Annotated in this window: 52 protein-coding genes; 27 read left to right on the top strand and 25 right to left on the bottom strand. The window is 69.0% G+C overall.

Features of this window, described 5'->3' with window-relative positions; all coding sequences use genetic code 11:
* Positions 1 to 69 precede the first annotated feature (69 nt).
* The 13 genes from FHP25_RS36685 to FHP25_RS36625 form a co-directional block, all read right to left on the bottom strand.
* Positions 70 to 780, bottom strand: coding sequence for an ABC transporter ATP-binding protein (locus tag FHP25_RS36685; RefSeq protein WP_147851962.1), 711 nt, complete (start codon positions 778 to 780; stop codon positions 70 to 72).
* Positions 777 to 1,532 (bottom strand): ABC transporter ATP-binding protein, encoded by a 756-nt coding sequence (locus FHP25_RS36680; protein WP_147851968.1) that lies wholly within the window; start codon positions 1,530 to 1,532, stop codon positions 777 to 779. The genes FHP25_RS36685 and FHP25_RS36680 overlap by 4 nt, the downstream gene beginning before the upstream one ends.
* Positions 1,529 to 2,479, bottom strand: a complete 951-nt coding sequence (locus FHP25_RS36675; protein ID WP_147851961.1) for a branched-chain amino acid ABC transporter permease — start codon at positions 2,477 to 2,479, stop codon at positions 1,529 to 1,531. The genes FHP25_RS36680 and FHP25_RS36675 overlap by 4 nt, the downstream gene beginning before the upstream one ends.
* Positions 2,472 to 3,386, bottom strand: coding sequence for a branched-chain amino acid ABC transporter permease (locus FHP25_RS36670; protein WP_231712615.1), 915 nt, complete (start codon positions 3,384 to 3,386; stop codon positions 2,472 to 2,474). The genes FHP25_RS36675 and FHP25_RS36670 overlap by 8 nt, the downstream gene beginning before the upstream one ends.
* Positions 3,387 to 3,561: 175 nt before the next feature.
* Positions 3,562 to 4,734 carry an ABC transporter substrate-binding protein gene (locus tag FHP25_RS36665; protein ID WP_147851959.1) on the bottom strand — a complete coding sequence of 391 codons (1,173 nt, stop codon included), beginning with the start codon at positions 4,732 to 4,734 and terminating at the stop codon, positions 3,562 to 3,564.
* 125 nt (positions 4,735 to 4,859) lie between these two features.
* The gene (locus tag FHP25_RS36660; RefSeq protein ID WP_147851958.1) at positions 4,860 to 5,357 is read right to left on the bottom strand and encodes an aromatic-ring-hydroxylating dioxygenase subunit beta; all 498 of its coding nucleotides are present in this window, start codon (positions 5,355 to 5,357) and stop codon (positions 4,860 to 4,862) included.
* A gap of 5 nt (positions 5,358 to 5,362) precedes the next feature.
* A complete protein-coding gene (locus tag FHP25_RS36655) occupies positions 5,363 to 6,667 on the bottom strand; it encodes an aromatic ring-hydroxylating oxygenase subunit alpha (protein WP_178134065.1) in 1,305 nt (434 codons plus the stop codon).
* Positions 6,668 to 6,944: 277 nt separating this feature from the next.
* Positions 6,945 to 7,871 (bottom strand): GTPase Era, encoded by a 927-nt coding sequence (gene era / locus FHP25_RS36650; protein ID WP_147851956.1) that lies wholly within the window; start codon positions 7,869 to 7,871, stop codon positions 6,945 to 6,947.
* Positions 7,872 to 8,016: 145 nt separating this feature from the next.
* Positions 8,017 to 8,727 carry a ribonuclease III gene (gene rnc / locus FHP25_RS36645; protein WP_231712612.1) on the bottom strand — a complete coding sequence of 237 codons (711 nt, stop codon included), beginning with the start codon at positions 8,725 to 8,727 and terminating at the stop codon, positions 8,017 to 8,019.
* 21 nt (positions 8,728 to 8,748) lie between these two features.
* Positions 8,749 to 9,483 carry a signal peptidase I gene (lepB, locus tag FHP25_RS36640; protein ID WP_231712611.1) on the bottom strand — a complete coding sequence of 245 codons (735 nt, stop codon included), beginning with the start codon at positions 9,481 to 9,483 and terminating at the stop codon, positions 8,749 to 8,751.
* A 197-nt stretch (positions 9,484 to 9,680) separates the two neighbouring features.
* Entirely contained in the window at positions 9,681 to 10,085 is a 405-nt protein-coding gene (acpS, locus tag FHP25_RS36635; RefSeq protein ID WP_147851955.1) for a holo-ACP synthase, read from the bottom strand.
* A gap of 54 nt (positions 10,086 to 10,139) precedes the next feature.
* Positions 10,140 to 10,490 carry a hypothetical protein gene (locus FHP25_RS36630; protein WP_147851954.1) on the bottom strand — a complete coding sequence of 117 codons (351 nt, stop codon included), beginning with the start codon at positions 10,488 to 10,490 and terminating at the stop codon, positions 10,140 to 10,142.
* A 76-nt stretch (positions 10,491 to 10,566) separates the two neighbouring features.
* On the bottom strand, positions 10,567 to 11,697 hold the full coding sequence (locus FHP25_RS36625; protein ID WP_408068567.1) for an MFS transporter: 1,131 nt from the start codon (positions 11,695 to 11,697) through the stop codon (positions 10,567 to 10,569).
* Between the two features lie 268 nt (positions 11,698 to 11,965).
* Between FHP25_RS36625 and FHP25_RS36620 the strand changes: the two genes are divergently transcribed.
* Complete coding sequence (locus FHP25_RS36620; RefSeq protein WP_147851952.1) at positions 11,966 to 12,457, top strand: winged helix-turn-helix transcriptional regulator; 492 nt, start codon at positions 11,966 to 11,968, stop codon at positions 12,455 to 12,457.
* Between the two features lie 151 nt (positions 12,458 to 12,608).
* Here the strand turns inward: FHP25_RS36620 and FHP25_RS36615 are convergent, their stop codons facing one another.
* Together FHP25_RS36615 and FHP25_RS36610 are read right to left on the bottom strand one after the other, a co-directional pair.
* Positions 12,609 to 13,346, bottom strand: coding sequence for a pyridoxine 5'-phosphate synthase (locus FHP25_RS36615; protein ID WP_147851951.1), 738 nt, complete (start codon positions 13,344 to 13,346; stop codon positions 12,609 to 12,611).
* A 539-nt stretch (positions 13,347 to 13,885) separates the two neighbouring features.
* Positions 13,886 to 14,788 carry an AraC family transcriptional regulator gene (locus FHP25_RS36610; protein WP_269434423.1) on the bottom strand — a complete coding sequence of 301 codons (903 nt, stop codon included), beginning with the start codon at positions 14,786 to 14,788 and terminating at the stop codon, positions 13,886 to 13,888.
* Between the two features lie 380 nt (positions 14,789 to 15,168).
* Here FHP25_RS36610 and FHP25_RS42130 point away from each other — a divergent pair, with 380 nt between their 5' ends.
* The 4 genes from FHP25_RS42130 to FHP25_RS36595 are packed head-to-tail and all read left to right on the top strand — an operon-like array spanning position 15,169 to position 17,241.
* Positions 15,169 to 15,462 (top strand): hypothetical protein, encoded by a 294-nt coding sequence (locus FHP25_RS42130; RefSeq protein WP_231712609.1) that lies wholly within the window; start codon positions 15,169 to 15,171, stop codon positions 15,460 to 15,462.
* Positions 15,351 to 15,626: a carboxymuconolactone decarboxylase family protein gene (locus tag FHP25_RS42125; RefSeq protein WP_331461723.1), complete on the top strand. Its 276-nt coding sequence runs from the start codon at positions 15,351 to 15,353 to the stop codon at positions 15,624 to 15,626. Before FHP25_RS42130 ends, FHP25_RS42125 begins: the two co-directional genes overlap by 112 nt.
* Entirely contained in the window at positions 15,623 to 15,979 is a 357-nt protein-coding gene (locus FHP25_RS42120) for an Atu4866 domain-containing protein (RefSeq protein WP_231712608.1), read from the top strand. The genes FHP25_RS42125 and FHP25_RS42120 overlap by 4 nt, the downstream gene beginning before the upstream one ends.
* 47 nt (positions 15,980 to 16,026) lie before the next feature.
* The gene (locus tag FHP25_RS36595) at positions 16,027 to 17,241 is read left to right on the top strand and encodes an adenylate/guanylate cyclase domain-containing protein (protein ID WP_147851949.1); all 1,215 of its coding nucleotides are present in this window, start codon (positions 16,027 to 16,029) and stop codon (positions 17,239 to 17,241) included.
* A gap of 12 nt (positions 17,242 to 17,253) precedes the next feature.
* On the opposite strand, the gene FHP25_RS36590 is transcribed toward FHP25_RS36595, so the two are convergent.
* Together FHP25_RS36590 and FHP25_RS36585 are read right to left on the bottom strand one after the other, a co-directional pair.
* The gene (locus FHP25_RS36590) at positions 17,254 to 17,637 is read right to left on the bottom strand and encodes a HEPN domain-containing protein (RefSeq protein ID WP_147851948.1); all 384 of its coding nucleotides are present in this window, start codon (positions 17,635 to 17,637) and stop codon (positions 17,254 to 17,256) included.
* Positions 17,634 to 17,945: a nucleotidyltransferase domain-containing protein gene (locus FHP25_RS36585; RefSeq protein WP_147851947.1), complete on the bottom strand. Its 312-nt coding sequence runs from the start codon at positions 17,943 to 17,945 to the stop codon at positions 17,634 to 17,636. The genes FHP25_RS36590 and FHP25_RS36585 overlap by 4 nt, the downstream gene beginning before the upstream one ends.
* A gap of 117 nt (positions 17,946 to 18,062) precedes the next feature.
* On the opposite strand from FHP25_RS36585, the gene FHP25_RS36580 reads away from it, so the two are divergent.
* From FHP25_RS36580 to FHP25_RS36565, 4 genes are all read left to right on the top strand, one after another.
* Positions 18,063 to 20,291, top strand: coding sequence for an adenylate/guanylate cyclase domain-containing protein (locus tag FHP25_RS36580; protein WP_147851946.1), 2,229 nt, complete (start codon positions 18,063 to 18,065; stop codon positions 20,289 to 20,291).
* Positions 20,292 to 20,527: 236 nt separating this feature from the next.
* Entirely contained in the window at positions 20,528 to 21,694 is a 1,167-nt protein-coding gene (locus tag FHP25_RS36575; RefSeq protein WP_147851945.1) for a phosphoserine transaminase, read from the top strand.
* 179 nt (positions 21,695 to 21,873) lie between these two features.
* Positions 21,874 to 23,451, top strand: a complete 1,578-nt coding sequence (gene serA / locus FHP25_RS36570) for a phosphoglycerate dehydrogenase (RefSeq protein ID WP_147851944.1) — start codon at positions 21,874 to 21,876, stop codon at positions 23,449 to 23,451.
* A 205-nt stretch (positions 23,452 to 23,656) separates the two neighbouring features.
* Complete coding sequence (locus FHP25_RS36565) at positions 23,657 to 24,262, top strand: NUDIX hydrolase (RefSeq protein WP_231712613.1); 606 nt, start codon at positions 23,657 to 23,659, stop codon at positions 24,260 to 24,262.
* A 141-nt stretch (positions 24,263 to 24,403) separates the two neighbouring features.
* Here the strand turns inward: FHP25_RS36565 and FHP25_RS36560 are convergent, their stop codons facing one another.
* Positions 24,404 to 24,862 (bottom strand): MaoC family dehydratase, encoded by a 459-nt coding sequence (locus tag FHP25_RS36560; RefSeq protein WP_147851942.1) that lies wholly within the window; start codon positions 24,860 to 24,862, stop codon positions 24,404 to 24,406.
* A gap of 177 nt (positions 24,863 to 25,039) precedes the next feature.
* Here FHP25_RS36560 and FHP25_RS36555 point away from each other — a divergent pair, with 177 nt between their 5' ends.
* The 4 genes from FHP25_RS36555 (at position 25,040) to FHP25_RS36540 (ending at position 29,997) form a co-directional block, all read left to right on the top strand.
* Positions 25,040 to 26,827, top strand: a complete 1,788-nt coding sequence (locus FHP25_RS36555) for an aminotransferase-like domain-containing protein (RefSeq protein ID WP_147851941.1) — start codon at positions 25,040 to 25,042, stop codon at positions 26,825 to 26,827.
* 106 nt (positions 26,828 to 26,933) lie between these two features.
* Positions 26,934 to 27,329, top strand: coding sequence for a GNAT family N-acetyltransferase (locus FHP25_RS36550; RefSeq protein WP_147851940.1), 396 nt, complete (start codon positions 26,934 to 26,936; stop codon positions 27,327 to 27,329).
* 83 nt (positions 27,330 to 27,412) lie between these two features.
* On the top strand, positions 27,413 to 29,053 hold the full coding sequence (locus FHP25_RS36545) for an amidohydrolase (protein ID WP_147851939.1): 1,641 nt from the start codon (positions 27,413 to 27,415) through the stop codon (positions 29,051 to 29,053).
* Between the two features lie 5 nt (positions 29,054 to 29,058).
* Entirely contained in the window at positions 29,059 to 29,997 is a 939-nt protein-coding gene (locus tag FHP25_RS36540; RefSeq protein ID WP_147851938.1) for a CobW family GTP-binding protein, read from the top strand.
* Between the two features lie 41 nt (positions 29,998 to 30,038).
* Here the strand turns inward: FHP25_RS36540 and FHP25_RS36535 are convergent, their stop codons facing one another.
* The 3 genes from FHP25_RS36535 to FHP25_RS36525 form a co-directional block, all read right to left on the bottom strand.
* Positions 30,039 to 30,581 carry an Hsp20/alpha crystallin family protein gene (locus FHP25_RS36535; RefSeq protein ID WP_147851937.1) on the bottom strand — a complete coding sequence of 181 codons (543 nt, stop codon included), beginning with the start codon at positions 30,579 to 30,581 and terminating at the stop codon, positions 30,039 to 30,041.
* A 176-nt stretch (positions 30,582 to 30,757) separates the two neighbouring features.
* Positions 30,758 to 31,489, bottom strand: coding sequence for an SDR family NAD(P)-dependent oxidoreductase (locus FHP25_RS36530; protein ID WP_147851936.1), 732 nt, complete (start codon positions 31,487 to 31,489; stop codon positions 30,758 to 30,760).
* Positions 31,490 to 31,510: 21 nt separating this feature from the next.
* Entirely contained in the window at positions 31,511 to 32,299 is a 789-nt protein-coding gene (locus FHP25_RS36525) for a crotonase/enoyl-CoA hydratase family protein (protein WP_147851935.1), read from the bottom strand.
* 186 nt (positions 32,300 to 32,485) lie between these two features.
* Between FHP25_RS36525 and FHP25_RS36520 the strand changes: the two genes are divergently transcribed.
* Entirely contained in the window at positions 32,486 to 32,941 is a 456-nt protein-coding gene (locus FHP25_RS36520; protein WP_231712607.1) for a YybH family protein, read from the top strand.
* A gap of 142 nt (positions 32,942 to 33,083) precedes the next feature.
* On the opposite strand, the gene FHP25_RS36515 is transcribed toward FHP25_RS36520, so the two are convergent.
* From FHP25_RS36515 to FHP25_RS36505, 3 genes are read right to left on the bottom strand one after another with little or no spacing between them, the layout of a single operon-like run.
* On the bottom strand, positions 33,084 to 33,992 hold the full coding sequence (locus tag FHP25_RS36515) for an SAM-dependent methyltransferase (protein ID WP_178134063.1): 909 nt from the start codon (positions 33,990 to 33,992) through the stop codon (positions 33,084 to 33,086).
* Positions 33,993 to 34,015: 23 nt separating this feature from the next.
* Positions 34,016 to 34,510, bottom strand: coding sequence for a DUF6644 family protein (locus tag FHP25_RS36510; RefSeq protein WP_218578869.1), 495 nt, complete (start codon positions 34,508 to 34,510; stop codon positions 34,016 to 34,018).
* Positions 34,511 to 34,536: 26 nt separating this feature from the next.
* Positions 34,537 to 34,884, bottom strand: a complete 348-nt coding sequence (locus FHP25_RS36505; protein WP_147851932.1) for a DUF6152 family protein — start codon at positions 34,882 to 34,884, stop codon at positions 34,537 to 34,539.
* Between the two features lie 150 nt (positions 34,885 to 35,034).
* Here FHP25_RS36505 and FHP25_RS36500 point away from each other — a divergent pair, with 150 nt between their 5' ends.
* Genes FHP25_RS36500 through FHP25_RS36490 form a run of 3 tightly spaced genes read left to right on the top strand, consistent with a single transcriptional unit; the run spans position 35,035 to position 36,718 of the window.
* Complete coding sequence (locus FHP25_RS36500) at positions 35,035 to 35,460, top strand: OsmC family protein (RefSeq protein ID WP_147851931.1); 426 nt, start codon at positions 35,035 to 35,037, stop codon at positions 35,458 to 35,460.
* A gap of 5 nt (positions 35,461 to 35,465) precedes the next feature.
* The gene (folP, locus tag FHP25_RS36495) at positions 35,466 to 36,332 is read left to right on the top strand and encodes a dihydropteroate synthase (protein ID WP_147851930.1); all 867 of its coding nucleotides are present in this window, start codon (positions 35,466 to 35,468) and stop codon (positions 36,330 to 36,332) included.
* Complete coding sequence (locus FHP25_RS36490) at positions 36,329 to 36,718, top strand: hypothetical protein (RefSeq protein ID WP_147851929.1); 390 nt, start codon at positions 36,329 to 36,331, stop codon at positions 36,716 to 36,718. Before folP ends, FHP25_RS36490 begins: the two co-directional genes overlap by 4 nt.
* Positions 36,719 to 36,828: 110 nt before the next feature.
* Here the strand turns inward: FHP25_RS36490 and epmA are convergent, their stop codons facing one another.
* Complete coding sequence (gene epmA, locus FHP25_RS36485; RefSeq protein WP_147851928.1) at positions 36,829 to 37,884, bottom strand: EF-P lysine aminoacylase EpmA; 1,056 nt, start codon at positions 37,882 to 37,884, stop codon at positions 36,829 to 36,831.
* Positions 37,885 to 37,990: 106 nt separating this feature from the next.
* Between epmA and FHP25_RS36480 the strand changes: the two genes are divergently transcribed.
* From FHP25_RS36480 to FHP25_RS36435, 10 genes are all read left to right on the top strand, one after another.
* Positions 37,991 to 38,389: an MmcQ/YjbR family DNA-binding protein gene (locus tag FHP25_RS36480; protein WP_147851927.1), complete on the top strand. Its 399-nt coding sequence runs from the start codon at positions 37,991 to 37,993 to the stop codon at positions 38,387 to 38,389.
* 55 nt (positions 38,390 to 38,444) lie between these two features.
* A complete protein-coding gene (locus FHP25_RS36475; RefSeq protein WP_408068566.1) occupies positions 38,445 to 39,053 on the top strand; it encodes a malonic semialdehyde reductase in 609 nt (202 codons plus the stop codon).
* Positions 39,054 to 39,061: 8 nt separating this feature from the next.
* A complete protein-coding gene (gene dmeF, locus FHP25_RS36470; protein WP_147851925.1) occupies positions 39,062 to 40,009 on the top strand; it encodes a CDF family Co(II)/Ni(II) efflux transporter DmeF in 948 nt (315 codons plus the stop codon).
* A 51-nt stretch (positions 40,010 to 40,060) separates the two neighbouring features.
* Positions 40,061 to 40,891 carry an intradiol ring-cleavage dioxygenase gene (locus tag FHP25_RS36465; protein ID WP_147851924.1) on the top strand — a complete coding sequence of 277 codons (831 nt, stop codon included), beginning with the start codon at positions 40,061 to 40,063 and terminating at the stop codon, positions 40,889 to 40,891.
* Between the two features lie 109 nt (positions 40,892 to 41,000).
* A complete protein-coding gene (locus FHP25_RS36460; RefSeq protein WP_147851923.1) occupies positions 41,001 to 42,200 on the top strand; it encodes an ABC transporter substrate-binding protein in 1,200 nt (399 codons plus the stop codon).
* A gap of 186 nt (positions 42,201 to 42,386) precedes the next feature.
* Complete coding sequence (locus FHP25_RS36455) at positions 42,387 to 43,268, top strand: branched-chain amino acid ABC transporter permease (protein WP_178134062.1); 882 nt, start codon at positions 42,387 to 42,389, stop codon at positions 43,266 to 43,268.
* 12 nt (positions 43,269 to 43,280) lie between these two features.
* Complete coding sequence (locus FHP25_RS36450) at positions 43,281 to 44,186, top strand: branched-chain amino acid ABC transporter permease (protein WP_147851921.1); 906 nt, start codon at positions 43,281 to 43,283, stop codon at positions 44,184 to 44,186.
* Positions 44,179 to 44,925 (top strand): ABC transporter ATP-binding protein, encoded by a 747-nt coding sequence (locus FHP25_RS36445; RefSeq protein ID WP_147851920.1) that lies wholly within the window; start codon positions 44,179 to 44,181, stop codon positions 44,923 to 44,925. The genes FHP25_RS36450 and FHP25_RS36445 overlap by 8 nt, the downstream gene beginning before the upstream one ends.
* Positions 44,926 to 45,090: 165 nt before the next feature.
* Positions 45,091 to 45,807 carry an ABC transporter ATP-binding protein gene (locus tag FHP25_RS36440; RefSeq protein WP_147851919.1) on the top strand — a complete coding sequence of 239 codons (717 nt, stop codon included), beginning with the start codon at positions 45,091 to 45,093 and terminating at the stop codon, positions 45,805 to 45,807.
* A gap of 1 nt (position 45,808) precedes the next feature.
* Positions 45,809 to 46,720, top strand: a complete 912-nt coding sequence (locus tag FHP25_RS36435) for a branched-chain amino acid ABC transporter permease (protein ID WP_218578867.1) — start codon at positions 45,809 to 45,811, stop codon at positions 46,718 to 46,720.
* Positions 46,721 to 46,802: the final 82 nt, after the last annotated feature.

Below are 46,802 nucleotides of genomic sequence, written 5' to 3'. Positions count from 1 at the left end.
GCGTCCACGCGCGCTCATGATCCGGCGCCATGCGCCGGTGCGCGCGTGGACGCGCGCGGTCCAAAAAAGTCAAAGACCCAGATAGCGCTCCCATAGCGAGCGATCGGCGGTCAGCTCGGCCGAGCTGCCGGTCCAGGCGACGCGGCCGCGGTCCAGGATGGTGTGCCGGGCGGCGATCGCCGCCAGCCGGTCGACATGCTTGTCGATGGCCAGGACGGCCAGGCCCGTGGCGCGCAGGCGCTGCAGGGCGCGCCAGATCGCCTCGCGCGGCAGCGGCGCCAGCCCCTCGGTCGCCTCGTCCAGGATCAGCAGGACGGGATTGGTCAGCAGCGCCCGGCCGATCGCCAGCATCTGCTGCTCGCCGCCCGACAGCTGCGATCCGAGATTGCCCAGGCGCGGGGCCAGGGGCGGAAAGAGGTCGAGCACACGCTCCAGCGTCCAGGGATCGGCGGCGGCACGGCGGTTGGCGGCAAACGCCACCAGGTTCTCGCGCATGGTGAGGTTGGGAAAGATCCGGCGCCCTTCCGGCACCAGGCCCAGCCCGGCGCGGCCGATCCAGTCGGCGCCGCGCTGGCCGACCGGCTCGCCGGCCAGGCGGATCGTGCCCTCGACCGGCCGCAGCAGGCCGGCGATGCAGCGCACCGTCGTGGTCTTGCCCATGCCGTTGCGCCCCAGCAGGGTCGCGGCCTCCCCCGCCTCGATATGCAGGCCGACGCCGAACAGCACCCGGCCGGTGCCATAGCCGGCCGACAGGCCATCGACCTCCAGCACGGCGCTCATGCGGTGCTCTCACCGAGATAGGCGCGCCGCACCTCGGGATGGGCGCGGATCGCCTGCGGCACGCCTGATGCGATCACGCGGCCATGGACCAGGACGGAGATGCGGTCGGCCAGCTGGAACACGGCGTCCATGTCGTGCTCGACCAGCAGGATGCCGGCCTGGCCTTTGAACGTGCGCAGCAGCGCGACGACACGTGCCGATTCGTCCGGCCCCAGGCCGGCCAGCGGCTCGTCCAGCAGCAGCAGGCGGGCGCCGGTCGCAACCGTGAGGCCGATCTCGAGCCGCCGACGCTCGCCATGGGAGAGGGCGCCGGCGGCGATATCCGAGCGGGCGCCGAGCCCGACCACGTCCAGCACCCGCCGCGCCGGCTCGAACAGCGCCGCCTGCCCCGCCACCGGCCGCCAGACGGCGCAGCGCGCGCGGCTGCGGGCCTGGATGGCGAGCGCCACGTTCTCCAGCACGGTGAAGGCCGGGAAGACGCTGCTGATCTGGAACGAGCGCGCCAGGCCCAGCGCCACGCGGCGATGCATGGGCAGGCCGTCGATCACGGCGCCGTCCAGCACGATGCGGCCGGCATCGGCGCGCTCGGCTCCCGACACCAGCTGGATCAACGTCGTCTTGCCCGCGCCGTTGGGGCCGATCAGGGCATGCAGCTCGCCGGGCTTCACGGCGAGGCTGGCGTCGTCGAGCGCGCTCACGCCGCCGAAGCGCTTGCGCAGGCCGTCGACCTGCAGGCCGGGCGGCGCCGTCACCGCGCGACCTGCCGCCACAGGCCGGCGAGGCCCGCCGGCGCGAACAGCACCACGGCCAGCAGCACCAGGCCGATGCCCAGCGCCGTGTGGGTGGTGACGTCGGAGAACAGCTCCTGCGCCAGCAGCAGCACCGCCGCGCCCAGCACGCCGCCCAGGAAGCGGCCGGCGCCGCCCAGGATCACCATGACCATCAGGGTTCCCGATTGCGTCCAGTGCAGCAGGCTGGGGCTGACCTGCTGGTTGAGATCGGCGAGCAGGCCGCCGCCCAGCCCGGCCGTGGCGCCGGCGATCACGAAGCCGGCGAGCTGGATGCGGAAGACGGGAAAGCCGATGGCCTCCATGCGCACATCGTTGTCGCGGATCGCCTGCAGGGCGCGGCCCAGCGGCGCGTTGAGCAGCCGGCGCAGCCCGGCCATCAGCAGCACCACGACGCCGAGCACGGCATAGTAGAATGTCATGTCGGCGTGCGGATCGAGGCCGAACCCGTAGCCGGTGCGCCGCGGCAGGACGAGGCCGTCATCGCCGCCCAGCGCCCGCAGCGAGACCACGACGTAGTAGGCCATCTGCGCGAACGCCAGCGTGATCATGATGAAGTAGACGCCGCGGGTGCGCAGGGAAACGGCGCCGATCATCGCCGCCAGCACGGCGCCGGCCAGCGCGGCGGCCGGCCATGCCAGCCAGGCCGAGCCGATCCCGGCATGCACTAGGACCGCCGTGGTGTAGGCGCCGGCGCCGACGAAGCAGGCGTGCCCCAGGCTCACCATGCCGCCATAGCCGATCAGCAGGTTGAGGCTGCTGGCGATCAGGGCGTAGATCAGCACCCGGCTGGCGAGCACGATGTAGAACGGCTGATCGACGGCAGTCAGCACGACGGGCAGCAGCACCAGGCTCGCGACCAGCACCAGGGTCGGCAGCGGGCGCAGCCCGATATGCAGCGTGCTAGCCACGCGCCGGGAACAGGCCGCGCGGCCGGAAACAGAGAACCCCGGCCATCAGCACGTAGATCAGCATCGAGGCCAGGGCCGGCCCCGCTTCGGACGCGACCTCCGGCGAGGCCAGGGCGCGGAACAGCGCCGGCAGCGCGGTGCGGCCGACGGTGTCGAGGATGCCGACCAGCAGCGCGCCGACCAGCGCGCCGCGCACCGAGCCGATGCCGCCGATCACGATGACGACGAAGGCCAGGATCAGGATGTTCTCGCCCATGCCGACCTGCACCGCCAGCAGCGGCCCCAGCAGCGCGCCGGCCACGGCGCAGAGCGCGGCGCCGGCGCCGAACGCGGCGGTGAACAGCCACGCCGTGTTGACGCCCATGGCGCTTGCCATCTCGCGATCGGACGCCCCTGCCCGCAGCCACATGCCCACGCGCGTGTGGACGACGACGACATAGAGCAGCAGCGCCGCGGCCAGCCCGACGCCGATCACGACCAGGCGGTAGGCCGGATAGCGCAGGCCCGGCGCCAGCTCGACCGGGCCGGACAGAGCCGCCGGCATGTTGAGCGCAATGGGCTGCGCGCCCCAGATGATGCGCACCAGCTCGTTGGCGATCAGGATCAGCGCGAACGTCGCCAGCACCTGGTGCAGATGCGAGCGCCGATAGAGCGGGCGCAGGACCGTGAGCTCCAGCGCCATGCCGATCACCGCGGTGCCGACCACGGCGGCGGCGATGGCGGCCACGAAGGAGCCGCTGGCCTCGGCGACGGTGGCCGCCAGATAGGCGCCGATCATGTAGAGCGTGCCGTGCGCCAGGTTGATCATGTCCATGATGCCGAACACCAGCGTCAGCCCGGCCGCCAGCAGGAACAGCATCAGCCCCAGCTGCAGGCCGTTCAGCGCCTGCTCGGCGAGCAAGGTCAGCGGCATGGTGTCCTGGGAGCGCGCATTTGTCGTCCTGAGCGAAGCGAAGGACCCGTTGAGCCCTCGAAGCGCACGGAACCCTCGATGGCGTACGTACGCCAGCAAGTTCCCTCCGTGCGACACGACGGCATAACGGGTCCTTCGCTTCGCTCAGGACGACAGAAACTGTACACCCTCATTTCATCTTGCAGCGGGCGGCGAAGGGATCGGCGTAGTCGGTGTAGACCTTGCCGATCGTCTTGTTGGTGATGCGGCCGGCGCCGTCCTTGACGACCTCACGCAGATAGTAGTCCTGGATCGGGTAGTTGTTGGTGTTGAAGCGGAACCTGCCGCGCGGAGAGTCGAACCTGGCGGCGTGCAGCGCCTGGCGGAAGGCGGCCTTGTCCTCGATCCTGCCGCCTGTATCGCGCACCGCGGCGGCGATCAGCTGTGCCGCGTCGTAGCCTTGCTGGGCATACATCGTGGGCAGCCGGCCATAGGCCTTCTGGAAGTCAGCGACGAATTTCCGGTTGGCCGGGTTGTCGAGATCATGCGCCCATTGCGCGGTGTTGAGGATCCCCACCATGGGCTCGCCGACCGACTTGATCGTGTCCTCGTCGGCGGAATAGCCGGGCGTGTACAGCCTGGCATCCTGCTGCGCGCCGGCGCTGACATACTGCTTGATGAAGTTGGTCCCCATGCCGCCGGGCAGGAAGAAGAACACCGCGTCCGGCCGGGCCGCGCGCAAGGTGGCGATCTCGGCGGCGTAGTCGAGCTGGCCCAGCCTGGTGTAGACCTCGCCCGCGATCGCGCCCTTGTAGGTGCGCTTGAAGCCGTTCAGCGTCTCGCGGCCGCCAGGATAGTTGGGCGCGATCAGGTAGACGTTCTTGAGGCTGCGGTCGTTCATCACCTGGCCCATAGCGGACGCGGTGTCCTCGTTCTGCCACGACACGACGAAGAAATTCGGATCGCACTTCTCGGCCGCGTAGTCCTCGGGTCCGGTGTTGGGGCTGATATAGACGGTGCCCGAGGCCAGGATGGCCGGCATCACCGGCAGCAGCACGTTGGAGAACACCATGCCGGTGATCACGTCGACGCGATCGCGCTTGGTGAAGCGCTCGACGACCTGCCGCCCGGTGTCGGGGCTCTGCTGGTCATCGGCGATGGAAATATCCGCCGTGAGGCCGCCCAGCTTGCCGCCCTCGCCCTTGGCGACCAGCTCGAAGCCGTCGCGGATATCGACGCCCAGCGCCGCGCCCGGCCCGGACAGCGTGCTCATGAAGCCGACCTTGATCTTGTCGGCGGCATCGGCGGTCGACGCCAGCGCCAGCAGCGCAATGCCGGCCAGGAGCGAAGCCTTCTTCGTCATTCTGCCCTCCCGATCAGACGGTCATCCCGAGCGTAGCGAGGGATCTTTTGATGCAGACGCACCGTGCGCCATCCTCAGAAGATCCCTCGCTTCGCTCGGGATGACGGCGTACGTCGAACGGAACTCTACACCCACGCCTGCAGCACGTAGTCGTACAGCCCCTGGGCGTTCACCATGTCGACGCGCTGCAGCCTGATGCGGTAGCCGTCCGGGCTGGGCTGCAGATGGTGGATGTAGGAGCCGGCGAAATGCCGGGTCGAGTCGTTGCGGAACTCCATCATGTGGAAGCGCGAGCGCGCGACCAGCAGGCCGGAAGCGGCATCGTGCTTCTCGATGCGGACGTTGGAGACGACATGGTTGGTGCCCCACTCGGTCTTCTGCGACCAGGCACGGGGATGCATCATCCGCCGCATGCGCACCGCCATCAGGTCGCGATCCTCATAGAAGATCGACGGCACGCCATCGCCGGTGGCCTGCGACGGATCGGCCGGCATCCAGTAGATGCCGTCATCGGCGAACAGATCGATGAAGCCTTGCCAGTCGCCGGTGTCCAGGCATTCGGCCTGGCGATAGAGGAACTGCTCGACGCTGCGCTGCGGGTCGTCGCCGCTCATGGTGGCCATCGTGCTCACCTCGCCCCCATGTAGTCGACCCAGGCGCGGAACTGGTTGCGCATCGGCGCCTCGCTGGTGCCGATGCACGACGTCACGACGCCGCCCTCTTCCAGATCCTGGCCGGCGTTGCGATGGAAGCTCACCCACTCGCCGCCGTCGGACGCCAGGCCCTGGTGGATCTTCCAGAAGTTCCACAGATCGTCGGCATTGATCAGGGTCGCCGGCGAGTTGACGAGGTTGTAGTAGCCCAGCGCCCGGCGATACATCGCCTCAGGCGCGCCCTTCAGGCGGAAATGCCAGATCTCGGTCAGCGTCTTGTCGACCCCCAGCGGCCGCACGGCGCGCAGCTGCTGCAGCGGCGACTGCACCGACAGGCCGGGATAGAGCAGCACATGGTGGATGTTGACGCCGAGGATCTCCTCCATCCGCTTCTCGCCATAGGCCTGCTTCATCGCCTCTTCGTAGGCCAGCGTGTCGGGATCGCGCGGCCGCAGGCCCATGTAGCCGGTCAGGATGCAATGGCCGTGCGGGTAGTTCAGGGTCTGGAACTGGTCCCATTTGGCGATCGGCGTCGTGTAGAAGGCCGACATGTAGTGGTAGGACAGCGGCGCGTGGCCACCGCGCTTCTTCATCTCCTCCTCGACGTCGAACGCCGCCTTGCCGGTCGATTCGTGCGTCACCGCCGGATGCAGCGCATCGAGCTGGTTCTCGAGGAAGATCTTCCAGTTGGAATTCTGGATCACGCGGAAGCAGTTGGGGACGATCTCGACCTCGCCCGCCGGCGCGCGATCGCACATGTCGTCGAAGGCGATCCTCGCGTCGCCCAGCCACTCGCGCAGCGACGGCCCATCGGCGGCAAGATTGGCGAAGACAAATCCGCGATAGGACTCGACCCGCGCCGCCCGCTTCATGTCGCGCAGATGGCAGTCGGCGCCGCCAGGCGCCAGCCGCGTCCCGTCATAGCCCTTCGACAGCGGCACCATCCGGCAGGCGCCGTCGGTATCGAACTGCCAGGCGTGATAGGAGCAGGTGATCGTGGGGCCGGCATTGCCGCTGCGGTTGCCGAACAGCATGGCGCCGCGATGCGGGCAGCGGTTGTGCAGGACATGGATGGTGCCGTCGCGATGCCGGATCATGATCATCGGCTGGCGCCCGACCTGCACGGTCCAGTAGTCGCCCGGCTTCCTCACCTGGCTCTCGTGGCCGACATAGGTCCACACGCGGTGAAAGATCCGGTCCATCTCCTGCTCGAATATGCCCGGATCGGTATAGACATGCCGATGAACGCGGTCGGCCTCGACCGCCTGGCGCAGGTCCATGCCCATGCCTCCTCTCTGCGTCTCTTCCTGGCGCTGCGCGAATGCGCTTCATGGCGAGCGCGTACAGATGCTGCACATCTGTCGCATCGACCGATGAAGCCTTCGCACCGGCCGCAGCACCTGACGGGTCGGATTTCCGGTGGCAGTGAGGGCGATGTTAGCTTGCGATGTTTGCCGGCGCCAGACCGGCCGGGACGCGCCTGGGACCGCGGGCATCTTGCCCGCTCATGGCCCGGCGCTGCGCGCCGATGCGGGCGGGACGCCCGCGCTCCTGGCATCACACGTCGTAGTCCAGGCCCCATTCGCCGTAGCGGATGCGATCCTCGGCCCAGCGCTCCTTGACCTTGACCGTGAGGAACAGATGCACCGGCCGGTCGACGATGTCGATCAGCTGCTTGCGTGCGCGGCTGCCGATCATCTTGATGCGCGCGCCGCCCTCGCCCAGCACGATCGGGCGCTGGCTCTCGCGCATCACGAAGACGGCGCAATCGACGCGGGCACTGCCGTCGGGCCGCTCGGTCCAGGCCTCGGTCTCGACCGCCGCCTCGTAGGGCAGCTCGTCGTGCAGCTGCAGGAACACCTGCTCGCGCACGATCTCGGCCGCCAGCAGGCGCAGCGGCATGTCGGTGAGCTGGTCCTCAGGATAGAGCAGCGGCCCCGCCGGCAGCGCCGTGGCCAGCCAGTCGGCGAAATCGTCCAGCCCGTTGCCGGTCTTGGCCGACACCATGAAGGTACGCTCGAAGGCATAAGCGGCGTTGGCCGCGGCCGACAGCGCCAGCAGCTTGTCGCGCCGGATCAGGTCGATCTTGTTGAACACCAGCACGCAGGGCTTGCCAATATCGCGCAGGCCCGCGACCACGGCACGCGCCTCGTCGCCGAAGCCACGGGCGGCGTCGACCAGCACGGCCACGAGGTCGGCGTCGGCGGCGCCCTGCCAGGCCGCGCGCACCATGGCGCGCTCCAGCCGGCGCTGGCGGCGGCCGTGGATGCCGGGCGTGTCGACGAAGGCGATCTGCGCCCGGGTGCCGTCCGGCAGGTCGCGCATGGCGATGCCCAGCACGCGGGTGCGCGTGGTCTGCGCCTTGGGCGACACGATCGACACCTTGCCGCCCACCAGCGCGTTCAGCAGGGTCGATTTGCCGGCGTTGGGCGCGCCCAGCAGCGCCACGAAGCCGGCACGGGTGTTGTCGGCTGGTTCGGTCATCGTGTCCTCCTCCCCAGCTTTGCTGGGGAGGTGCCCCGAAGGGGCGGAGGGGAGCCCACGCGGTCCATGCAACTGAGACCACGTTGGCTCCCCCTCCGGCCTTCGGCCACCTCCCCCACTGCGTGGGGGAGGGAACGATCTTCCATCACTTCAGCGCGTCCAGCATGGCGGTGGCGGCGGCGCGTTCGGCCTCGCGCTTGGTCTTGCCGCTGCCATGCGCCGGCGTGCGGCCGCGCACCATGACCTCCATGATGAACTGCGGCGCGTGCGGCGGCCCGTCACGGCCCACCTCGCGATAGCTGGGCAACGGCAGGCCGCGGCCCTGGGCCCATTCCTGCAAGGCGGTCTTGGGGTCGCGCGGCGGCTTGGGATCGTGCTCGATGCGCGGCACCCAGTAGCGCTCGACAAAGCTGCGGGCCGCTTCCAGCCCGCCATCGCGGTACACCGCCCCGATCACGGCCTCGCAGGCATCGGCCAGGATCGCCGGCTTCTCGCGGCCGCCGGTCGCCTCCTCCGAATCGGCAAGCAGCAGGTGGGCACCCAGCCCGATGACGCGCGCCACCTCGACCAGGGTCTCGGCCCGCACCAGCGCCGCGTGGCGCCGCGCCAGCTCGCCCTCGCTTTCCAAGGGGAAGCGGCGGATCAGCACGTCGGCGACCGCCAGCGACAGCACCCGGTCGCCCAGGAACTCCAGCCGCTCATTGCCATGCTGCAGATCGAGGTTGCGGCCGCGCTGGCGGTCGATGGCGCTGCGATGGGTCAGCGCCTCGCGCAGCAGCTCGCGGTTGGCGAAGTCATGGCCCAGCGCCGCGGCGAATGCCTGCTCGCGATCCACAACCGCGGGCACAGCGTCCACATCGTCTTCCCTGGCCGACACTTAGCGGATGCCCTGGAACATGCGGCTGAAGCGGATCGCCTCGGGCCATTTCCAGACCTCCCACAGCGATGCCGACCCGTCATGCGAGAAGAAGATGAACTCGGCCCGCCCGACCAGGTTCTCGATCGGCACGAAGCCGACCTGGCTGCCGGCCACGCGGCTGTCGGCCGATTCGTCGCGGTTGTCGCCCATCACGAAGACATGGCCCGGCGGCACGACGAACTCGCGGGTGTTGTTGGGATCGTCGCCCGGCTCCTTGGGCGCGCCCAGGGGCTTCTTCTTCTGGATGAAATGCGGGGCGCCGCCCGGCAGCGTCTCGACGAAGATCTGGCCATCGGACGAGCCGCCGGCAGGGCGCGGCCCGACCTCCTGCGCCGGCTTCATGTTGACGGCCTTGTCGTTGACATACAGCACGCCGCCCTTGACCTGCACCCGATCGCCCGGAACGCCGATGATGCGCTTGATGTAGTCGGTTCGGTTGTCGCCCGGCCATTTGAAGACCGCGACGTCGCCGACATGCGGCGGCCGCTCGAAGATGCGGCCCGAGAACGGCGCCAGCGAGAGCGGGAAGGAATGCTTGCTGTAGCCGTAGGAATACTTCGACACGAACAGATAATCGCCGACCAGCAAGGTTGGGATCATCGAGCCGCTGGGAATGTTGAAAGGCTCGAACGCAAAGGTCCGCGCCACGATGGCGATCAGGACGGCATACACGACGGTCTTGACCGTCTCCATCCAGCCGCCGGATGTTTCTTTGCGACTCAGGGGCTTGCGGTGTTCCATTGCGTGCCTACGCGAGGTGCCGGGCCGGGGGCAGCACGGCAGCGGGCGGGTATAGCAACAAAGGCCGCAGAAGTCTTGCGCTTAGGGCGGGCCCCAGGCGCGCTCTGTTGTCATATGACAATGCACGATAAGTGCAATAATCACTCTTCTCAGAGGCTGCCCGGCACCGCCTCGATGATCACGAACGCCTGGGCCATCGGGAAATCGTCGGTGATGGTGAGATGGATCTCGGCGCGCATGCCGTCGGGGGTGATGCTGCGCAGCTGCTCCAGGGCGCCGTTCGTGAGCTGCAGGGTGGGCTTGCCGCTGGGCTTGTTCACCACCCCCATGTCGCGCCAATAGACGCCGCGGCGCAGCCCGGTGCCCAGCGCCTTCGAGCACGCTTCCTTGGCGGCAAAGCGCTTGGCGTAGCTGGCGGCGCGGTCGGCGCGCCCGTCCGAGCGGCGGCGCTCGATATCGGTGAAGCACCGCCCGATAAAGCGCTCGCCATGGCGCTCCAGGGTCTTGTCGATGCGCCTGATGTCGACCAGGTCGCTGCCGATGCCGATGATCATGGCAACGGGATAGCGCGCCGGCGGGCCGGGCGCCAGCCCGCGCGGCCGGCGCCTTCAATCCGTGGACGAGCTGCTGCTGTCGGAGCTGCCGGTGCTGCTGCTGTCGGAGCCCGATCCGCTATCGAAGCTTGATCCGCCGCCATCCGAACCGCCACTGCTATCGGCGTCACCACGGCCAATCTCGGTGCCGAGCGCGGCACCGGCGACGGCTCCTGCGGCCACTGCCGGCGCGATTGATCCGCCGCGCGTCGCGGGCTCGTACGACGACCGTTCGGAGGGTGGCGACGTGTCGGTGGACGTGTACCCGTTGTCCGACCAGGTCCCGGATCGCCGCCGTCCTCTTCGGATCGCCTGTATGAGCACCAACAGCACGACGGCGAAGAGAATGACATACACGAATGTCATGCCGTCTCCTGATCACCATCGACGCGGAACTTTTCTCATCATCAATGATATGATTTTGCCGCGAGCGCCGCCCATGTCAACGAGCGTGAACAGATGGGCGTCCTTGGCGCCGCGCAGGAAGCGCCGCCTCGATCCGGGAGCGCCCCACATGGCGGGTTGCCGCCCAGAAGATGAATCCAGCGGCGGAGGCCCCTGCTCCAAGAGCACAGACGCCAAACCATCCCATTCTTGCGTAAACTACGGTCGAGGCGATAGCGCCGACGGCGCTACCGATGGAATAGAACACCATGTACCCGGCGACGAGCCGGCTGTGAGCGTCGGGCCGCGTGGCGAGGATGATGCTTTGATTGGTGACGTGAACCGCCTGCACAGCCAGATCGAGGATGACTACCCCGACAACCACCACCGCGATTGACGAGTCCAGCAGGACAATGAGTCCCCAGGAAGCAAGCAGCAGCGCCAGCGATACACCAGTTGTCCATTGTCCCAGACCTCTGTCAGCAGCGCGGCCGGCACCGTTGGCAGCGAGCACGCCGGCAGACCCGGCGAGCCCGAACAATCCGATTTCGGTGTGCGACATAGAATGCGGCGGCGCGCTGAGTGGCAGCACCAGCGCCGTCCAGAATGCGCTGAAGGCGGCGAAGATCAGCAACCCCAAGACGGCCCGAACGCGCAGGATCGGTTCGTCGATGAACAGCATCAGCACCGAACGAAGCAGCTCCCGATAGGAGACTGACGATCGCGAGCTTCCTTCTCGCGGCAGGACGCGGAATAGACTGGCCGCCATGATGAGGGTAGCTGCTGCGGAGATCATGTAGACCGCGCGCCAACCTCCCAGATCGGCAAGCGTTCCGGATACGAACCGGGCAAGCAGCAGGCCGACAACGACCCCGCTCGTCACCGTGCCCACCGCCTTGCCTCGCGCGGCAGGTGACGCCAGCGTTGCCGCAAATGCCACGAGCACCTGGACAACGACCGCCAGCAGACCGACAGCAACCATCGCCACCAGCAGGACATTCTCGGTCGGCGCCGTGGCGACCACAATCAATGCCATTGCCGACAATACTCCCTGCCCGACGATGAGCTTGCGTCGTTCGAGGAAATCACCGAGCGGCACGATAAAGATCAATCCCAGCGCATAGCCAATCTGCGTCAGCGTGACGACACCGCCGATCGCCGCGGCGCTGATGCCGAAATCGGCGGCCATGGCATCCAGCAGGGGATGGGCGAAATAGATGTTGGCGACGCTCAGCCCGCAAGCGATCGCGAAGAGGATCGTCGTAACTTGCGACAGGCCCCGACCATCCTGCTTATCGGTCTTCGCTGCTGCCTGCCGCAGGTGAGGTGCATTCGTCTAACTGTCCATTATGTATTCTTGTCGCCGATGAAGTCTTATAATAAGACCACTTGCACGCAATCTAATCTAGTTCTATTTTAGAACCAGATGGCGGGCTGAACCGAGGAAGGATACCGGCATGGTAAAGCGTGTCAGTCTGGGCGCCGTTGAGTGCCCGGTTGCTCGCGCCCTTGATGTCATCGGTGACTGGTGGTCCCTGCTGATCATCAGGGACGCCTTTGACGGCATAAGCCGCTTCAGCCAATTTCAGAAGAACCTTGGCATAGCCAAGGGCATGCTGACGGCGCGGCTTCAGGAACTGGTCCGTCGCGGCGTGCTCGAGGTCCGCCCGGCGTCGGACGGATCGGCCTATCAGGAATATGCGCTGACACCGAAAGGGCGCGACCTGTTCAAGGTCATCGTTGCCCTTCGGCAGTGGGGCGAGGACCACCTCTACGCTCCCGGTGAGCCTCATTCCACGCTTGTCGAAACCGCGACCGGAGAACCCGTCAGCCGCCTCGAATTGCGGTCCCGGAACGGGGTTGGCCTGGCCTGGAGCGAAACAACTGTGCGCAAGCACCACGGGAGCACTGCGGGTCGCGAGATGGTCCGGCGGCAAGCGTCACGATGACACCCGTTCCCGGTGAGGCGACGATGACAGGGAGAGCAGCAGCAGCTCGATGTTCATGACGCTCCAACGCCGCTGGGCGCAGCCCTGGGGAACATGGATGACTGTGAAGGCGGGATGACGATGGAAGCGCCGCCGCAGGATACGATCGGCCTCAGATGCCGCGTGCCTTATCCATCAGGCGGCGCATCTCGGCCAGGCTTGCCTTCCAGCCGATGAAGATCGCCTCGCCGACCAGGAAGTGGCCGATGTTCAGCTCCGTCACCTCCGGGATGGCGGCGACCGCCTCGACATTGTCGTAGGATAGGCCGTGGCCCATGTGGCACTCCAGCCCCAGCGCAGCGCAAACGGCAGCCGCCTTGCGCAGCCGCTCCAGCTCGGCGTCGCGCGCGCTGCCGTCGAGCTCGCAGTAACGGCCGGTGTGCAATTCGACCACCGGCGCGCCCAGCGCCACGGCAGCGTCGAGCTGGCGCCGGTCGGGCTCGATGAACAGCGACACCCGGATGCCCGCTTCGCGCAGGCGCTGCACGCGCGGCGCCAGGTGGTTGTGCTGGCCGGCGGCATCGAGGCCGCCCTCGGTGGTGCGCTCCTCGCGGCGCTCAGGCACGATGCAGGCCGCGTGCGGCTTGTGCCGCAGCGCGATGCCGACCATCTCGTCGGTCGCCGCCATCTCGAAGTTCAACGGCAGCGGCACCTCGCGCACCAGCCGCTCGATATCGGCATCGGCGATATGGCGGCGATCCTCGCGCAGATGCGCCGTGATGCCGTCGGCACCCGCTTCCGCCGCCAGCAGTGCAGCGCGCACCGGGTCGGGATGCCGCCCGCCGCGCGCGTTGCGCACGGTGGCAACGTGATCGACGTTGACGCCCAGACGGATACGACTCGTGCTCATTGCCGACCTGCTGCCGCAAAACGATGCGCGGCAACTTAGGCGCGCCACGCGGCGGCGTCCGCCGCGAACTTGTCCGCATTGTCGATGCGGCGGCAATCGACCAAGCGCTCATCCACCACAGTTGCTCTTGACTCCGGCGGCCAAGAGGCACACGTTTCGTGTGTCTGTTGGTCCCCCTTGCGCGCCGTTAGCGCGACGAAGGGTGGCGCTGCTGGCAGCGCGGGACGACAGGCGGATCGGCAACCAGCTCGGGAGGCATGCATCGCATGAACACTCCGCCGGGCCAGCGACCCGGGTCTTGGTGAGCGATCATCAGGACCATGACCTGGACATGCGATCACAACCCTGGCCAGGGCACGATCCGGGTCACCAACAAATCGATATGGCATGACAGAGCGAACCGACGACCAGCGTCCTAGGCCAGGCGCTGGAGCCGAGGTCCGATAGAGGCCACTCTCCACGAGCGGCCCGGGCAGACGCCCACAGAGCCCCGCTTCCCGCCTCGTTCGGGACGGGGCTCTTTATTTGCGCACGCACCTTCAGAGCCCGAACGCCAGATCCGGCGTTGCCTTCAGCCGCGCGATATCACGCCGCGGCGGTGCACCGAACAGGCGGCCATATTCGCGGCTGAACTGTGACGGACTGTCGTAGCCGACGGCGCGACCGGCGGTCGCGGCATCGGCAGCCTCGCTCAGGATCAGACGGCGTGCGTCCTGAAGCCGCAGCTGCTTCTGGTACTGCAGCGGGCTCATCGCCGTGATGCTCTTGAAATGCTGATGCAGCGCCGATGGGCTCATGCACGCCTCGGCCGCGACCACATCGATGCTGAACGGCCTGGCGAAATTGCGCTTGATCCATCCGATGGCGCGGTTGACCTGCTGCAGCCTGCTGTCAGCGAATGCAACCTGCCGCAGCCTGGCAGCCTGCTGGCCCACGAGAAGCCGGTAGAGAATCTCCCGTTCGACCAGGGGGGCGAGGATGGCGATGTCGCGCGGCGCCGCGAGCAGCCGCAGCAGCCGGGTCGCGGCGTCCAGAAGCTCGGCTGTCGTGGCGCTCAACCCCAGCGCCGGCCCGGATTGCCGGCTGTCCCCGGCGCGCAGCCCGCTCTCCAGCAGCAGCGCCCCCAGAATCGCGGGGTCCAGGTCGAGGCGCAGGCAGAGATAAGGGCTTCTGGGGTTGGCCTTCAGGATCTGGCCAACGACCGGCACGTCGACCGACACGACCAGATATTGCGCCTTGTCGTAGACATAGATCCCCTCGCCGACCATCACCTGCTTGCGGCCCTGCGCGACGAAGCAGACCGCCGGCCGATGCAGCACGTGCAGCGGCATGGTGGGCCGCGACGCGCGGATCAGGAACACGCGCGCAATGGGCGTGGCGTGAACGCCATCCTCACGGGCGAATCGGTCAATCAGCTCGGCCAGCTCGGATCCTGCTTCCACGCACCATCCCCGCATTTTCGCGACCTGTCCCGTCACACATCATAGCCACAGACGGTCATCCCGAGCGCCAGCGAGGGATCTCCCGCGAAAGACGCACGATGCGCCGTTCGCGGGAGATCCCTCGCTGGCGCTCGGGATGACAGTGAAGATGAACGCCATGGCACATCATAGGCGGCGGCGCGGCGATAGCCGATAACGACATCGCGGTTGTGGAGGATCAGGCAAGAACCGGCCAGTTCCAGTCTACCGCCATGGCAAGCGCTGCAACCACATTCCCAGCGTCGGCCGGCGCGGTGCGCCGGATCTATAGCCCCAGGGAGCGATGCCGGCGAGATGATCGTCCGTCCCACGGCAAGCCCCTACTGACTCGGAGCACCACAATGACCATGAAGCACATGCTGGCCGCCGCCGTGATCACCGCCGCGGCCTTCCCGGCGGTTGCCGATCCGATCAAAAGCGAGCGCCGCCAGCGCGGCGAGGCGGTGGTGAGCACCTTGAACGCAGGCAAGAGCCAGCCGGCGCTCGAGGGGTTGCGCCGGGAGGCCCGTTCCTGGCCGATGCGATCACCGACTATGCCCTGGGTGATGTCTGGGCGAGGCCGGGCCTCGATCCGCGCACGCGCCAGCTGGCGACGGTGGCGGCGTTCACCGCGCTGGGCAATCGGGCGCAGATGAAGATCCATGCCGGCTATGCGCTCAACATCGGCGTGACCCGGGACGACCTGAAGGAGGTCGTCTACCTGACCACCGTGCACGCTGGCTTTCCGCGCGCCATCGACGCAGCGCAGGCGTTGATCGAGCTGTTCGGTAAAAGAGACCTGGCCGGAGAACCGCAATGAGATACGCATCGACGGACTGCACGACACGTCGCCTCGTGCTGCGCGCAATGGTGGCGATGGCCGCCGGCGCCGGCGCAATCGCGGCCACGACGGCCATCGCACAACCGGAGCCTCCCATGACTGAGCAGCGCTTCGTGGGCATGTGGGTCACGGCGGACAGCCATATCCGGCTCGAGCTGCGATCGGACGGACGCTACGACGAGGCCCGCGGCACGCGCAAAGGCGCCTACACCGGCCGGTACACGGCGCGCGGCAATGACCTGCATTTCGTCGACGATTCCGGGTTCACGGCGACGGGACGCTTGGTCGACGGCGTGCTCACCGTCGGACCTGACATATTCCGGCGAGAATGACAGGATATCCTCTGGCTGATTGGCGCCGGCGATCCCAGGTAAAGCCCATGAACGACATCGATATCGAGCAGATAGCATCATGGGTGGTGCATCGCGGCCTGGCCGGCGCCTCGGAGACCGACCTGATGGACGGGTTTTGCGCGCGATGCAGCCAGGTCGGGCTCGAGCTGGCGCGCGGCATAACGATCATCGACACGCTGCATCCCATCTATGAGGGGCGTGCGTTTCGCTGGCGCGATGACGGCGTCGAGGAAAGCGCCGTCGTCGAGTACGGCCCGACCAATGTGGGCGAAGCGGCGGAGAACTGGCAGAACAGCGCCTTCTACCACATCCTGCAGACCGGCACCGACGAGCTGCGCTGCCGACTGGGGCCGGCCGATCCGGTGAGCTTCTCGCAGCTTCAGTCGCTGCGCGAGCAGGGACAGACCGACTACCTCGCCATGGTGCAACGCTTCGCCGACAAAGGCACGATCGGCGAGATGGATTGCGTCTATTCGTCATGGATGACAGCGCGCCCCGGCGGCTTCCGCGAGTCCACCCTGGCGGCCTTGCGCCGGCTGGTGCCGTCCCTGGCGCTGGCGATCAAATGCGCGTCGCTGGCCCGCATCGCGGGCACGCTGGTCGAGGTCTATCTCGGCCAGGACGCCGGCCAGCGCGTGCTCAGCGGCCGCATCTCGCGCGGCGTGGCCGAGCGCATCAACGCCGTGCTGTGGTTCTCCGACCTGCACGGCTACACCACGATCTCCGACACGGCGCCGCCCGACGAGATCATCCCGCTGCTCAACGACTACGCCGACGCCGTGATCACCTCCATCCGCGAGGCCGGCGGCGAGGTGCTGAAGCTGATGGGCGACGGCACGCTCGCGATCTTCAAGTCGGAGGACCGCGCCCAGGCGTGCCGCAGCGCGCTGCAGGCCGAGGCGGCGCTGCGCGAGCGGCTCAGGGTGCTGAACGCACGGCGCACCGACGAGAGCCGGCCGGTGACCGCGGTCTATCTCGGCCTGCATATCGGCGACGTGTTCTACGGCAATATCGGCAGCCGCGAGCGGCTGGACTTCACCGTCGTGGGGCCGGCGGTGAACGAGGTCAGCCGCATCGCCTCGATGTGCAGCTCAGTCGACCGGCACATCGTGCTGTCATCCGACTTCGTGGCAGCGGCCCCCGAAGCCGAGCGCGCCCACCTCGTCTCGGTCGGACGCTACGCGTTGCGCGGCGTCGGCCGCGCACAGGAGCTGTTCACGATCGACCCGGCGCTGCTGTAGTGCCTGAGGACCTCAGCTGCCCGAAATCATCCTGCGACAGAACGCGACGAACGTCGGCGACTGCTGCAGCACGTCGTGCGCTTTTGTTTCCAGCCCACGCGCCGCTTCATCGTAGTCAGCCAGCTGCCGCGCAGCTTGGGCGCGCCCCAACACCGCCACGCTCTGATCGGTTGGCAAGCTGCGCTGGATAACCAGCCGAGAAAAGCGTGCGATGACACCCGAGTGCGTCTGCGGGGGATCCTCTCCTGCAGCGATAATCACGGCGGTCGCCGCATGGAACATCGCATAGTACCCCGTGTGAATGGCTGACGTCGGCGCCCGCTCGGGATCAATTCCGTCCAGCTCGCCCAGCAACCGTTCGGCGAAGGCAAGCCGGCGATGGGCAGCTTCCATCATACAAGGACACCGTCGCGACGGATGTGCCTCAGGAAAAGGCTGTCCTCGTTCTCGCGCGAAATTGGCAATGGCACAGGCTGGATTACAGCCCCCGTCTGGAGTAGCAGCGCCGTTCCGACGTCGGCCAGAACATCAAGCTCGCGCGAACCGACATCGTCGCGCAGGAAGACGGCGACATCCCAGTCGGAATCTGCGTCTGCGTCACCGCGTGCCCGTGACCCGAACAGCACGACCTTGGCCACACGGCCAGGGAGCGCAGCTTCCACACGGCGTTTATATTCGGCGGCGATCGGGATGACATTATCCATAGCACATTATAGCTTGAAATCGAGCGGCATGGCTCAAAACACGGGGCGCACCGCGTGCTGACGTGCGGTGCGTCGCCGGTTCGGCCGTGATAAACCCCACATCATGAGGGGAGCCCCGTGAACGAGGCGCGCGTCGAGCGCCGGCTGGCGGCGATCGTCTGCGCCGATGTGGTCGGCTACAGCCGGCTGGTCGGGGCCGACGAAGCCGGCACGGTGGCGGCCTGGCGGGCGCATCGCGAGGCCATCCTGCCGCTGGCGGCGGCGCATCGCGGCCGGCTCGTGGGCTCGCAAGGCGACGGGCTGCTGTTCGAGTTCGCCAGCATCATCGACGCCGTCGCCGGCGCGCTCGCCATCCAGGCCACCATGGCCGCGCGCGGCGCCGCCGAGCCCGAGCCCCGGCGCTTCCGGCTGCGCATCGGCATCAACCTGGGCGACATCATCGTCGACGGCAGCGATATCCTGGGCGACGGCGTCAACGTCGCCGCGCGGCTTGAGGCGCTGGCCGAGCCGGGCACGATCTGCGTCTCGGGCGTGGTGCGCGAGCAGGTGCAGGGCAAGCTGCCCGTGGCGTTCGACGACCTCGGGCCGCGTTCGGTGAAGAACATCGCCCGCGCCGTGCATGCCTGGCGGGTGCGGCCGGCCGACAGCGCCGCGCCGCGGGCAGCGACGGCGCCGCCCGGCAGCGACATGCCGGCAAGGACGCCAAGCACGGCCCCGCCGCGGCAACCGGCAACGCTGCGGCGCGTGGCGGCCGCGCTGGCCGTGCTGCTGCTGCTGGCCGGCGCCGTCGGCGCGGGCACGTGGCTGGCCGGCACCTGGCCGTGGTCGGCGGCCTGGCGCCCCGCCGGCGTCGCCATCATCGTGCTGCCGTTCGAGAGCCCGGCCGGGCAGGACCAGGAATATTTCAGCGACGGCATCACCGAGGACATCATCACGGCGCTGTCCAAGATGGCGGTGCTGGCCAACCAGCAGAACCTGCGCGTCTTCGGCCGCAGCACGTCGTTCGCGTGGAAGGGCCGCAAGGCCGACATCCGCCAGCTGGCGCGCGAGCTTGGCATCACGCATGCGCTGGTGGGCAGCGTGCGCCGCGACGGCGGCCGGCTGCGCATCTCGGCCGAGCTGATCGATGCCTGGACCGGCCGCTCCGACTGGGCCGAGCGCTATGACCGCGAGGCCGGCGCCGTGTTCGACATCCAGGACGAGGTCACCGGCAGGGTGGTGAGCACGCTGGTGGCGATGCTCGACGTCACGTCCGGGCGCAACAACCCCCTCGCCAACCCCAGCGGCAAGGGCGACGAGCCCAAGACCGCCGACGCCGAGGCCGAGCAGCGCCGCCAGGAGGCGGAGGCCCGCGCCCGCGCCGCCGAAGCGCGCCGCAAGGCCGAGGAAGCGGCCCGGCGCCAGGACGAGCAGAGCCCCAAGCGGCCGCTGCGGCCGGCACCCGGAGCAGCGCCTGCGCCGGCACCGGCGCCATCGCCGCCGTCATCGCCGCCGCCCTCCTCGAAGACCTCGGCCGACGCAGCGCCGACGCCGCCACCGGCACCGGCAGCACCGCCGACGACGACGCTGGTGACACGGCCGCCACCCGACGTTTACGACCTGGTGCTGCAGGCGCGCCTGCTGGCCGGCAAGGACGCTCGGGCGGCGCTGCTGCAGGCGCGCAGCCTGCTGCTGCGCGCGACCGCAGCGGCCCCCGGCTATGTGCCGGCGCAGCTGGCGCTGGCCGACACCTACCTTGCCGCCTATGAGCGGCGTTGGGACCCGGCAGATGGCGCGCCCGAGGGACTCGAGACGGCGCTGCGCGGCCTGGACGGCGCGCTGGCGCTGACACCCGACGCACCGCTGGCCCTGGCGCTGCGCAGCGCCGTGCTGGCGCATCTGGGCCGGCACGACGACGCCCGCGACGACGCCCGACGTGCCGTCGGCGCCAAGGATACCGATGCCGCCGTGCTCGCGCGCGCCGCCGGCACCCTGGTGCTGGTGGGCGACTCGCCTGGTGCGCTTGCGGCGCTGGCCCGGGCGCGCCAGCGCGATCCGGTGCCGGGCTCGGCCGCGCTGTCGGTCGAGGCGCGTGCCCTCTTCCTGCTCGGCCGCGACGCCGAGGCGGCCAAGGCCGCAGAAGCCTGCCGCGCGCGGGCAGCGTCCGACCGCGATTGCCTGGAGACGAGCGCGGCGGCGCTGGCGCGCCAGGGCAAGCTCGACGCGGCGCGCGCCGCGCTGGCGACATTGAAAGCGCTGGACCCGACATTCACCGCCGACAGCCCGCGGCTGCGCTTCGCGCGCTCCTACCGCAACGGCGCCGACATCGACGCCGTCGTGGCTGCCTTGCGCCAGGCATCGCCGTAGCACCTGGAAGCATCAGTTGCCGGCACATCATCTCGGCGGTTGCCTGCCCGTGGCGCGCCTGGAGCAGCGACTGGGTATTCCACGATGTCCGACAGGCACGGGCTGCCGCCCCGGACACGGACAAGCGTGACAATTGGCACCGCCATTTGACTTGACGGCAGCAGAGCCGGGCCTTAACCAGCGGGCGGGCCACGCCCCCCCACCGGGGCGCTTCTCTTCTGGAAGGGAGAGGCTGCATGAAGCCGAACGCTCGCCCGAATTGTCCCGATTTCTCTTCGGGCCCCTGCGCCAAGCGGCCGGGATGGTCGCCCGAAGCCCTCAAGGATGCGGCGACCGGCCGCTCACATCGTTCCAAGCTCGGCAAGAAGAAGCTGGCGGAGGTCATCGACCGCACCCGCGCGCTGCTGGGCATTCCGGCCGACTATCGCATCGGCATCGTGCCGGCCTCGGACACCGGCGCCGTGGAAATGGCGCTGTGGTCGATGCTGGGCGCGCGCGGCGTCGACGTGCTGACCTGGGAAAGCTTCGGCGAAGGCTGGGCCAACGACGTCATCAAGCAGCTCAAGCTGGCGGACGCACGCACGCTCAACGCGCCTTACGGCCAGCTGCCCGACCTGCAGCTGGTCGACTGGGGCCGCGACGTGGTGTTCACCTGGAACGGCACCACCTCGGGCGTGCGCGTGCCGCATGCCGACTGGATCCGCGACGACCGCGAAGGCCTGGCGATCTGTGACGCCACCTCGGCGGTGTTCGCCATGGACCTGCCCTGGACCAAGCTCGATGTCGTGACCTGGAGCTGGCAGAAGGTGATGGGTGGCGAAGGCGCCCACGGCATGCTGGTGCTGTCACCGCGCGCCGTGGCCCGGCTCACCTCCTACACTCCGGCCTGGCCGCTGCCCAAGATCTTCCGCATGACGTCAGGCGGCAAGCTGTCGGAAGGCATCTTCAAGGGCGAGACCATCAACACGCCCTCGATGCTGGCGGTCGAGGACGCGATCGACGGCCTGGCCTGGGGCGAGCAGGCCGGCGGCCTGCAGGGCCTGATCGCGCGCTCCAACGCCAACCTCGCGGTGATCGAGAAGTTCGTGGCCGAGCGGCCGTGGATCGACTTCCTGGCGGCGTCGCCCTCGATCCGGTCGAACACCTCGGTGTGCCTCAACATCGTGGCGCCGTGGTTCACGCAGCTCGACGCCAAGCAGCAGGCGGCGGCGGCCAAGAAAATGGCCGACCTGCTGGAGGCCGAGAAGGCCGGCTATGATCTCGGCTCGTACCGCGACGCCCCGCCGGGCCTGCGCATCTGGTGCGGCGCCACCGTCGAGGCCGCCGATGTCGCAGCGCTGATGCCGTGGCTCGACTGGGCCTACGCCGAGATCGAGCGCGAGTTCACCGCCCAGGCGGCGTAAGCAATCAAGAAGAAACCACAGAGACACAGAGGCACAGAGAAAGACACAGAGAATGATGGGATTGCGCGCCCGTGGCGCGCGCGAAATCTTCCTCTGTGCCACCTCTGTGTCTCTGTGCCTCTGTGGTTGGTCTTCCCTCATCAGTCGTTTGACCAACACCGACTCAGAGACTGACTCCCATGCCCAAGGTTCTCATTTCCGACGAGCTGTCACCGCGCGCCGTCGAGATCTTCAAGGAACGCGGCGTCGACGTCGACGTGAAGGTCGGCCTCAAGCCCGACCAGCTGCGCGCCATCATCGGCGCGTATGATGGCCTGGCCATCCGCTCGGCCACGAAGGTCACGGCCGAGGTGCTGGCGGTCGCCGAAAAGCTGAAGGTGGTGGGCCGCGCCGGCATCGGCGTCGACAATGTCGACATCAAGGCCGCCACGGCGCGTGGCGTCGTGGTGATGAACACGCCGTTCGGCAACGCCATCACGACGGCCGAGCACGCCATCGCGCTGATGTTCGCCGTGGCGCGCCAGGTGCCCGCCGCCGACGCCTCGACGCAGGCCGGCAAGTGGGAGAAGAACCGCTTCATGGGCAGCGAGCTGTCGTTCAAGACGCTCGGCCTGATCGGCTGCGGCAACATCGGCAGCATCGTGGCCGAGCGCGCCATCGGGCTGAAGATGCGGGTCGCGGCCTACGATCCCTTCCTGTCGGAGGAGCGCGCCCAGGCGCTGGGTGTCGACAAGGTGACGCTCGACGAGCTGATCGCACGTGCCGACTTCATCTCGATCCACACGCCGCTCACGGAGCAGACCAGGAATATCCTGGGCCGCGAGCGCCTGATGAAGACGCGCAAGGGCGTGCGCATCGTGAACTGCGCCCGCGGCGGGCTGGTCGACGAGCTGGCGGTGCGCGACCTGCTGATCTCCGGCCACATCGCCGGCGCCGCCTTCGACGTCTTCAGCGAGGAGCCGGCCAAGCAGAACGTGCTGTTCGGCGCCCCCAACCTAGTGTGCACGCCGCACCTGGGCGCCAGCACCGTGGAGGCGCAGGAGAACGTGGCGCTGCAGGTCGCCGAGCAGATGAGCGACTATCTGATGACGGGCGCGGTCGCCAACTCGCTCAACATGCCCAATGTCTCGGCCGAGGATGCACCGCGGCTGGCGCCGTACCTGAAGCTGGCCGAGAACCTCGGCTCGTTCGCGGGCCAGCTCACCGAGACCGGCATCAAGGCGGTGAGCATCGAGTACGAGGGCACGGTGGCGGCGCTGAACGTGAAGCCGCTGACCCAGGCCGTGATCACCGGCCTGCTGCGGCCGCAGCTCGAGAACGTCAACATGGTCAACGCCCCGATCCTGGCGCGCGAGCGCGGCGTCGACGTGGCCGAGGTCAAGCACGACCGCGACAGCGATTACCAGACCCAGATCACCGTGACGGTGACGACCGAGCGGCGCACGCGCTCGGTGTCGGGCACGCTGTTCGGCGGCAAGCGTCCACGCCTGGTCTACATCAAGGGCATCGAGATCGAGGCCGAGTTCGCGCCGAACATGCTCTACATCACGAACGACGACAAGCCGGGCTTCATCGGCCGTCTCGGTGCCCTGCTGGGCGATACCGGCGTCAACATCGCGACCTTCCATCTCGGGCGCGACAAGCCCGGCGGCGAGGCGATCGCGCTGGTCGCCGTCGACCAGAAGCTGGACGGCGCCCTGGTCGACCGCATCGGCGCGCTCGACGGCGTGACCCAGGCCAAGGCGCTGGCGTTCTGAGAACGGGGCCGGGCGTGCCGCTGAAGCGGTGCTCTTCGTCCTTCTGTGATGGAAGAGATGAGCGCCGCTGGAGCGGCGCGGCCCGACCAGATGCTGCCGCCACAAACGAGGGTTGCGGCAGCCGCTATCGACAGGCCTGCCGCCGCCCGACATCCTGCGACCGATGCGTTTCGATATCGACCTGAAGCAGATCATCCTCGGCCGGATGGCGGACTTCGTCCTCAACAGCCCGGCCAACGGCCAGGAGCTGAAGCGTGCCGCCGTGGCCATCACGGTGGTGGCGCGCGACGAGGACGACGCCTTCGGCCGGCCCGGCGACGCCGCCTTCCTCCTGACGCGGCGCGCGCCCAAGCTGCGCGCCCATGCCGGACAGCTGGCGCTGCCCGGCGGCCGCCTCGACGCCGGCGAGACCCCGCAGCAGGCGGCATTGCGCGAGCTTGACGAGGAGCTCGGCCTGGCGCTGGACGAGAGCCATATCCTGGGCACCCTGGACGACTACCCGACGCGCTCGGGCTACCTGATCGCGCCGGTCGTGCTCTGGGCGCCGCTGGACATGGTCATCACGCCCAACCCGGCCGAGGTCGCGCACCTCTTCCGCATTCCGCTCGCCGAGCTGCGGCGGCCCGAATCACCGGAGATCTTCAGCATCCCCGAAAGCGACCGGCCGGTGATCCGCCTGCCGACGCCGATGGTGAACGGCCATATCAACGCCCCCACCGCGGCCATGCTCTACCAATTCCGCGAGGTGGCGCTGGAAGGCCGCGCCACCCGGGTCGACCATTTCGACCAGCCGGTCTGGGCCTGGCGGTAGGACTGCCCTTCCCTCCCCCAACGCTTGCGTTGGGGGAGGTGCCCGAAGGGCGGAGGGAGAGCCAACGGAGTCTCAATTACCAAGACCGCGTCGGCTCCCCTCCGCCCCTTCGGGGCACCTCCCCAGCTTCGCTGGGGAGGATCATGAGGCCGGCCGGCGGCGCAGGATCACGCGCGCGTCCATGGTCATGACGGCCTCGCCGTGCTGGTTGGAGGTCGTGTGGCGCATCGTCACCGTGCCGCGGTCCGGCTTCGACGCCGATGGCTGCAGCGCGCGCAGCTCGCTGATCACGCGCAGCGTGTCGCCGGGCCGCACCGGGCGCAGGAAGCGCACGCCGTCGAGGCCCGGCGAGCCGACGGTGCAGGCGATGAACACCCGGTCGGCCAGCCACAGCCGCAGGGTCACGCTCATGGTGTGCAGGCCCGAGGCGATCAGGCCGCCGAAATGGCCGCGCGTGCGGGCGTACTCGGCATCGAGATGGAAGGGCTGCGGGTCCCACTGCGCCGCGAAGTCGATGATGGCGCTTTCGGTGATGGTGAGGCCGGCGCTCTCGAAGCGCTCGCCGACGCGGAAATCGTCGAAGTAACGGTCGTTGGTCATGGGCGGATGCTAGAAGATCCGGCGACCCGATCGGGACAATTTCATTGTCACGGCGTCGCACAATGAAATTGTCACCCTTACAATTCCCTTGTACCAACGGGCAGACCGTCGGGCGAGCGTCCATTGCCGTGATTGTCACGGTGACAATCGATCGTCCGCGGCAAGGGCCCGTCCGCGATGAATCCCGCCCGCAAGAAGCGCCCCGCCTGGCGCCCCACCATCGACCCCGGCGCGTCGACCCCGCTCTACATCGCGATCGCCAACCAGCTCGCGGCTGACGTGGCGTCGGGCAAGCTCGAGCCCTATGCGCGCCTGCCGACGCACCGCGACCTGGCCTGGACCCTGGGCTGCACCATCGGGACGATCACCCGCGCCTATGCCGAGGCCGAGCGCCGCGGCCTGGTGCATGGCGAGGTCGGCCGCGGCACCTATGTGCGGCCGCCCGCGATCCCCTATGCCGACCCGATCGTGGCGCGCTCGGTGGTCAATCCGACGGGCGATCCGCGCGCGGTCATGGACGCCGCGCCGGCGCGCCTGATCGACCTGGCGATGAACTGGCCGGCCGAGGTCGGCGAGGACGAGCTGCTGCGCCGCACGCTGGCCGACATCGCCAAGATGAACGACATCAACTCGCTGCTGGAGTTCAGCGGCCGCGCCGGCCTGGAGCGCCACCGCGCTGCCGGCGCGCGCTTGCTGGCGCGGCGCCAGCATCCATCGCCGGCACGCGGCAAGGCGGCCGCCGCGCCGGCGATCGACCCGGCGCATGTGCTGATCTCGGCCGGCACGCAGCATGCCCTGATGGTGACCCTGGCGGCGCTGACGGCGCCGGGCGATGCGGTGCTGGTCGAGGATCTCACCTATCCCGGCGTGGTGTCGCTGGCGCGGCTGATGCGGCTGCGCCTGAAGTCGATCGCGTGCGATGGCGACGGGCCGCTGCCGGGCGCGTTCGAGGCCGCCTGCCGGGTGGGCGACGCGCGCGCCTTCTACATGACGCCGGTGCAGCACAACCCCACCGGCCGCACCATCAGCGAAGCGCGGCGGCGGGCACTGGCGCGCGTCGCCGAGATGCACGAGCTGCCGATCATCGAGGATGATGTCTACGGCTTCTTCCCGACCGACGCGCCGCCGCCGATCGCCGCCTTCGCGCCCGAGCATGTCATCCATCTCGCCGGGCTCAGCAAGATCGGCGCGCCGGGCCTGCGCATCGGCTTCCTGCGCGCCCCGCCCAGGCTGGCGGCGCGGCTGGCAGCGGCCATGGCGGCAGCATCATGGACGGCAGCGCCGATCGCCGCCGAGGTCGCGACGCGCTGGATCGACGAAGGCGTGCTCGACGAGATCCTGCGGCGCAAGCGCGAGGAGGCGCGGCGGCGCTACGACATCGCGGCGCCGATCTTCCGCAACGCCGGCGTCCCCGTGCGCGCCGCCTCGGCGCAGGAGGCGCCGGCGACCGCCGCGCACGCGGCCGGCGGCGGCGGCGCCCGCGCCCAGCGGCCGGCCGTGCGGATCGTGACCGCCAACGAGCGCGGCAGCGCCAGCGAATCGCGCCGCCGCCTGGCCGAAGCGAGCGCCAACCATCTTGCGGCGATGAAGGGCGATGCGCCGCCAGCGCCGGCACCGACGGTCGCGGCGCACAGCGACGGCTGGAGCGGCACGCACCACCGCACCGGCATGGCCAGCCGCGAGGCGGCGCCGCAGAAGGCCGAGCTGATCCTGCCGGCCGACTGCTTCCACGCCTGGCTGAAGCTGCCCGATCCCTGGCGGGCCCGCGACTTCGCGTCGGAGGCCGAGGCCCAGGGCGTGCGATTGACGCCGGCCGACGCCTTCCTCGGCGGCCGCACCGACGCGCCCAGCGCCGTGCGCCTGTGCCTGGGCAATGCCAAGACCCATGCCGACCTGAAGCGCGCCCTGCAGGTCGTGGCGCAGCTGCTGGCCATGCCGCTCGCCGCCGCCCGCGAGGTGGTGTGAGCACTTTTGTCATCCCGGGCGAAGCGAGGGATCTCCCTGAAATGTAGTCTCTGCAGCCGGGAGATTCCTCGCTGCGCTCGGAATGATAGCAACAAGGACCGCATCCATGATCACCTACGCCGTCAACCGGAAGCTCGAGGCCGCCGATGTGGCACGCCTGTTCGATGCCTCCACCATCCGGCGCCCCACGGGCGACCTGCCGCGCATCGCCAAGATGCTCGAGCACGGCAACCTCACCATATCGGCATGGGACGGCGACAAGCTGGTCGGCATCTCGCGGGCGCTGACCGACTTCGCCTATTGCTGCTACCTGTCGGACCTCGCGGTCGACGGGGCCTACCAGCGCCATGGCATCGGCAAGGAGATGCTGGCGATCACGCGGCGCGAGCTGGGTGATCAGGTGGCGCTGATCCTGCTGGCCGCGCCCGAGGCGATGGACTACTACCCCAAGGTCGGCTTCGAGAAGATCGGCAACGGCTATATCGTCAGGCGCACGCGCTGAGCGGCGGGCGCCGCCTGGAAGCTGGGCGCGCCGCGCGCCCTGTGGTTAGCTGCGCGATCGCCCACCGACCCGAGCCTCCTGCGATGTCATCGACCGTCATCTACCCGGCACGCCGCGTGATCACCATGAGCACGCACCAGCCCTTCGCCACGCATGTGGCGGTGCGCGACGGGCGCGTGCTGGGGGTCGGCAGCCTGGCCGAGCTCCAGGGCTGGGGCGCCTACACGCTGGACCGGCGCTTCGAGGACCTGGTGCTGCTGCCGGGCTTCGTCGAAGGCCACAGCCATGCCTTCGAGGGCGGCGTCTGGCGGTTCCCGTATGTCGGCTTCTTCGATCGCCGCAGCCCCGATGGCACTGTCTCGCCGGGGCTGAAAAGCATCGACGCGGTCGTGGCGCGGCTGCGCGCGATCGAGCGCGAGATGACGACGAAGGACGGTCCCCTGCTCGCCTGGGGCTTCGATCCGATCTATTTCGGCGGCCGGCGCATGGACCGCGGCGACCTCGACAAGGTCTCGGTCGAACGGCCGGTGCTGGTGATCCACTCCAACTTCCATGTGCTGAACGTCAATACGCCGGTGCTCGCCAAGGCCGGTATCGACCACACGACCAACGTGCACGGCATCGTCAAGGACGCGGCCGGCCAGCCGACCGGCGAGCTGCAGGAGATCGCCGCCAAGTACATGGCCTATCGCGCCAGCGGCATCGACCTGGCGGCGGCGCTGTCCGACGAGCAGGCGGTGTGGCGCTTCGCGCGCGTGGCCCAGCTGGCCGGCGTCACCACCGCCACCGACCTGCACAACGAGCTGCCCGACTCGACCGTGGCCGGTTACCTGCAGGCCAGCGCCCGCGACGATTTCCCGATCCGCCTGCTGCCCGCGTTCGGCGCCATCGCCCTGCCGGTCGAGGACGGCGTGGCCAAGCTGCGGGCGCTGGTGAGGCAGAACAACGAGCGCCTGCGCTTCGGCCTGGTGAAGATCATCACCGACGGCTCGATCCAGGGCCTGTCGGCGCGCATGCGCTGGCCGGGCTACTACAACGGCCTGCCCAACGGCGTGTGGAACACCGGGCCGGACGACATCGACCGGCTGCTGCAGGCCTACCACGACGCCGGCTTCCAGGTGCACATCCATACCAACGGCGACGAGGCATCGGAGGTGGCGCTCGACGCCGCCGAGCGTGTGCTGGCGCGCACGCCGCGGCGCGACCATCGCCACACCCTGCAGCATTGCCAGATGGCCGACGCCGCGCAGTTCCGGCGCATGGCGGCGCTGGGCATGTGCGTAAACCTGTTCGCCAACCATCTCTTCTACTGGGGCGACATCCACTACGCCCAGACGCTGGGGCCCGAGCGCGCCTGCCGCATGGATGCCTGCGCCACGGCGCTGCGCACCGGCGTTCCCTTCGCCATCCATTGCGATGCGCCGGTGACGCCGATCGGTCCCCTGTTCACGGCGTGGTGCGCCGTCAACCGGCTCACGGCGTCCGGCCGCACGCTGGGCGAGGCGGAGAAGATCGGCGTGCCCGATGCGCTGCACGCCATCACCCTGGGCGCCGCCTACACCCTGAAGCTCGACCACGAGGTCGGCAGCATCGAGGTCGGCAAGCGCGCCGACTTCACCGTGCTGCACGACGATCCCCTCACCGTCGCGCCCGAGGCGCTGAAGGATGTGCGCGTCTGGGGCACGGTGCTGGGCGGCCGCGTGTTCGAGGCGCCGGCCGGGTAGCGGCCATGGCGCGCCTGCCCTTCACCGTGATCGGCGGCTTCCTGGGCGCCGGCAAGACCACGCTGCTGAACCGGCTGCTGCGCGGGTCAGCCGGCCGCCGCTTTGCCGTGCTGGTCAACGATTTCGGCGCCGTCGATATCGACAGCCGCCTGGTGACGGCGCATGGCGGCGACACGATCAGCCTGGCCAATGGCTGCATCTGCTGCAGCATCGGCGACAGCCTGGTGCTGGCGCTGGTGCGGGTGCTGGAGAAGGCCGACAGGATCGACCATGTCGTGGTCGAGGCCAGCGGCGTCGCCGACCCGGCCCGCATCGCCGAGCTGGCGCTGATCGAGCCGATGCTGGAGCGTGACGGCGTGCTGGTGCTGGCCGACGCCACCTCGGTGCAGGCGCGCGCCGCCGACCGCCATGTCGGCGACACGGTACAGCGCCAGCTCGACGGCGCCGACCTGCTGATCCTCAACAAGGCCGACCTCGTCGACGCCGCGCAGCTGGCGCAGACCACGGCCTGGCTGCAGGCTCGCCAGGCCGGCGCGCGCGTGGTGCCGGCCGTGCACGCCGAGGTCGCCATCGAGGCGCTGTTCGGGCTCGCATCGAACGGCGCGCCGGCCGCGCCAACTGCCGCCGCGTCGGCTGCGACTCCGCCGGTCCGCCGCTGGTCGCTCTCGACACGCGGCCTGATCGACCGCGCCGCCCTGCTCGCGGCGCTGGCGGCGCTGCCCGCCAGCGTGCTGCGCGCCAAGGGCATCCTGCGCCTCGCCGACGCGCCGCTGCAGCGCAGCGTGCTGCACATGGTCGGCCGGCGCATCGACATGCGCAGCGACACGCCCTGGGGCATCGCCGCGCTGCGGTCGGACCTCGTCCTGCTCGGCACACCGGACATGCCAGCCGACGCGGAGCTGGACCGCCTGTTCGCAACGGTGCCGGTCACGCCCGTGGCATAGACTGAGGGCACCGATGACCTTCCGGCGCCACCGACCTTCGGCTACGCCGCAGGTGTGACGGAAATCTTCTTCTCGGCCCGCTGCGCATCTACCGTCTTGGGCAGGGTCACGGTCAGAACGCCCTTGGAGAAGCTGGCCTCGATCTTGTCCGTATCGACGCTGTCCGGCACGCGGAAGCTGCGTTGAAAGGCCCCGTAGCGGCGCTCGGACAGATAGTAGTCCTTGTCCTCTTTCTGCTTCTCTTCGTTCTTCTCGCCTTTGATGGTGAGGACGCCGCCAGCGAATTTCACCTCGACATGGCTCTCGTCCATCCCGGGGAGCTCGGCGGTGATCTCGTAAGCCCTTTCCGTCTCCACCACGTCCACCGCCGGCGCGACGGCGACGGTGAGCTCGCGCGAGAACAACGGCTCGGCGCCGAAGCCGAGACGGCCGAACGGTGAGCGCCAGTTCATATGGAAGCTGTCAAACACCCGGTCGATCTCGCGGCGCAGGTTTTCGTATGTCGTCCAGCCATGAGTGGGCGTGGTTGGCTCGACAGTCTTGCCTTCGGTCCTGATCGGCAGCTTGGTGGCATTGTCAGCCATGGGTAACCTCCAGTTTTCACAAATGTCGGACCCAACGCGCAACCAGCCGCTCCTTAGGGCCGCATCGCACGGCCGTCGTTGATGGAGGTCAAAGCGGTCGCCGATTGCACCACGCCATCCATGACGTACTGCGTGATGGCGCCCCCTGGGAGGTGCAACGGCGACCTCGTCCCGTGTCAGAAGGATTCGATCCACGGCCGCAGGTCGATCTCGTGTGTCCAGGCGCTGCGGTGCTGGGCGTGGAGCTGCCAATAGGTGTCGGCGATCGCCTCGTAGCTCAGCAGGCCGTCGGGACCGCGCTCGTCGCGTAGCTGCGGCGCCCGGCCCAGCAGGCGCGCGCCGCCGATGCCGCCATCGACCACGACATGCGCGACATGGATGCCCCTGGGACCGAGCTCGCGCGCCATGCTCTGGGCGACGGCACGCAGGCCGGCCTTGGCGGCGGCGAAGGCGGCAAAGCCGGCCTTGCCGCGCAGCGAGCCGGAGGCGCCGGTGAAGAAGATCGAGCCGCTGCCGCGCGGCACCATGCGCCGCGCCGCCTCGCGGCCGATCAGGAAGCCGCCCAGGCAATGCTCGCGCCAGAGCTGCTCGAAATCGGCGCGCTGCAGCTCCAGGATGCTGTCGCGCCGATTGCTGCCGGCATTCTGCACCACGACCAGCAGCGTGTTCTGCGCATCCGCGGCGGCGACGAAGCGCGCCGCGTCCGCTTCGACCGCGGCATCGCCCACCAGGGCCTCGGCGCTGCCGCCGGCGGCGCGGATCTCGGCCGCGACCTCGTCCACCTTGGCGGCGGTGCGGCCGACCACCGCGACGTGAAAGCCTTCGCGCGCGAAGCGCCGCGCCGTGGCGGCGCCGACGCCCTCGCTGGCGCCGACTCCGACGATGAGAGCCGTATGCTTGGCAGCCATTGGATCCTCCTGCGGTGGTTGCTAGCGCCCCTGGAAGACCGCGGCGCGGCGCTCGACGAAGGACCGGATGCCCTCCTTGGCATCCTCGGTGCCCATCACGCGCGCGCGGATCGCCGGCAGCATGGCGATGGATGCCGCCTCGCCGGCCTCGACATACTTCAACGCCGCCTCCTTGGTGACCTGGATGCCCAACGGCGCGTTGGCCGCGATCAGCCGCGCGATCTGGAGGCCGCGCTCGACGTGGCGGCCGAACGGCACGACCTCCTGCACGAGGCCGATCTGCAGGGCGCGCGTAGCGTCGAACTCGTCGCACAGCATCAGGTGGTACATCGCATTGCCCCAGCCGGTGCGGCTCAGGAAGCGGAAATGCGCGCCACCCAGCGGCGCGATCCCGCGCTTGGACTCCATCTGGCAGAAGCGCGCGGTGTCGGCGGCGACCACGATGTCGCCGGCCAGCATCATCTCGATGCCGATGGTGTAGGTGATGCCCTGCACCACGGTGATCACCGGCTTGCGGCAGCGCCGCTTCAGCCCGAACGGATCGACCTGGCCCTCGGGGATGCCGCGCCACGTCGCGGCCGGCCCGAAGAATTTCGGCATGTCCAGGCCGGCGGTGAAATGCTCGCCCTCGGCGCTCAGCACCGCGACCCACAGCGACTCGTCTTCGTCGTAGTGGGTCAGCGCCTGCGACAGCTGGTCCATCATCTCGGGGATGAAGGCGTTGCGCTTGGCGACGTTGTCGATGGTGATGTGCAGGATGCGCCCGTCGGCGCGGGTGCGGATCTGTCCGGCTGCGGGCGCGTCGGCCATGGCGGGCTCCCTGTGTCGTGGCACGAGTACGTTCAAAAAGAGAATGCACTGGTGCGTTCAAAAACGGAACCTGTCAACCGCAATCCAGCTCGCCCCCGATCGAGCAATTCTCATGCGATGACGCCTGGCGTCCGGTTGCTCTAGGATCGCCGCTCCATCCGGCAAGCGAAGGTGCAGGCGATGATATTGCGGCGCGAACCCCTTCCCGACGACATCGAGGCGATGCGGCGCTGGTTCAAGAGCCTGGAGGATTGCGTCAACGCCGTCGATTTCGCGGCCGGCCGTCCTCTGTTCGCCAAGGACATGATCGCCTTCGGCACCTTCAGCGATTTCGTGGCCGAACGCGACGCCGTCGAGCGCGAGCAGTGGCGCAATGTGTGGCCCACGATCCGGCGCTTCCACTGGCGGCTGGCCGACGTGAAGGGCATCGTGTCAGCCGATCGGCTCAGCGGCACGGGGATGGCAGTCTGGGATTCGGACGGCTTCCATCCCGACGGCACGCGCTTCGACCGGCGCGGCCGCGCCACGGTCGCCTTCGCGCGCCATCAGATCGGCGCCCCATGGGTGGCGGTGCACACCCACATGTCGCTGTTCCGCGGCACGCCTGCGGTCTCGCATGGCCGGTTCAGCGGCGCGGATTAAAGGGAACATTCCCTTCCCCGCTTGCGGGGAAGGGGGCCGAAGGCCGGAAGGGGAGCCGACGTGGTCTCTCTTGCCAAGACCACGAGGGCTCCCCTCCGCCCCTTCGGGGCACCTCCCCAACTTCGTTGGGGAGGAAGACTTCCTACCCCCGCCGTGACATCACGAAACGCATCAGGGTGACGGTGTTGTTCTCGAAGGCGTAGGTGCAGCGGCGCAGGTACTTCTCGTAGTGATCGAAGATCTTCTCGCCATGGCCGGCGACGATCTCGGCCTTCTGCGCCCGCAGCGCCTTCAGCCAGGCCCGCAGGGTCAGGGCATAGTCCTCGGCGCGGCTCTCGGCGTAGACCACGTCGAAGAAGGGATTGGCGGCCTCGAACACCTCGTTGGGCCAAGGCAGGTCCGAATCGGGGAAGACATAGGTCGGCACCGCCTTGGCGGCATAGGCGCGGTCGACATAGCCCCAGCAGATGCTCTGCAGCGACAGCGCGCCGCCCTTGCGCAGCCAGCCGTGGCAGCGTTCGAAGAAGCTGCGGTAGATGCCCTGCCGGTGCGCCGGCTCATAGCCGGGCCGCACGAAATGCTCGAAGGCGCCGATGCTGATGATGCCGTCGATGGGCCCGTCAGGCGTGAAGACCTCGTAGCTTTCCAGCCGCACATCGGCGCCGGGCCAGTCCTGGCTGCGCACATGCTGCGCCTGGTCGCGGCTCAGCGTCAGGCCGGTGGCGCGCTCGACGCCGCGTTCCAGGGCCCGCTTCAGGACGGCACCCCAGCCGCAGCCGACGTCGAGCAGCGTCTTGCACTCCTCCACGCGCACCGCGTCGAGATGGAAGTCCAGCTTGGCGAGCTGCGCCGTCTCCAGGGACACCCGCGGCATCGGGCCGCGATCGAGCGGCCCGCGCCAGCGTGCGGCGCTGTAGATCAGCCGCGGGTCGAGCCACAGCCGGTAGAAGTCCGTGCCGACGTCGTAGTGGAAGGCGATCGCCTCGTCGGAGGCGCCGGCATAGCCGCCTTCGGGCCGGGCCGGGGTGTTGTCGGGGTTGGTGCTGCTCATGCCGCAGCTTCCTGGGCCAAAATCTAGAAATACGCAATGAGGCGTCCGAAGGTCGCAGTGCCCAGCCATATGAAGATCGAGGCCAGGGCCTGGAGGCGGCCGGCGAGCGGCGGCCGGACATCCCATTGATGCAGCCGATGGTGCCACAGCCAACGGAACGCCACCGCGTTCAGCGCACCCAACGCCAGCAGCGCCATCTTGGCCAGGAAGACCTCGTTGCGCGCCAGCGCCCCGGCATCGGCGACGAACAGCACCGAGCCACTGGCCAGCGACAGCACCAGCCCGATCACCGCGATCGGAGTCAGCAGGCGCGACAGGTCGGACGCCGCGATGGCACGGGCAACCCCGAGCAGGCGCAGGTCCAGGCTGGCGATCGGGCCGACCAGCATCACCAGCCCCAGCAGATGGGTCAGGTTCGCCAGCGGATAGATCCAGGTCGAATCGCGCACGGTCAGCGCCCAGGCCGACGCTTCGAGCGCCGCAGCCCAGGCCGGCGCCAGGGGATGCCCATGTTCCACGGCCGGCGCCGGGCGGCGGCGTCCAGCTAGCGCAGCTCGACGGTCTTGCCGTCGACCGTGATGCGTTCCGCCCGCATCTCGCCTTGCGTGGTGCGGCTGGGATAGCCGACCACGACCACGGCCTTGCCGACGGCGATCGCCTCGCGCGGCAAGCCGCGTGACTGCATGCGCGACGGCGGCGCCAGCACCACCAGCCAGCGCTTGCCCTGATCCTCCAGCACCAGCTCGCCGTGCGGGTTCTGATAGCGCGATTCGAGGACCGGCGCCGTCAAGGTGAGCACCGTGTTGGCGTCGTAGCTGCTCCAGCCGTGATGCGCGAACGCTGCCGCAGGCAGCGCCACGGCCAGTGAGGCGACAAGGACGAGCTGACGCATGGCGCACCTGCTATGCTGCGCGGCGGAGCCTTAGAGTTAAGCCGGGCGCCCGGCGCATGCAAGCGGCCGGCGGCTCGTTTCCCTCAGGCGCCATGACACCGGCGAGCTGTTTGGCTAGGGTCCGGGCCTTGTCGCTTCAGGAGTCCTCGCATGAGCACCACCGCCCGCATCACCTGGGCCGAGAACGCCCTTTTTGTCGGCGAATCAGGGTCCGGCCACACCGTGACCATGGACGGCGCCCCCGATGTCGGCGGGCACGATCTGGCGGCGCGGCCGATGGAGATGGTGCTGATCGGCATGGGCGGCTGCACGGCCATCGACGTGGTGTCGATGCTGAAGAAGCAGCGGCAGGATGTGCGCGGCATGGCCATAGAGCTGGTCGCGGAGCGCGCCGAGGAGCCGCCCAAGGTCTTCACCCAGGTGAAGCTGATCTATCGCATGCGCGGCAAGGGGCTGAACCGGGCGCTGATCGAGCGCGCCGTGGCGCTCAGCGAGGACAAGTACTGCTCGGCCACGGCGATGATCCGCAAGACCGCGACGGTCACGCACGAGGTGGTGCTGGAGGAGGTCACCTGACCGGCATGACCCCGCCACCCGCTTTCGCCGGCCTTGCCCCCCACGCCGACGGCCGGCCGTGGGTGATGGGCATCGTGAACGTGACGCCGGATTCGTTCTCCGATGGCGGCCTGCACCTGGACGCCGGGCGCGCCATCGCGGCCGGCCTGCGCATGCGCGAGGACGGCGCCGACATCGTCGACGTGGGTGGCGAATCGACGCGGCCCGGCGCGGCGGCTGTCACCGTCGCCGAGGAGGCCGCGCGCGTCATGCCGGTGGTCCGCGGCCTGGTGGCTGCCGGAGCCGTGGTCTCGATCGACACGCGCCGCGCCGACGTCATGCGGGCGGCGCTGGATGCGGGCGCCCGGATCGTCAACGACGTATCGGCGCTGTGCGATGACCAGCAGAGCCTTGAGCTCATCGCCACGCGGCGCTGCCCGGTGATCCTGATGTATCGCCGCGGCACCGCCGCCGGCGGCTACGAGGCTGCTGCCGGCGGCGACATCGTGGCCGCGGCGCGCACGTTCCTGGCGGCGCGAGTCGCGGCCTGCCGCGGTGCCGGCGTGCCGCAGGATGGGATCGCCATTGATCCGGGTGTCGGCTTCGTCGGCGCCGCGCCGGACGACAACCTGCCGCTGATCGCCCGCCTGGCGGAGCTGTCGACGCTGGGCCGCCCAATCGTGGTCGGCGCCTCGCGCAAGCGCTTCGTCGGCGCCATCAGCGGGGAGCCCGTGGCGGCACGGCGCCTGGGCGGATCGCTGGCGCTGGCGCTGGCGGCGGCAGCGCGCGGCGCCGCCATCCTGCGGGTGCACGACGTGCGCGAGACCGTGCAGGCGCTCAAGGCGCAGGCGGCATTGGCAAGAATCGAACGGACCGGCGGAGAGGCGGGATGAAGTACGACGACTACGTGGCAGCGGCGCAGGCGGCGGCCGCCCTGTTCGAGAAGGGCGAACTTGCGCAGGCGCTGGCCCGGTTCGAGAGCCTCGCCACGTCCGATATCAGCGCCATCGACAAGGCCCGCATGCTGAACAACGTGGCCATCGTGCTCGACAGGCTGGGGCGCGCACCCGACGCGTTGCGCGCCTACGATCGCGCCATCGCCCTCGAATGGCCCTTGAGCCGGGGCGAGAGCATCGAGCGCAAGGCGGTCTTTCTCGCCGACAAGGGCGACGCAGTCGCCGCCCTGGTCCTGTATGAAGACCTGGTGACCAGGTCCTACGCCACCGAGGACGACAAGCATCGCTACCAGGCGCGCATCGCGGCGCTGAAGCAGCGATAGGCGGACGGCGCTTCATGGGTCGGGCCGCGCCGCTCCAGCGGCGCTTTTCCTGCAAGGAACAAGATGAAGAGCGCCGCTGGAGCGGCGCGGCCCGACCCCATGAGCAAGCGCTACGGTGCCGCCACCGGCAGCCACAGCACATCCTCGATGCGGGTGGCGCCGGTGGCGAGCATGACCAGGCGGTCGAAGCCCAGCGCGATGCCGGCGCTGGGCGGCAGGCCGTGCTCCAGCGCAGCCAGGAAATCCTCGTCAACCGGATAGGCCTCGCCATAGAGCGCGCGCCGCATCGCCATGTCGGCTTCGAAGCGGCGGCGCTGCACGGCGGCGTCGGTCAGCTCGCCGAAAGCGTTCGCCAGCTCCAGGCCGCAGACATAAAGCTCGAAGCGCTCGGCCAGGCGCGGATCGCCCGGCTTGGGCCGCGACAGGGCCGCCATCGATACCGGGTAGTCGTAGAGGATCGTCGGACGGCCGAAGCCCAGCCGGGGCTCGATGTGCTCCAGCATGACGCGGAAGAAGATGTCCTCCCAGGTATCGCTCGGGCGCGGCCTGATGCCGGCGCGCACGGCGCCGCGCGCCAGCGCCGCCGCATCCGGCGCTTGCGGATCGGGCGCCGTGGCCAGCAGGTCGATGCCGGCATAGCGCTGGAAGGCCTCGGCCACCGCCAGCCGCTCGAAGGGCCGCGCCGGATCGCTCGTGGCCCCTTGCCAGCGCAGCAGCGACCCGCCGCTCGCCGCCAGCGCCGCGCGCAGGAGGGCCTCGCAGTCGTCCATCAGGGACTCGTAGCCGGCCTCGGCGCGGTACCATTCCAGCATGGTGAATTCCGGATGGTGCCGGTCCGAGCGCTCGCCGTTGCGCCAGACGCGCGCGAGCTGAAACAGAAGCGGCACGCCGCCGGCCAGCAGCTTCTTCATCGCGAACTCGGGCGATGTGTGCAGATAGAGCCGGCCGTGGCGGCCGTCGGGCGCCTCGATCTCGGTGGCGAACGCCTTGAGATGCACTTCCATGCCCGGCGATACCTGCAGCGCCGGCGTCTCGACCTCGACGAAGCCCGCATCGTCGAACCAGCGCCGCAGCGCCCGCAGGATGCGGCCACGTGCCGCAAGAAGAGGCAATCGCCGGCTCAGCCGGTCGGGGCGCCAGGACGGAATCGGGGGTGGATCAATCATCACGGGCATATTGACCCGATCGGCCGTGGAAATCGACAACGTGGCTGCGGGTCGGACATGATCCGGCCGCACCCGCGTACTCAGTTCATCCGATCTGGTATTTCACATGACTCCTGTCGCCATCGACCGTTTCTGCCGCTCCCTGCGCGCCGCCACGCGCGTCGTTCAATGGGAGGACACGATCGTCTTCAAGGTCGGCGGCAAGATGTTCGCCGTCCTGCCACGCACCGGCGCGGGGCCGCGGCAGCGCGAATTGTGGTTCAAGGCCGACGACGCCTACTATGACACGATGAAGACGGCGCCCGGCTTCCGGCCCTGCCCCTACCTGGCGCGCGCCCGCTGGGTGGCGGTGGCCGAGCCCGCGTTCCTGCCACCCGACCAGCTCAAGGCCTATATCCGTCGTGCCCATGCGGTCATTGCCGCGCGGCTGCCGCGCCGGACGCAGCTGACACTGGGCTTCGAGCCGCCGCCGGCGCAACGCCGCCGCCCGATTTTTGAGCGCTGATCGTGCTTTCCTTTGGCCACGAACGCGGTCATCAATCGCGCTTCACCGACCATCAATGACGGATGCGACATCCATGCTCGACGACAAGGCCCTCGACACGATCCTCCGCGAAGCCCGCTCGCAGAACGGCTGGCAGGACAAGCCGGTCAGCGACGCGCAGCTGCATGCCGTGTACGACCTGATGAAATGGGGCCCGACCTCGGCCAACAGCTCGCCGGCGCGGATCGTCTGGGTGCGCACGCCGGAAGGCAAGGAGAAGCTGCGGCCGGCGCTGTCGGAGGGCAACACGGAAAAGACGATGACCGCTCCGGTCGTCGCGATCATCGCCTACGACACGCAGTTCTACGAGCTGCTGCCGCAGCTGTTCCCGCACAATCCCGATGCCATCAACTGGTTCAAGGGGCCGGCCGCCGCCGCCGTCGCAGCCACCACCGCGTTCCGCAACGGCACCCTCCAAGGCGCCTACCTGATGATCGCGGCCCGGGCGCTGGGGCTGGATTGCGGGCCGATGAGCGGCTTCGACAACGCCAAGGTCGATGCCGCCTTCTTCCCCGACGGCCGCTTCAAGGCCAACTTCCTGTGCGGCATCGGCTACGGCAATCCCGCCAAGCTCTTCGACCGCAGCCCGCGTCTGCGCTTCGACGAGGCCTGCACCCTGGCGTGAGGCTCGCCATGCACCACCACTCTCTCGATACCTGGCGCCACGAGCACGTGTTCCTCGGCGCCAGGCACGACGACCACGAGCGGCGCACCTGGCTGGTCGTCGGCCTGACCGCGGCCATGATGGCGATCGAGATCGTGGGTGGGCTCGTGTTCGGCTCGATGGCCCTGCTGGCCGACGGCTGGCACATGTCGACGCATGCCGGGGCATTGGCGATCGCGGCGCTGGCCTATCGCTATGCCCGCACGCATGCGCGCGATCCGCGCTTTGCGTTCGGCACCGGCAAGCTCGGCGACCTCGCCGGCTTCACCAGCGCCATCGTGCTCGCCTTCATCGCCGCCCTGATCGGCTACGAGTCGGCCATGCGGCTGCTGGAGCCGGTGGCGATCCGCTTCGACGAAGCCATCGCCATCGCTGTCGTCGGCCTGGGCGTCAACCTGCTCAGCGCCTGGCTGCTGGGCCATCCCGACAGCCACGGTCATGGCCACGGGCATCACGCCGACCATGGCCATGACGAGCATCATCACATCGGACACCATGACCACAATGCGCGGGCCGCCTACTGGCACGTGCTGGCCGATGCGCTGACCTCGGTGCTGGCCATTGTCGGGCTGCTGGCCGGCCGGCTTTATGGCTGGACGTGGCTCGACCCGGTGGTGGGCGTGGCCGGCAGCCTGGTCATCGCGCACTGGTCGTGGCGGCTGGCGCGCGACGCCGGCGCCGTCCTGCTCGACGCCGCGCCCGACCCGGGCCTCGGGACCGCGATTCGCGGCCGCATCGAGGTCGGTGGCGACCGGATCACGGACCTGCACATCTGGCGCATCGGGCCAGGCCACCATGCCGCAATCATCGCCGTGGTCTCGGACACGCCGATGCCGGCATCGGCCTACAAGGACCGGCTGGGCGAGGTGACGGGGCTCTCGCATGTGACGGTCGAGGTCCATCGCTGCAGCGCGTGACACCTCTCTCCCGCTCTCGCGGGACGAGGAGAATTCAATCGGGAGGAAGCGATGCGCAACTTCACGGAGCAGTCGATCACCGATGCGGCGCTGGCGCGCATCACGCCGGAATGCGACCCGCGCCTGCGCGAGGTGATGACCGCCTTCATCCGCCATCTGCACGACTTCGTGCGCGAGACCCGCATTACGCAAGAGGAGTGGCTCAAGGGCATCCAGTTCCTGACCGAGTGCGGCAAGTTCTGCGACGACAAGCGGCAGGAATTCATCCTGCTGTCGGACACGCTGGGCGTCTCGATGCTGGTCGACGCCATCGCCAACCCGGGCGGCCCCGGCATCACCGAGTCGACGGTGCTGGGCCCGTTCTTCCGCGAGAACCCGCCCGTGGTGCCCAACGGCGGCGACCTGGCGCCGGGCGTCGCCGGCCGCCGCGTCGATGTCGATTGCCGCGTCACGTCGGACGACGGCACGCCGATCGCCGGCGCCCAGATCGATTGCTGGCAATCCTCGCCCGAGGGCTTCTACGACTCGCAGATCGGCGACGGCGAGGCGCACAACCTGCGCGGCCGCCTCACCTCCGACAAGGACGGCCGCTTCTGGTTCCACACCACGCTGCCGGCCGCCTACCCGATCCCGGATGACGGGCCGGTGGGCGCGCTGCTGCGCGCCATGGGGCGTCACCCCATGCGGCCGGGCCATCTGCATTTCTGGGTCCAGGCGCCCGGCCACCGGCAGGTGATCACGCACCTGTTCGTCAAGGGCGACGCCTACCTGGAGAGCGACGTGGTGTTCGGGGTGAAGGACTCGCTGGTGGTCGATTTCGGCCCCCAGACCGGGCCGCAGCACACCATGCGCTACGAGTTCCACCTCAAGAAAGCCGCCTGAGAACGCGACAGGGCATTGACAGACGGCCGCCGACAGGGCGGGATCCTTCCCAAGGGATGAAAAATCTCAAATCCTGGTCGATGACCAGGGCACCGGGAGGGAAGACGTCATGCGCAGGACAGGATTATTGCTGAGCTCGGCGCTTGTCGCCGTCATCGGGTTGTGCGGCACCGCCGCCGCACAGGAGCGCGCCGTGATCATCAAGGGGTTCGGCGCCAAGTCTGGCGTGGTGCGCTCGTTCGGCATCAACAGCGAGGCGGCGATGCGGGCCGCCGCCGATGCGATCAACAGCCAGGGCGGCGTCAAGCTGGGTGACGGCACCATCGGCAAGATCGATGTCGAGTTCCTCGACGACCGCTGCACCGCCGAGGAAGGCATCTCGGTGGTGCGCCGCATCGCGGCCGGTCCGGCCCTGGTGGCCATCGGCCCGGGCTGCTCCAACGTCGCCGAGCCGTTGTTCGGCGTGCTGCAGCGCAAGGCCGGCGATGCCAGCGACTCGGGCCTGCAGTTCCCCATCTTCACCGACGTCGCCATCAAGGGCGGGCTGGCCAAGATCTCGGAATGGGCATTCCGCAACGTGCCCAGCGAGATCGACATGTACAACGCGCTGTTCACTTGGCTGAAGACCAAGAACCCCGAGCTCAAGACGATCTTCGCCGGCGTCGAGGAGAATTTCGCCCATAGCCGCGCCAGCTGGTATGCGGTGATGAAGGAAGCCGCGCCCAAGGTTGGGCTCGAGGTCAAGGGCGAGGCCAAGTGGCTGCTGGAGGACACCAACTTCGCCCAGCAGGTGCGGGAGATCAAGGCAGCCAGCCCGGACATCCTGGCCATCGCAGCGCATCCCTTCACCACCTGCGGCGTGCTCAAGGAGATGCGCCGCCAGGGCGTCAAGGTGAAGCTGCTTGTCGGGCTCACCAGCTCTTCCAGCATGGAGACCCTGCAAGGCTGCGCCCGCGAGGCCGAAGGCATCGTGATCCCGACCAGCTTCGCGCCCGTCACCAAGGAAGCCGAGGCCGCCGCGGCACAGGCCGCGAAGTTCAATGGCAGCCTCGACCTGCACTCCGCCGCCGCCTACGAGAACATCTTCATCCTCAAGAAGGTGATCGAGGAGCAAGGCGTGCTGGCCAAGCCCGACACCGTCCAGGCCGATCGCGAGAAGATCCGCAAGGGGCTGGCGGCGCTGAAGGAGACCGACGGGCTGCTGGGCAAGAGCAAGCGCACCGAGGACCGTGAAGCGGTGAAGCCCTACATGTACGTCCACGCCAAGGACGGCAAGTGGGCCGTGCTGTTCAATCCGCTGACGAATTGACGACATCCCTTCTCCCGCTCGCGGGAGAAGGTGGACGCCGCGCAGCGGCGGCCGGATGAGGGGCCAAGGACGAGGCCCTCCCATCCAGAGATCTCGACCTTAGCCCCTCACCCTCCCATCGCGCGAAGTGCGCGATGGGTCCCTCCCTCTCCCGCTTGCGGTAGAGGGTTCGCTGACACGGTGTCCATGGGTTTCGTCGACTATGTGCAGGCGATCATCGACGGTCTGCTGTTCGGCACGACCTACTCGCTGATCGGCATCGGCTTCACGCTGGTCTTCGGCGTGATGCACAAGATCAATATGAGCTACGCCGCCGCCTCGCTGGCCGGCGCATACTGCGGCCTGATCGGGCCGCAGATGCTGGGCCTGCCGCCGTGGAGCGTGTTCCCGCTGTCGATCGTGGCAGCCGGCGTGATCGGCTACGTGATCTACCTCACCTGCTTCCGCTTCATCCCGCTGGCCTCGCCGCTGGCGACCCTGATGTCGACCGTGGGCATGCTGCTGCTGGTCGACGAGATCGTGGTGCACGCCACCGCCGGCATGCCGCAGAACTATCCCGCCATCTATGACGGCGACCCGATCGAGCTCGGCCCGTTCATCCTGCGCGCCGACCTGGTGGGCGTGTTCCTTATCTGCGTCGTGGCGATGGCGGTGCTGCTGGCCCTGCTCTACCGCACTCGTCTGGGCATGGCGACTCGCGCGGTGGCGCAGCAGCCGGTCGCGGCCCAGCTCTGCGGCATGCGCCTGCAGGCGGTCAACGGGCTCACCTTCGTGGTGGCGGGTCTGCTGGGGGGCGTCGCGGGCGCCATGATCGGCGCCTCGGTCGGCATGCTCTCGCCGCTGATCGCCGGCACCATCACGGTGAAAGGGCTGATCGTCACGGTGATCGGCGGCCTGGGCAGCATTCCCGGCGCCATCGTCGCAGGCCTGCTGGTGGGCGCCGCCGAGAACCTGTTCCAGGCTGTCCGCAACGTCACCGAACGCGACATCTACGTGATGCTGCTGCTGTTCGCCTTCCTGGTGCTGCGGCCGGGCGGCCTGTTCGCCGCCGCGCGCGGCCGCGACTGAGGAGACGCCGCTGTGGATTTCTACTACAGCCTGGCCCAGATCATAGGCTTCCATGCGCTGCTCGGCCTGTCGGCCTATGTCGTGCTGCTGACCGGCCAGGTGTCATTGGCGCAAGCGGGCTTCTTCGCCATCGGCGCCTACGTCGCGGCGATGTTCACGGTCCTGGCGGGCTGGCACTTGGTGCCGGCGATGCTGGCGGCGGGACTGGCCGCCGCGGCGATGGCCTGCATCGTCGGCTTTCCCGCGCTGCGTGTCCGCGGGCTCATGCTCGTGATCGCCACCCTGGCGTTCGGCGAGGCGGTTCGGCTCTTCTTCTTCAACTTCGACTACCAGGTCGCCAAGGGCGAGGTGAAGGTAGGGCCGCTGGGCGGCGAAGGCTTCCGCCAGATCCGCTGGTTCCCGGAGCACGGCTGGACCGGCCTCGACGTCATGCTGTTCGTCTGGACCGTGGTTGCGCTGGTGGCGGGCGCGCTGTGGTGGCTGGACCGCAGCCGCTTCGGCGCCGTGCTGCGCGCCGTCGGCGAGGACGAGCTGGCGGCGCAGAGCGTCGGGCTGAACCTGACGGCGGTGAAGGTCACGGCCATGACCATCGGCGGCTTCATCGCCGGCCTGGGCGGCGCCATCTATGCCCATTATACCACGCATATCGAGCACTCGAACTTCGGCGTGCTGCTGGCCACCTTCGCCATCGCCTACCCGATCCTGGGCGGGCTGCGCAACGTGCTGGGCACAATCGTCGCCGTGATCTTCGTGCAGGGCTTCCTGGTCGAGGGCCTGCGCTTCCTGGGTGACTGGCGCAACCTGCTGTTCGGGGCCCTGATCGTGCTGGCGATGAACCTGCGGCCCAACGGCCTGATCGACGCCGCCACGGCACGGCGGCTGGCGCGCCTGTTCGGGCGGGAGGCGCGGCGTGCTTGAGGTGCGCGGGCTCGTGAAGCATTTCGGCGGCGTGCGCGCCGTCGACGGCATCGACTTCGCGATCCGGCCGGGCGAGGTCTTCGGCCTGATCGGCCCCAACGGCTCGGGCAAGAGCACGACGGTCAACCTCGTCTGCGGCCTCTATGCGCCGACGCAGGGCCAGATCCTGTTCCAGGGCCAGGACATCGCGCGGGTGGCCACGCACAAGCGCCTGTCGCTGGGCCTCGCCCGCACGTTCCAGAACATCCGGCTGTTTACCAACCTCACGGTCTGGGAGAATCTCTGGATGGCCGAGAACGCGCCGGCGCACCGCGCCGAAGCTGGCTTCCTGAAGCGCTGGGTCGGCGGCCGCGGCAATGCCCGCGAGCGCATCTCGCAGGCGCTGGAGTTTTCCGGGCTGGCGCATCGCGCCGACGACCTTGCCGGCAGCCTCGCCTTCGGCGAGCAGCGGCGGTTGGAGCTCGCCCGCGCGCTTGCCGCCAGGCCCAGGCTGCTGCTGCTCGACGAGCCGGCTGCGGGCATGAACGCCGAGGAGATCGCCCAGCTCGACGAGCGCATCCGCATGCTGCAGCAGCAGGGCTACACCATCCTGCTGATCGAGCACCACATGGAGCTGGTGATGGCGGTCACCGACCGGATCTGCGTGCTGAATTTCGGCCGCAAGATCGCCGAGGGCACACCGGCCCAGGTGCAGGCCGATCCGGCCGTGCGCGATGCCTATCTTGGGACGGGAGCATGAGGGCCTTTTTTCTCTTTCCTTCCCCATGCGTAGCATGGGGAAGGTGCCCGAAGGGCGGATGGGGAGCCGACGCGGTCCCAGTGACGAAGACCACGTTGCCTCCCCTCCGCCCCTTCGGGGCACCTCCCCACGCCAAGGCGTGGGGAGGATACGGGAACGCCACGCATGCTTGAGGTGAGCGACATCGTCACGGCCTATGGCAAGATCGAGGCCTTGAAAGGCGTCTCGCTGTCGGTCGATGCCGGGCGCATCACCTGCCTGCTGGGCCCCAACGGGGCCGGCAAGACGACCTTGATGTACACCATCGCCGGCATCCTCAGGCCGCGTCGCGGGTCGGTGCGCCTGCAGGGCGCCGAGCTGGTCGGCCAGACCGCCGACAGGGTGGTCTCGAGCGGCATCGCGCTGGTGCCGGAGAACCGCCTCGTCTTCCCGCAGATGTCGGTCGCGGAGAACCTCGCCGCCGGCGCGTATCTGCGCCGCGACCGGTCCACGATCGCGGCCGACACCGAGCGGATGTTCGCGCGGTTTCCCGTGCTGAAGGAGCGCCGGGCGCAGGCTGCCGGCACGCTCTCGGGCGGCGAGCAGCAGATGCTGGCGGTGGCGCGCGCGCTGATGAGCCGGCCCAAGCTGCTGATGATGGATGAGCCCTCGATCGGGCTCGCGCCGCTGGTCGTGGCCGAGATCTTCCGCATCGTCGAGGAGCTCAACCGCGACGGCATCACCATATTCATGGTCGAGCAGAACGCGCACCTGGCCCTGAAGGTGGCGCACAGGTTCTTCCTCATGGAGCAGGGCAGGGTGACGTTCGCCGGCGCGCCGGGCGATGTGGCCCAGGACGACGTCATCCGGCGCGCCTATCTCGGAAGCGCGAAGGTGCCATGAGATGATCCTCCAGACCCTGCTCGACGGCCTCGCGGCCGGCGCGGCCTACGCGCTGCTGGGGGTCGGCTTCACCCTGATGTTCGGTGTCATGCGCCGGCTCAACCTGAGCTACGGCGCCACCCTGATGTTCGGCGGCTATCTCGGGGCGCTGCTGGCGGCCAGGGCCGGTGATGCGCTGCCCGCCGGCGTGCTGGCCCTGCTTGGCGCCGTCGTCACCGTGGCGGGCGCCGCGATCGCCGGCCTGTATGTCGAGCGCCTCTGCTTCGCGCCGCTGCGCGGCCGCTCCGGCGTGGCGGCGATGGTGTCGAGCTTCGCGGTGTGGATGCAGATCGAGGCGCTGGCGAGCCTGCTGCTGCCCAGGCACACCAACCCCTACCCGGCGCCGTTCGACCTCGCGCCCCTGGGCATCGCCGGCCTGAGCCTGCGCCCCGAGCACCTGCTGACCTTCGCCGTCGCCGCGCTCGCGGCCCTGGCGCTGCACCGGCTGCTGACGGCGTCCCGCTTCGGGCTGGCGCTGCGCACGCTGAGCGACAGCCCGGCAGCGGCGCAGGCGGTGGGCATCGATGCCAGCCGGATCACGCTGCTTGCCTTCCTGCTGGCCTCGGCATTGGGTGGCCTGGGCGCCTGGCTGGTGCTGGTGGCCGACCAGCAGGTGACTCCGATGTTCGGCATGTGGTCGACCGCCAAGGGCCTGATCGCCATGATGCTGGGCGGGCTGGGCTCGATCCCGGGCGCCGTGATCGGCGGCCTGCTGCTGGGCGTGGTCGAGGCCACCGGGCAGGCGCTGTTCGGCCCGCAGATCCGTGAGCTGATCGCCTACGCCCTGCTGTTCCTGGTGCTGGTGGCGCGACCGGGCGGCCTGCTCGGCCGCGCCGCCTTCGACCTCGACGCTGCCGCGCGCGAGCGGCTGTGAGGATTCCTGTGTGCTTCTCCTTCGGACCGCGCGCGTCCACGCGCGCTCATGATCCGGCGCTGACGCGCCGGTGCGCGCGTGG

The organism is Vineibacter terrae (assembly GCF_008039615.1).
Taxonomy (GTDB): domain Bacteria; phylum Pseudomonadota; class Alphaproteobacteria; order Reyranellales; family Reyranellaceae; genus Vineibacter; species Vineibacter terrae.
The sequence above is the reverse complement of the archived record's forward strand: the minus strand, read 5'-3'. Positions and strand labels throughout refer to the sequence as shown.

Excerpts from the sequence above, each read along its gene's own strand:
- FHP25_RS36685 (WP_147851962.1), bottom strand. The coding sequence starts at position 780 with ATGAGCGCCGTGCTGGAGGTCGATGGCCTGTCGGCCGGCTATGGCACC.
- FHP25_RS36665 (WP_147851959.1), bottom strand. The coding sequence starts at position 4,734 with ATGACGAAGAAGGCTTCGCTCCTGGCCGGCATTGCGCTGCTGGCGCTG.
- FHP25_RS36660 (WP_147851958.1), bottom strand. The coding sequence starts at position 5,357 with ATGGCCACCATGAGCGGCGACGACCCGCAGCGCAGCGTCGAGCAGTTC.
- FHP25_RS36655 (WP_178134065.1), bottom strand. The coding sequence starts at position 6,667 with ATGGACCTGCGCCAGGCGGTCGAGGCCGACCGCGTTCATCGGCATGTC.
- era (WP_147851956.1), bottom strand. The coding sequence starts at position 7,871 with ATGACCGAACCAGCCGACAACACCCGTGCCGGCTTCGTGGCGCTGCTG.
- lepB (WP_231712611.1), bottom strand. The coding sequence starts at position 9,483 with ATGGAGACGGTCAAGACCGTCGTGTATGCCGTCCTGATCGCCATCGTG.
- acpS (WP_147851955.1), bottom strand. The coding sequence starts at position 10,085 with ATGATCATCGGCATCGGCAGCGACCTGGTCGACATCAGGCGCATCGAC.
- FHP25_RS36630 (WP_147851954.1), bottom strand. The coding sequence starts at position 10,490 with ATGACATTCGTGTATGTCATTCTCTTCGCCGTCGTGCTGTTGGTGCTC.
- FHP25_RS36625 (WP_408068567.1), bottom strand. The coding sequence starts at position 11,697 with ATGGCCGCCGATTTCGGCATCAGCGCCGCGGCGATCGGCGGTGTCGTC.
- FHP25_RS36620 (WP_147851952.1), top strand. The coding sequence starts at position 11,966 with ATGGTAAAGCGTGTCAGTCTGGGCGCCGTTGAGTGCCCGGTTGCTCGC.
- FHP25_RS36615 (WP_147851951.1), bottom strand. The coding sequence starts at position 13,346 with ATGAGCACGAGTCGTATCCGTCTGGGCGTCAACGTCGATCACGTTGCC.
- FHP25_RS42130 (WP_231712609.1), top strand. The coding sequence starts at position 15,169 with ATGACCATGAAGCACATGCTGGCCGCCGCCGTGATCACCGCCGCGGCC.
- FHP25_RS42120 (WP_231712608.1), top strand. The coding sequence starts at position 15,623 with ATGAGATACGCATCGACGGACTGCACGACACGTCGCCTCGTGCTGCGC.
- FHP25_RS36595 (WP_147851949.1), top strand. The coding sequence starts at position 16,027 with ATGAACGACATCGATATCGAGCAGATAGCATCATGGGTGGTGCATCGC.
- FHP25_RS36590 (WP_147851948.1), bottom strand. The coding sequence starts at position 17,637 with ATGATGGAAGCTGCCCATCGCCGGCTTGCCTTCGCCGAACGGTTGCTG.
- FHP25_RS36585 (WP_147851947.1), bottom strand. The coding sequence starts at position 17,945 with ATGGATAATGTCATCCCGATCGCCGCCGAATATAAACGCCGTGTGGAA.
- FHP25_RS36575 (WP_147851945.1), top strand. The coding sequence starts at position 20,528 with ATGAAGCCGAACGCTCGCCCGAATTGTCCCGATTTCTCTTCGGGCCCC.
- serA (WP_147851944.1), top strand. The coding sequence starts at position 21,874 with ATGCCCAAGGTTCTCATTTCCGACGAGCTGTCACCGCGCGCCGTCGAG.
- FHP25_RS36565 (WP_231712613.1), top strand. The coding sequence starts at position 23,657 with ATGGCGGACTTCGTCCTCAACAGCCCGGCCAACGGCCAGGAGCTGAAG.
- FHP25_RS36560 (WP_147851942.1), bottom strand. The coding sequence starts at position 24,862 with ATGACCAACGACCGTTACTTCGACGATTTCCGCGTCGGCGAGCGCTTC.
- FHP25_RS36555 (WP_147851941.1), top strand. The coding sequence starts at position 25,040 with ATGAATCCCGCCCGCAAGAAGCGCCCCGCCTGGCGCCCCACCATCGAC.
- FHP25_RS36550 (WP_147851940.1), top strand. The coding sequence starts at position 26,934 with ATGATCACCTACGCCGTCAACCGGAAGCTCGAGGCCGCCGATGTGGCA.
- FHP25_RS36545 (WP_147851939.1), top strand. The coding sequence starts at position 27,413 with ATGTCATCGACCGTCATCTACCCGGCACGCCGCGTGATCACCATGAGC.
- FHP25_RS36540 (WP_147851938.1), top strand. The coding sequence starts at position 29,059 with ATGGCGCGCCTGCCCTTCACCGTGATCGGCGGCTTCCTGGGCGCCGGC.
- FHP25_RS36535 (WP_147851937.1), bottom strand. The coding sequence starts at position 30,581 with ATGGCTGACAATGCCACCAAGCTGCCGATCAGGACCGAAGGCAAGACT.
- FHP25_RS36530 (WP_147851936.1), bottom strand. The coding sequence starts at position 31,489 with ATGGCTGCCAAGCATACGGCTCTCATCGTCGGAGTCGGCGCCAGCGAG.
- FHP25_RS36525 (WP_147851935.1), bottom strand. The coding sequence starts at position 32,299 with ATGGCCGACGCGCCCGCAGCCGGACAGATCCGCACCCGCGCCGACGGG.
- FHP25_RS36515 (WP_178134063.1), bottom strand. The coding sequence starts at position 33,992 with ATGAGCAGCACCAACCCCGACAACACCCCGGCCCGGCCCGAAGGCGGC.
- FHP25_RS36505 (WP_147851932.1), bottom strand. The coding sequence starts at position 34,884 with ATGCGTCAGCTCGTCCTTGTCGCCTCACTGGCCGTGGCGCTGCCTGCG.
- FHP25_RS36500 (WP_147851931.1), top strand. The coding sequence starts at position 35,035 with ATGAGCACCACCGCCCGCATCACCTGGGCCGAGAACGCCCTTTTTGTC.
- folP (WP_147851930.1), top strand. The coding sequence starts at position 35,466 with ATGACCCCGCCACCCGCTTTCGCCGGCCTTGCCCCCCACGCCGACGGC.
- FHP25_RS36490 (WP_147851929.1), top strand. The coding sequence starts at position 36,329 with ATGAAGTACGACGACTACGTGGCAGCGGCGCAGGCGGCGGCCGCCCTG.
- epmA (WP_147851928.1), bottom strand. The coding sequence starts at position 37,884 with ATGATTGATCCACCCCCGATTCCGTCCTGGCGCCCCGACCGGCTGAGC.
- FHP25_RS36480 (WP_147851927.1), top strand. The coding sequence starts at position 37,991 with ATGACTCCTGTCGCCATCGACCGTTTCTGCCGCTCCCTGCGCGCCGCC.
- FHP25_RS36475 (WP_408068566.1), top strand. The coding sequence starts at position 38,445 with ATGACGGATGCGACATCCATGCTCGACGACAAGGCCCTCGACACGATC.
- dmeF (WP_147851925.1), top strand. The coding sequence starts at position 39,062 with ATGCACCACCACTCTCTCGATACCTGGCGCCACGAGCACGTGTTCCTC.
- FHP25_RS36465 (WP_147851924.1), top strand. The coding sequence starts at position 40,061 with ATGCGCAACTTCACGGAGCAGTCGATCACCGATGCGGCGCTGGCGCGC.
- FHP25_RS36460 (WP_147851923.1), top strand. The coding sequence starts at position 41,001 with ATGCGCAGGACAGGATTATTGCTGAGCTCGGCGCTTGTCGCCGTCATC.
- FHP25_RS36455 (WP_178134062.1), top strand. The coding sequence starts at position 42,387 with ATGGGTTTCGTCGACTATGTGCAGGCGATCATCGACGGTCTGCTGTTC.
- FHP25_RS36440 (WP_147851919.1), top strand. The coding sequence starts at position 45,091 with ATGCTTGAGGTGAGCGACATCGTCACGGCCTATGGCAAGATCGAGGCC.
- FHP25_RS36435 (WP_218578867.1), top strand. The coding sequence starts at position 45,809 with ATGATCCTCCAGACCCTGCTCGACGGCCTCGCGGCCGGCGCGGCCTAC.